43 protein-coding genes, 2 tRNA genes and 2 pseudogenes are annotated in these 47634 nt (G+C 64.7%); 25 read left to right on the plus strand and 22 right to left on the minus strand.

The window, feature by feature from the left end:
* Positions 1-333 precede the first annotated feature (333 nt).
* Together acpA and C5689_RS14620 are read right to left on the minus strand one after the other, a co-directional pair.
* Positions 334-1785 carry an acid phosphatase gene (acpA, locus tag C5689_RS14615; protein ID WP_244594723.1) on the minus strand — a complete coding sequence of 484 codons (1452 nt, stop codon included), beginning with the start codon at positions 1783-1785 and terminating at the stop codon, positions 334-336.
* A gap of 125 nt (positions 1786-1910) precedes the next feature.
* Positions 1911-2975 (minus strand): cytochrome-c peroxidase, encoded by a 1065-nt coding sequence (locus C5689_RS14620; RefSeq protein WP_108918001.1) that lies wholly within the window; start codon positions 2973-2975, stop codon positions 1911-1913.
* Between the two features lie 386 nt (positions 2976-3361).
* Here C5689_RS14620 and C5689_RS14625 point away from each other — a divergent pair, with 386 nt between their 5' ends.
* From C5689_RS14625 to C5689_RS14635, 3 genes are read left to right on the plus strand one after another with little or no spacing between them, the layout of a single operon-like run.
* Positions 3362-4540 (plus strand): cytochrome-c peroxidase, encoded by a 1179-nt coding sequence (locus C5689_RS14625; RefSeq protein WP_108918002.1) that lies wholly within the window; start codon positions 3362-3364, stop codon positions 4538-4540.
* A 37-nt stretch (positions 4541-4577) separates the two neighbouring features.
* Positions 4578-5651 carry a metallophosphoesterase family protein gene (locus C5689_RS14630; protein ID WP_108918035.1) on the plus strand — a complete coding sequence of 358 codons (1074 nt, stop codon included), beginning with the start codon at positions 4578-4580 and terminating at the stop codon, positions 5649-5651.
* 13 nt (positions 5652-5664) lie between these two features.
* The gene (locus C5689_RS14635) at positions 5665-6063 is read left to right on the plus strand and encodes a cytochrome C (RefSeq protein ID WP_108918003.1); all 399 of its coding nucleotides are present in this window, start codon (positions 5665-5667) and stop codon (positions 6061-6063) included.
* A gap of 54 nt (positions 6064-6117) precedes the next feature.
* On the opposite strand, the gene C5689_RS14640 is transcribed toward C5689_RS14635, so the two are convergent.
* The 6 genes and pseudogenes from C5689_RS14640 to C5689_RS14660 form a co-directional block, all read right to left on the minus strand.
* Entirely contained in the window at positions 6118-6393 is a 276-nt protein-coding gene (locus C5689_RS14640) for a hypothetical protein (protein ID WP_108918004.1), read from the minus strand.
* A gap of 84 nt (positions 6394-6477) precedes the next feature.
* A complete protein-coding gene (locus C5689_RS14645) occupies positions 6478-6861 on the minus strand; it encodes a hypothetical protein (RefSeq protein ID WP_108918005.1) in 384 nt (127 codons plus the stop codon).
* A gap of 48 nt (positions 6862-6909) precedes the next feature.
* On the minus strand, positions 6910-7023 hold the full coding sequence (locus tag C5689_RS19010) for a hypothetical protein (RefSeq protein ID WP_342210429.1): 114 nt from the start codon (positions 7021-7023) through the stop codon (positions 6910-6912).
* A 23-nt stretch (positions 7024-7046) separates the two neighbouring features.
* A pseudogene (locus C5689_RS14650) lies at positions 7047-7220 on the minus strand (2-dehydropantoate 2-reductase N-terminal domain-containing protein); the annotation flags it as partial.
* Positions 7220-8713: an IMP dehydrogenase gene (guaB, locus tag C5689_RS14655; RefSeq protein ID WP_108918006.1), complete on the minus strand. Its 1494-nt coding sequence runs from the start codon at positions 8711-8713 to the stop codon at positions 7220-7222. The pseudogene C5689_RS14650 and the gene guaB, both read right to left, overlap by 1 nt.
* Positions 8714-8888: 175 nt before the next feature.
* Positions 8889-10703 carry an ABC transporter transmembrane domain-containing protein gene (locus C5689_RS14660; protein ID WP_108918007.1) on the minus strand — a complete coding sequence of 605 codons (1815 nt, stop codon included), beginning with the start codon at positions 10701-10703 and terminating at the stop codon, positions 8889-8891.
* 294 nt (positions 10704-10997) lie between these two features.
* Here C5689_RS14660 and C5689_RS18645 point away from each other — a divergent pair, with 294 nt between their 5' ends.
* Positions 10998-11168, plus strand: coding sequence for a hypothetical protein (locus tag C5689_RS18645; protein ID WP_166144260.1), 171 nt, complete (start codon positions 10998-11000; stop codon positions 11166-11168).
* Positions 11169-11397: 229 nt separating this feature from the next.
* Here C5689_RS18645 and C5689_RS14665 read toward each other — a convergent pair whose 3' ends face one another.
* Positions 11398-12117 carry a DUF1013 domain-containing protein gene (locus tag C5689_RS14665; protein ID WP_108918008.1) on the minus strand — a complete coding sequence of 240 codons (720 nt, stop codon included), beginning with the start codon at positions 12115-12117 and terminating at the stop codon, positions 11398-11400.
* 151 nt (positions 12118-12268) lie between these two features.
* The gene (locus tag C5689_RS14670; protein WP_108918036.1) at positions 12269-13336 is read right to left on the minus strand and encodes a hypothetical protein; all 1068 of its coding nucleotides are present in this window, start codon (positions 13334-13336) and stop codon (positions 12269-12271) included.
* Positions 13337-13645: 309 nt separating this feature from the next.
* Between C5689_RS14670 and topA the strand changes: the two genes are divergently transcribed.
* On the plus strand, positions 13646-16561 hold the full coding sequence (gene topA, locus C5689_RS14675; protein ID WP_174800262.1) for a type I DNA topoisomerase: 2916 nt from the start codon (positions 13646-13648) through the stop codon (positions 16559-16561).
* Between the two features lie 36 nt (positions 16562-16597).
* On the opposite strand, the gene C5689_RS14680 is transcribed toward topA, so the two are convergent.
* Positions 16598-18349: a TadE/TadG family type IV pilus assembly protein gene (locus C5689_RS14680; protein WP_108918009.1), complete on the minus strand. Its 1752-nt coding sequence runs from the start codon at positions 18347-18349 to the stop codon at positions 16598-16600.
* A 233-nt stretch (positions 18350-18582) separates the two neighbouring features.
* On the opposite strand from C5689_RS14680, the gene rnr reads away from it, so the two are divergent.
* The 8 genes from rnr to C5689_RS14720 all read left to right on the plus strand — a co-directional run bounded on the left by rnr (position 18583) and on the right by C5689_RS14720 (position 26562).
* Positions 18583-20883, plus strand: a complete 2301-nt coding sequence (gene rnr / locus C5689_RS14685) for a ribonuclease R (protein WP_108918010.1) — start codon at positions 18583-18585, stop codon at positions 20881-20883.
* A 63-nt stretch (positions 20884-20946) separates the two neighbouring features.
* Positions 20947-22020: a GSCFA domain-containing protein gene (locus C5689_RS14690; protein WP_162301198.1), complete on the plus strand. Its 1074-nt coding sequence runs from the start codon at positions 20947-20949 to the stop codon at positions 22018-22020.
* Positions 22017-22778, plus strand: a complete 762-nt coding sequence (locus C5689_RS14695) for a hypothetical protein (RefSeq protein ID WP_146188393.1) — start codon at positions 22017-22019, stop codon at positions 22776-22778. Before C5689_RS14690 ends, C5689_RS14695 begins: the two co-directional genes overlap by 4 nt.
* A 269-nt stretch (positions 22779-23047) precedes the next feature.
* Positions 23048-23215, plus strand: coding sequence for a 50S ribosomal protein L33 (rpmG, locus tag C5689_RS14700; protein ID WP_108918013.1), 168 nt, complete (start codon positions 23048-23050; stop codon positions 23213-23215).
* A 641-nt stretch (positions 23216-23856) separates the two neighbouring features.
* Positions 23857-24264, plus strand: a complete 408-nt coding sequence (locus C5689_RS14705; RefSeq protein WP_108918037.1) for a hypothetical protein — start codon at positions 23857-23859, stop codon at positions 24262-24264.
* Entirely contained in the window at positions 24261-25007 is a 747-nt protein-coding gene (locus C5689_RS14710; RefSeq protein ID WP_108918014.1) for a 3-deoxy-manno-octulosonate cytidylyltransferase, read from the plus strand. Before C5689_RS14705 ends, C5689_RS14710 begins: the two co-directional genes overlap by 4 nt.
* Positions 25004-25873 carry a prephenate dehydratase gene (locus C5689_RS14715; RefSeq protein ID WP_108918015.1) on the plus strand — a complete coding sequence of 290 codons (870 nt, stop codon included), beginning with the start codon at positions 25004-25006 and terminating at the stop codon, positions 25871-25873. The genes C5689_RS14710 and C5689_RS14715 overlap by 4 nt, the downstream gene beginning before the upstream one ends.
* A gap of 254 nt (positions 25874-26127) precedes the next feature.
* On the plus strand, positions 26128-26562 hold the full coding sequence (locus tag C5689_RS14720) for an HIT family protein (protein WP_108918016.1): 435 nt from the start codon (positions 26128-26130) through the stop codon (positions 26560-26562).
* A gap of 12 nt (positions 26563-26574) precedes the next feature.
* Here C5689_RS14720 and C5689_RS14725 read toward each other — a convergent pair whose 3' ends face one another.
* From C5689_RS14725 to C5689_RS14760, 8 genes are all read right to left on the minus strand, one after another.
* Positions 26575-26886, minus strand: coding sequence for a DUF3175 domain-containing protein (locus C5689_RS14725; RefSeq protein ID WP_108918017.1), 312 nt, complete (start codon positions 26884-26886; stop codon positions 26575-26577).
* A complete protein-coding gene (locus tag C5689_RS14730; protein WP_108918038.1) occupies positions 26862-27305 on the minus strand; it encodes a CBS domain-containing protein in 444 nt (147 codons plus the stop codon). The genes C5689_RS14725 and C5689_RS14730 overlap by 25 nt, the downstream gene beginning before the upstream one ends.
* A 57-nt stretch (positions 27306-27362) precedes the next feature.
* The gene (locus C5689_RS14735) at positions 27363-28628 is read right to left on the minus strand and encodes an MgtC/SapB family protein (RefSeq protein WP_108918018.1); all 1266 of its coding nucleotides are present in this window, start codon (positions 28626-28628) and stop codon (positions 27363-27365) included.
* A 29-nt stretch (positions 28629-28657) separates the two neighbouring features.
* Positions 28658-29548, minus strand: a complete 891-nt coding sequence (ligD, locus tag C5689_RS14740) for a non-homologous end-joining DNA ligase (RefSeq protein WP_108918019.1) — start codon at positions 29546-29548, stop codon at positions 28658-28660.
* A complete protein-coding gene (gene ligD, locus C5689_RS14745) occupies positions 29545-31296 on the minus strand; it encodes a non-homologous end-joining DNA ligase (protein WP_108918020.1) in 1752 nt (583 codons plus the stop codon). The genes ligD (C5689_RS14740) and ligD (C5689_RS14745) overlap by 4 nt, the downstream gene beginning before the upstream one ends.
* Before the next feature lie 18 nt (positions 31297-31314).
* Positions 31315-32220, minus strand: coding sequence for a non-homologous end joining protein Ku (gene ku / locus C5689_RS14750; protein WP_108918021.1), 906 nt, complete (start codon positions 32218-32220; stop codon positions 31315-31317).
* Positions 32221-32247: 27 nt separating this feature from the next.
* Positions 32248-33147, minus strand: coding sequence for a YihY/virulence factor BrkB family protein (locus C5689_RS14755; protein WP_244594724.1), 900 nt, complete (start codon positions 33145-33147; stop codon positions 32248-32250).
* A gap of 127 nt (positions 33148-33274) precedes the next feature.
* Entirely contained in the window at positions 33275-33451 is a 177-nt protein-coding gene (locus C5689_RS14760) for a DUF1328 domain-containing protein (protein WP_024880202.1), read from the minus strand.
* A 77-nt stretch (positions 33452-33528) separates the two neighbouring features.
* Here C5689_RS14760 and C5689_RS14765 point away from each other — a divergent pair, with 77 nt between their 5' ends.
* From C5689_RS14765 to C5689_RS14790, 6 genes are all read left to right on the plus strand, one after another.
* Positions 33529-34755, plus strand: coding sequence for an NADH-quinone oxidoreductase subunit D (locus C5689_RS14765; RefSeq protein ID WP_108918022.1), 1227 nt, complete (start codon positions 33529-33531; stop codon positions 34753-34755).
* A 16-nt stretch (positions 34756-34771) separates the two neighbouring features.
* Positions 34772-35137 (plus strand): 4a-hydroxytetrahydrobiopterin dehydratase, encoded by a 366-nt coding sequence (locus C5689_RS14770; RefSeq protein WP_108918023.1) that lies wholly within the window; start codon positions 34772-34774, stop codon positions 35135-35137.
* 64 nt (positions 35138-35201) lie between these two features.
* A tRNA-Arg gene (locus C5689_RS14775) sits at positions 35202-35278 on the plus strand.
* Positions 35279-35540: 262 nt separating this feature from the next.
* Positions 35541-36500 (plus strand): GDP-L-fucose synthase, encoded by a 960-nt coding sequence (gene fcl / locus C5689_RS14780; protein ID WP_108918024.1) that lies wholly within the window; start codon positions 35541-35543, stop codon positions 36498-36500.
* Between the two features lie 436 nt (positions 36501-36936).
* Entirely contained in the window at positions 36937-39177 is a 2241-nt protein-coding gene (locus C5689_RS14785; RefSeq protein WP_158271815.1) for a glycosyltransferase family 4 protein, read from the plus strand.
* A gap of 134 nt (positions 39178-39311) precedes the next feature.
* Positions 39312-41849: a glycosyltransferase gene (locus tag C5689_RS14790; RefSeq protein ID WP_158271816.1), complete on the plus strand. Its 2538-nt coding sequence runs from the start codon at positions 39312-39314 to the stop codon at positions 41847-41849.
* Positions 41850-41917: 68 nt separating this feature from the next.
* Here C5689_RS14790 and C5689_RS14795 read toward each other — a convergent pair whose 3' ends face one another.
* Complete coding sequence (locus tag C5689_RS14795) at positions 41918-42922, minus strand: Tim44 domain-containing protein (protein ID WP_108918027.1); 1005 nt, start codon at positions 42920-42922, stop codon at positions 41918-41920.
* 184 nt (positions 42923-43106) lie between these two features.
* Between C5689_RS14795 and C5689_RS14800 the strand changes: the two genes are divergently transcribed.
* On the plus strand, positions 43107-43616 hold the full coding sequence (locus C5689_RS14800) for a dihydrofolate reductase (RefSeq protein WP_167398728.1): 510 nt from the start codon (positions 43107-43109) through the stop codon (positions 43614-43616).
* A gap of 92 nt (positions 43617-43708) precedes the next feature.
* A tRNA-Pro gene (locus C5689_RS14805) sits at positions 43709-43785 on the plus strand.
* Between the two features lie 295 nt (positions 43786-44080).
* On the opposite strand, the gene C5689_RS14810 is transcribed toward C5689_RS14805, so the two are convergent.
* Both C5689_RS14810 and C5689_RS14815 read right to left on the minus strand, forming a co-directional pair.
* Positions 44081-44389 (minus strand): hypothetical protein, encoded by a 309-nt coding sequence (locus C5689_RS14810; protein WP_146188394.1) that lies wholly within the window; start codon positions 44387-44389, stop codon positions 44081-44083.
* A 107-nt stretch (positions 44390-44496) separates the two neighbouring features.
* Positions 44497-45315, minus strand: a complete 819-nt coding sequence (locus tag C5689_RS14815) for a hypothetical protein (protein WP_108918029.1) — start codon at positions 45313-45315, stop codon at positions 44497-44499.
* 177 nt (positions 45316-45492) lie between these two features.
* Here C5689_RS14815 and ybgC point away from each other — a divergent pair, with 177 nt between their 5' ends.
* From ybgC to C5689_RS14840, 4 genes and pseudogenes are all read left to right on the plus strand, one after another.
* Positions 45493-45912, plus strand: a complete 420-nt coding sequence (ybgC, locus tag C5689_RS14820; protein WP_108918030.1) for a tol-pal system-associated acyl-CoA thioesterase — start codon at positions 45493-45495, stop codon at positions 45910-45912.
* A 231-nt stretch (positions 45913-46143) separates the two neighbouring features.
* Positions 46144-46881 carry a protein TolQ gene (tolQ, locus tag C5689_RS14830; protein WP_108918032.1) on the plus strand — a complete coding sequence of 246 codons (738 nt, stop codon included), beginning with the start codon at positions 46144-46146 and terminating at the stop codon, positions 46879-46881.
* A 16-nt stretch (positions 46882-46897) separates the two neighbouring features.
* Complete coding sequence (locus tag C5689_RS14835; protein ID WP_108918033.1) at positions 46898-47347, plus strand: ExbD/TolR family protein; 450 nt, start codon at positions 46898-46900, stop codon at positions 47345-47347.
* Between the two features lie 9 nt (positions 47348-47356).
* A pseudogene (locus C5689_RS14840) lies at positions 47357-47634 on the plus strand (cell envelope biogenesis protein TolA); the annotation flags it as partial.

The raw sequence follows: 47634 nt of genomic DNA on the forward strand, positions 1-47634 counted from the left end.
AGCCCCGCCTCCCAGCGCAAGCAATCCGAAACGCCCTCGTTCGGCGAGCCGCAACCATTTCCGTTCCGCTGCCTAATGACAATATCCAATAGGGTGGGTCAAAATAATCTATAGAGTGGTTATAGGTATTCTCTCGGGCGGTTTATGCGGCGCCGCAATTTCGGGCGGTCCCACCCACGCCGAAGGCCGAAGGCGCCTCGGCATCGGCAATTAAATGCCGATAATTCAAATGTCTTGGAGATAGGCAGCGCCTATGGACGAGGCGCCGTCGCTGCGGACAAGCCTCCCCGGCCGGGCTGTGACAGAATGACTTGAGCCGCGCCGCGGCGCCGATCAGCGGGCGGCGCTTCCCGGCGCCGGAGCGGCGACGTCCAACGCATTGCGCAGATCGGCGGCGCCCTTGTCGCGCGCGGTGAGCGGCGCCAGTCCGAAGCGCGTTTCGATCGTCGCCAGAATCGACGCAGTGTCATAGACCGTGTGGTCGACGAATCCCTTTTTCGCGAAGGGCGACAGAATCAACGTCGGCACGCGCGTCCCGGGACCGAAACGGTCGATCCGCGGCGGCGCGACATGATCCCAGGAGCCGCCGTTCTCATCGGCCGTGATGATGATCAGCATGTCGTTCCAATTCGGACTGCGCCGCAGCCGCGCGACGACATCGGCGAGATGCGCGTCGCCGGTCTTCAGATCGGCGTAATGCGGATGCTCGTTGAACTTGCCGACCGGCTTGTAGAAAGAGACGGCGGGCAGCGTCCCCGCCTCCGCCGCCGCGAAGAAATCGTCGGCGTCCTTCAAATGCCGCTCGCGCGCGGGCGTTCCGGGACCGAAATCGGCGAAATAGAGAAAGGGCTGGTGATGCGTCTGAAAGAACTCGGGCGCCTCGCGCTGGCGAATGCGCCCGGCGCGCATGTCGTTCCAGCCGCCGGCATACCAGGCCCATGAGACGCCCTTCTCGGTCAGCCGGTCGCCGATCGTCGGCTGCGTCTGCGGCGGCAGGCCGAGGCCCGCGGGCGTCGGAGCGTCGCGCGGCGACAAGGGCGTCGTCGGCTGCATCGTGCTGACCACGAAGCCGTCGCTGGTGACGGGTCCGGGCTTTTTGTAGCGCGGCGGGCCGATATGAGCGCTCGCCGGCGTGTCGGCGGCGCGCGCGAGAAAGCCGGTGGCCTCGTCGATCTCGGCAATCAGCGACGGCGGCGCCGAAGGGAAGGTCGGGGCGCAGGCGCAGACGAGAAACATGTGATTGAGGAACGAGCCGCCGAAGGCGCCGTGGAAAAAATGATCGGCGAGCGTGAACTCCCGAGCGAGGCGCCATTGCGCGAGGGAGCGGCCGTCGTAATAGCCCATGACCAGCCCGCCGGCGCCCGAGACGGCGGCGAAGCGATCCATTCTGCCGCCATTGATCTGCTCCTTCTCCTGGAAGAAATCATGCGTCAGATCGGGCGTCTTCTCGGCATTCGGCAGGAAGGCTTCGATGGGAAAAGGCGCATTGGGGAGAATGGAGGGAAAACGGGCGTCGACGCCCTTGTCGCCGCGCACCGGCGGCAACTCGCCGAAAGGCTTGCCGTCGACGTCGACCTGGGCGAAGCGCTCGGCGCCTATGCCGAGGCCATCGGCGCCGGGATAGAGGCCGAAGACATTATCGAAGCTGCGGTTCTCGGTATAGATCACGACGATATGGCCGATCACCGCGAAAGGATTTGCCGCCTCCTGCGCGAGCGAGGAGCCGACGAGGCCGAAGAAAAACGGCAAAAGGGAAGCTCCGGCCAAAATTCGTGAGAGCGTCACGGCGCGGCTCCATTCGCAATTGTCTTTTTCGAAAGCTAAATGCGCAAACGCACAATTTCATGACTTCGCAGAAAAGCCTCCGCGCGCGGGCGCGGAGGCTTTGTCGAGCGCAGCGAGAAATCCGCTCAGTGAGCGTGCTTCGTCGCGAGTTCCTGCTGCGGCTTGGGCGTCGCATTGGCGCGCGCCGGCAGGACCGGATAGTCGACTTTCGGCTGATCGCCGGTCAGCGCGCCGAGGAAGGCGACGATGGCCGTGGTCTCGTCGGGCGCGAGCTGCACGCCGAGCTGGGATTTCGCCATGACCTCGACCGCCTCCTCCAGCGTCCACACCTGGCCGGTATGGAAATAGGGCGCGCGCAGCGCGACATTGCGCAGCGGCGCGACGCGGAAGGAGAAAACGTCCGCCGGGCTCTTAGTGACGGCGAAACGACCCTTGTCGGCTTCCGGCAGAATGGCCGCCGACGGCTTTTCCACCGCGCCGAACTGCGCGTAATTGCCGCCGCCGGCGTTCACGCCGTCGTGGCAGCCGCTACAGCCCTTGTCGATGAAGAGGCGCAGGCCCTTCTTCTGCGTCGCGTCCAGCGCCGCCTCGTCGCCGGCGAGGAATTTGTCGAGGCGCGAGTTCGGCGTCACCAGCGTCGCTTCGAAAGCCTCGATCGCCTTGGCGAAATTGTCGAAGCTCGCCGGCTTGTTGTCGCCCGGGAAGGCCTTCTGGAACGAGGCGACATAGGCCGGAATGCTGTTCAGCGTCGCCTCGACATTCGACGGCGTGTTGTTCATCTCGACGCCGGCTTGCACCGGACCCTTGGCCTGAGCCTTCAGATCCTCGGAGCGGCCGTCCCAGAACTGGGCGGCGTTGAACACGGCGTTGAGAACGGTCGGCGCGCGGCGCGGGCCCTTCTGCCAGCCATGGCCGATGGAGGTCGAGCCGGCGTCGACGCCGCCGAGGCTCAGATTATGACACGAGTTGCAGCTGATGAGCTGGCTCGAGGAGATGCGCGGATCAAAGAACAGCTCTTTGCCGAGTTCGATCTTGGCGGGTGTGAGTTCGTTGTTCTTCACGGCCTTGGCGGCCGCAGCCGCGGTGACCGGCTTGAAAACGGCGTTGGCGTCCGATCGCAGATCGCCGGCGACTGCGGCGAAAGGGATCAGCGCCATCGCGCTCAGCGCGGCGATGAATGCACGTGACATTTCCCAGGGCTCCTCCGATGGGGCTCGCGCGTGCGCTGCGAACGGACGCCGCTCGAACCGCCGCCCGCCTACCACAAGCTGAGCCCGCGGGCAAAGGCAATAATGCGCCAAACTGGGAGATGTCATGTAATTACAACTATAACTCTACTATTTTTCCGGTCATGTCGAATTGATGACGTCGCCCCGGCGCCAGATATTTTTCTCGCGCCGCAGGCTTGAAATATTGGTCGCGCGGCGTAGCTTCGGTTACTGGCGGCAGGCGAGACAAAAGCTCGAAGACCGCCCCGAGAATCCTTGCCGATGAGAAGGATTCCAGGCAGGATTGCGAATGCTCGCGCCGAGCGAACGAAGCGGCTTCAGCCGACAGGCGCAGCGGGGAGGACGACATGGCCGTGCGCAAGCGCGCCGCGACCGCGGTCGCGGCAATGTTCAGTCTCTCGTTTCTCGATCTCGCGGGGCTCGGTCTCGCCGGCCTCGGCGCGGCGGGACTTTCCGCGGGCCTCGCTATCGCCGAGCCGCTGGGCCTGCCGCCTATCCCCATCCCCGCTGATAATCCGCAGACGGCCGAAAAAATCGCGCTCGGCGATCGCCTGTTCCATGATCTGCGTTTTTCATCCGACGGCACGGTCGCCTGCGCCACCTGCCACAAGGACGACCGCGCCTTCACCGACAGCCCACTGCGCACCTCGGAGGGCGTCGGCGCGAAGACCGGCACGCGCAATGCGCCGACAGTGATCGACGCGGCCTATTTCACCTCCTTTTTCTGGGATGGGCGCTCGGCCTCGCTCGAGGATCAGTCGCAGCATCCATTCCTCAATCCCGTCGAGATGGGCCTGCCCACGCATGAGCCGATTCTCGTGATCGCGCGCTCCGATCCCTTCTATGTCGAGCTCTTCAAAAAGGTCTTCGGCAAGAGCGGCGACGGCGTGACGATGGATGAGGTGAAGAAGGCCATCGCCGCCTATGAGCGCACCCTCGTCTCCGGCGATTCGCCCTTCGACCGCTGGCGCTTCGGCCATGAGGAGAATGCGATATCGGAGGCAGCAAAGCGCGGCTTCGAGGTCTTCGTCGGCCAGGGCCGCTGCGTCTCCTGCCATGTGATCGAGCAGGACCAGGCGCTGTTCACCGACAATCGGTTCCACAATATCGGCGTCGGCGTCAATCGGATGCAATCCGCTATTCCGCGCCTCTCCGCCGAATTTCTGAACGCGAAATCGAAGGGCGTCGATGTCGACAAAGCCGTGCTGACCGACCCCATGACCTCGGAGCTCGGCCGCTTCGCCGTCACCGATCAATTCGACGTCATCGGCGCCTTCAAGACGCCCACGCTGCGCAATGTCGCGGTGACCGCGCCCTATATGCACGACGGCTCGCTGAAGACGCTGAAGGATGTCGTCGAGCATTATGACAATGGCGGGCGCAGCAAGGGCGATCCGCCGCAGGTGAATGATTATCTCTCCGGCGGCATTCGCCCACTGAACCTCTCCAAGCAGCAGCAGGACGATCTCGTCGCCTTCCTGGAGACGCTCACCTCGCCGGCCTATGTCGGCGCGGCGACGAAATGAACGCGCCCGGCGCGATCGAGAAAAGGGAGCCGAGCAGATGAGCGAATTCGTCACCAGGCGCAGCGTTCTCGCGGGAGCCGGGGCCGGCGCGGCGCTGACCACTCTGCCGATCAGCATGGTCACGCTCGCCTTCGGCGGGGAGCGCGAGGATTTCACCTTCACCTATATTTCCGACGCACATATCCAGCAGATCAAAGGCGCGAGCTTCGTGCGCAATTGGGATCAGGGGCTGAAACGCGCCGTCGCCGAGGCCAATCTGGTGAAGCCGGAATCGGATTTCGTCATCTTCGGCGGCGATCTCGCCCAGCTCGGCAAGCGCGAGGAGCTGGACCACGGCGCCGAAATGCTCTCCAAGCTGAAAGGCAGACTGCACGCCGTCATGGGCGAGCACGATTATTATTTCGATCTCGGCGATTATTGGAGCAAGCTCTACGGCCCGCATTATTACAGCTTCGACCATAAGGGCGTGCATTTCATCGTGCTGAACTCGATTTTGACCAGCGAGCAATGGACCTTCCATCGCTGGCCGACGGCCGAGCAGCGCATGTTGGAGATGGCCGGGCTCGACAATCCGAACGGCTCGCCCTTCATGGTCGGCGACAAGCAGCGCAAATGGCTCGCCAATGACCTCGCCAAGGTGGACAAGAAGACGCCGCTCGTCGTCTTCTCCCATTCGCCGCTGCAGAAGATCTACAAGGGCTGGAATTTCTGGACCGACGACGCCGAGGAAGTGCAAGCGCTGCTGCAGCCTTTCGACAGCGTCAACGTCATCTACGGCCATGTCCATCAGATCCAATATAATCAGATCGGCAACATCAGCTTCAACTCGGTGATGGCCACGGCCTGGCCCTGGCCCTATCCGCAGAGCTATGCGCAGGCCGAGAGCCATCTGCCCGTGCTCACCATTCCGATGAACCGCGCCGATCCCTTCTTCGAGCGCGACGCCACCGGCTGGCAGCTGATCGACATAGGCTCGGGCCGCGTCACCGCGCGCTATCAGCTCTGGGACAACGATCAACGCACAGTCGCCTTCGACCACAAGGCCGGCCATCCGGTCGACGTCGCCTATCAGGAGCCGACGCGGCGCCGTCTGCCACAGACCCATTATTGATCGGAGTTCGCTCATGCTTCGCGCGACTTTGCTCCTCGCTCTCGGCCTCGCCGCCCTCGGCGCGACCGCGCGCGCCGATGAATTCACCAAGACAGACGTCGAGCGCTATCAGAAGGAATTCGAGCAGGTGGCGGCCAAGGGCCGCGAATTATGGACGAGCGGCGCGCTCGGGACCAATGGCGTCGCTTGCGCGCAATGCCACCCCAACGCCGCCAACACACACCCAGAGACCTATCCGAAATTCCAGAAGCAGCTCGGCAAGGTGACGCAGCTGTTCGAGATGGTGAACTGGTGCATTCGCAATCCGCTGCAGGGCGCAAATCTCGCGCCCGACGATCCGCGCATGACGGCGCTCGTCTCCTACATCACTTTCGAGCGGCGCGGCGTGAAGCTCGCGCCGGGCCAGCATTGACTACGCCGATATAGTCGACGCGGCCGCGCGAACCGATCGGATCGTAAAGTCCGCCTATTCGGACGGAGCCGCCGCCATTGCCGCGGCGCAGATGAGGGGAATGCCGAAAAAGCTCTCCTCATCGGAGCCGGCGGCCTTGTGCAGCTCGAAAGCGTCCGTCCAGACCGCCCTCTCCGTATCATCGGCCGGGCGGTAGGTGCATTTGGCTTCGGCATTGCCGGCCTGAAGCCATTTCCTGCTGTTGCGCACGAAGCGGTCGAGCGCTTTCTGATCGGTCGGGCGAATAACGCATCTGGGGACGCCATCGACCAGGACGACTTGCGGCAGCATGTCCGATCTCCGACAAAGGGCCTGAGCCCGTCTGATTGCTTGTCTCAGAATTAGATAGCAATCGACATGCCATGCCCCGCAGGATCAGCCGATGTAATCCTGCACCACATCGCCCAGAATGCGGTTCACATCGTCTATGGTCGAAACGTCATAGCGCGTGGTCTTCTCGCCGGCGGCCTCGTCGTCGCGCTCGAATTTCGGATGGCCGAAGCGGATCGAGCTTCCCTCGATCTCGAAAGGCAGCGGCAGCGGCTCCTTGAGCGGACGCGAGACGAAGAGCAGGCCCATCACCTTCTGCTCGACGGCGCTCGCCTTCAGCGCCAGCTCGACGCCGAATTTCGGGCCGATATCCTTTTTGATCGAATCGTCGAGGAAGGCGACCCAGCGGAAGAAGCTGTCAAAATTGCGCCGCGCGGCGGCGAGAACCTGTTCTTCCGCCTTGGCGAGGCTCGCGCTCGGATCGCTCATTGTGTCAAATCCCCGGTCTGCGGCGCCTTTCGCCGAAGAAGCCGAGAACTACGCGAAATTCGTGCCGCCAGACGCTCGACTCGCTTCATAGGCGCGCAAATGCGTCGCGGCGATTTCCAGCACCGGCGTCTCCAGCCGCGCCAGCCGCGCCCGCGCCAGCATGTCGCCGAGAATGTGTTCGCCCTCGGTTCGCCTGCGAGATTCATGTCGCCCAAAGGGCTCTCGATCCGCAGCCCGCGCTCGGCGAGGAGGCGCAAGCGCGCTTCCCGCACGAAAAAGGTCACATCCGCGCCCGCTTCGACGAGCCGGCCGCCGAAATAGCCGCCGACGGCCCCCGCGCCGAGGATCAGAACGCGCATCACGCGCCGCCGGTCGGATAATTCGGGCTCTCTCTGGTGATCGTCACGTCATGGACATGGCTCTCGCGCAGGCCGGCGTTGGTGATGCGCACGAATTCCGCCTTGGACTGGAACTCGGGAATGGTCGGCGCGCCGACATAGCCCATGGCGGCGCGCAATCCGCCGGCGAGCTGATAGAGGATCGGCGCCACCGGTCCGCGATAGGGCACCTGACCCTCGATTCCCTCCGGCACCAGCTTCAGGCTCTCCTTCACATCCTGCTGGAAATAGCGGGCGGCGGAGCCGGCCTCCATCGCGCCGACGGAGCCCATGCCGCGGTAGGATTTGAAGGAGCGGCCCTGATAGAGAAACACCTCGCCCGGAGCCTCCTCGGCGCCGGCGAGCAGCGAGCCGATCATCACGGCCGAGGCGCCGGCGGCGATCGCCTTGGCGAGGTCGCCCGAATATTTGACGCCGCCGTCGGCGATGACCGGCACGCCGGCTTTGAACGCCTCCTCGGCCGCGTCCATGATCGCCGTGAGCTGCGGCACGCCGACGCCCGCCACAATGCGGGTCGTGCAGATGGAGCCCGGGCCGATGCCGACCTTCACGGCGTCGGCGCCGGCGTCGATCAGCGCCTTGGCCGCGTCGCGCGTCGCAATATTGCCGGCGACGATGGAGACTTTGTTGGAGAATTTCTTGATGCGGCCGACCTGATCCAGCACCGCCTGCGAATGGCCATGAGCCGTGTCGATGACGATGAGATCGACGCCGGCGTCGATCAATTGCAGCGCACGCTCGAAGCCGCGATCGCCGACCGTGGCGGCGGCGGCGACACGCAGCCGCCCCTCGGCGTCCTTGGCTGCGTGCGGATGCAGCGTCGCCTTTTCGATGTCCTTCACGGTGACGAGGCCGACGCAGCGATAATCCTCGTCGACGACGAGCAATTTCTCGATGCGATGCTGATGCAGGAGGCGACGCGCCTCCTCCTGATCGACGCCCTCGCGCACGGTGATGAGCTGCTTGGTCATCAGCTCGGCGACCGGCTCGCGCATATTGTCGGCGAAGCGCACGTCGCGATTGGTGAGAATGCCGACGAGCTTGCCGGGCTTCTCGCCATGGCCGCGCTCGACCACCGGAATGCCGGAAATATTATAGCGCGCCATCAGCGCCAGCGCGTCGGCGAGCGTCTCGTCGGGATAGATGGTGATCGGATCGACCACCATGCCGCTCTCATAGCGCTTGACCTTGCGCACCTCGGCGGCCTGGGCGGCGGGGGTGAGGTTCTGGTGGATGACGCCCAATCCGCCGGCCTGCGCCATGGCGATGGCGAGGCGCGCCTCCGTCACCGTGTCCATGGCCGAGGAGATGATCGGCAGGTTGAGCGTTATGTCGCGCGTCAGCCGAGTCGAAATATCGACTTGCGACGGCATCACCAACGAATGGCTCGGACGCAGCAACACATCGTCGAAGGTCAGAGCCTCGTGCAACGGCGGTCGTGCGTATGATGTCATGAAGCCAACTCCCTCGGGGGCGCAAAAACCGGCCATGCTCGAGGCCGGACGACGTAGAGACGGCGACGACGGCCGTCTTCCGGGTTGGCGCGTGCTCATAGCACCAATATGACGGAAGGCAAAATCGGCGCGCGCCCACGGTGGAAAACTCGATCGAGGCCGCGCGACGGAAGCCTCACGCCGTCTCCAGCGCCGCCGCCGCCGCTTCCGCGCCCATGTCGAATTGCAGCCGCGCCAGCCGCGCATAGAGTCCGCCCGCGGCGACGAGGCTCGCATGAGTCCCCTGCTCCACGATGCGGCCCTCGCTCATCACCAGAATGCGGGTGGCTTCGAGCACTGTGGCCAGCCGATGGGCGATCACCAGCGTGGTGCGTCCCCGCATCACATCATGCAGCGCCTCTTTCACCAGCGCCTCGTTCTCGGCGTCGAGCGCCGAGGTCGCCTCGTCGAGCAGCAGGATCGGCGCGTCGGCGAGAATGGCGCGCGCAATGGCGAGGCGCTGGCGCTGGCCGCCGGAGAGCGTGACGCCGCGCTCGCCGATCTCCGTGTCATAGCCCTGCGGCAGCGCCTCGATGAATTGCGCCGCCTGCGCGCGCTTCGCCGCCTCGATGATCGCGCTGCGCGAGACGCCCTCGCGGCCATAGGCGATGTTGTCGGCGACGCTCATGCCGAAGACGATCGGGTCCTGCGGCGCGAGCGCGATGGCGCCGCGCAGCTCGATCGGATCGAGCGCGCGCAGATCGACGCCGTCGATCGTGATCGCGCCCCGCGAAACATCGTAGAAGCGCTCGAGCAATTGGAACACGGTCGATTTGCCGGCGCCCGAAGGGCCGACGATGGCGATGCGCTCGCCCGGCGCGACGGCAAAGCTCAGCCCATCCAAGGCCGCCCGTCCCGAGCCCGCAGGATAAGAGAAGCCGACATCATCGAAGGCGACGCCGCCGCGAACGGGCTTCGGCAGATGGAGAGGAGCGGAAGGCGCAGCGACCGTGGGCTGGATGGAGAGAATCTCGCCGATGCGGCCAGCGGCGCCGGCGGCGGCGGACACCTCGCTCCAGACCTGCGACAATTCTCCGAGCGAGCTCGCCGCCAGCACGGCGTAGAGCACGAATTGCGAGAGAACGCCGGTGGTGATGCGGCCGGCGAGCACATCCTGCGCGCCCAGCCACAACATTGCGACGACGCTGCCGAAGGCGAGGAAAATCGTCACCGAAGTGACGATGGCGCGAGTCTGCGTGGCGTCGCGCGCGGCGGCATAGGCGCCTTCCGCCGCGGCGCCGAAACGCTCGGCCGCGACTCGCTGCGCATTGCAGGCCTGCATGGTGCGCATGGCCGCGAGATTTTCCGCGGCATAGGCGCTGGCCGTGGCGAGTTGATCCTGCGCATGGCGCGAGCGCCGCCGCATCACCCGCCCGGAGGCGATGAGCGGCAGTACGATGCAGGGAATGGCCGCGAGCGCGACGCCGGTGAGCTTGGGGCTCGTCAGCGTCATCATCACGATCGCCCCCGCGAACATGAAGAGATTGCGCAGCGCGATCGACACGGAGGAGCCGAACACGGATTTCAGCTGCGTCGTGTCCGCGGTGAGGCGCGAGGTCAGCTCGCCGGTCTTCGTCTTGTCGTAGAAGGCGGCGTCGAGCGAGGTGAGATGGCGGAAGAAATCGCCGCGCAGATCGGCGACGATGCGCTCGCCGAGCGTCATCACCAGATAATAGCGCGTGCCGGAAGCGAATGCGAGAATCGCCACGACGCCCACCATCGCGCCGAAATAGAGGTTCACGGCGGAAGGATCGTCGGCGGAAAATCCGTGATCGATCATGCCGCGCACGGCGAGCGGCAGGGTGAGCGTCGAGACCGCGGCCACGCCGAGCGCGATCAACGCCAGCGCGATTCGGCCCTTATAGCGATAGGCGTAGGGAAGAAGCGGCTTCAGCGCGTCGAAGGCGCGCAGCCGCGAACGAAAATCGCGAGAGGAGGTTTCGGCTGTCATGCGGGGGATATAAGCGCCGAACCGGATCAGTCCAAGCCGCATCGTGTCGGCCGACGCATTTCACGACGCCGGCGATTTCGCGGGGCGCCACGCCAAGCGATTGATTTGCCGAGATTGAGGAAAAAAGGGCCGCGTTTTCTCGAAAAACGGCCGACGGAGCCCGCTAGACAGTCGACAAGGTTATGTTAGGCTCGTCATCGTCGACAAGACAGCCCCGCAGAGAGGGGTAGGAGCGCACCCGCCACCGAATGAACGATAAGGCGGGACGTTCTGGAAACCAAAGGAGTGACACCAATGGCTGAAAAAGAATTCGAACTCAACACCACCGTCTATATTTTCGCGGGCGTCGGCGCCCTTCTGCTCGGCGGCCTCGGCGCTGCTGGCCTCGGCGGCGTCGCGAATACGCTTTCCGCAGCCGTTGTCGGCGCTCTCGCCGGCGGCATCCTCGGCTTCTACTTCAAATAAGCCGCGAACCGCTCGACCTCTCCCCCATGGACGCCTGAGTCGGAGCTCCTGTCCACGGATCCCGGCCAACGTCCGAATGTAACGCCGGCGACCGCCTGTCGCTGGCGTTACTTTATGCCCTGCCTCGAGCCGCTCGCCACTGATGCGGGTCTGATGCGGCGGAACCTGAGCGCAAATAACCACAGAGCGCGGCCTGCGGTAAATGCGCCAGATTGTCGCGCCCCTCGGCTCAATCGTCGTCGAAGTCGAGAGTCTTGAGCCGGCCGAACACACGGTCGGCGTCGAACTGATCTTCCTCCTCGACCGGAGGCGCGGCCGGGCGCTTCCCGAACACATCCTCGGTCGTCGTCGGCTCGTGATGAGGCGCAGTGGTGATCTCGGCCGGCTGCAGCGTCTGGCCCTGCTCCTCGAGCGCGGCGGGACGATCCTTGGCGGCGCGATTGACCTCGAAATCGAGATCGATCTGCGAGCAGAGGCCCAAGGTCACCGGGTCCATCGGCGCGAGCGCCGCGGAATTCCAGTGCGTGCGCTCCCGCACCGCCTTCAGCGTGCTCTTGGTGGTGCCGACGAGGCGCATGACCTGCGCGTCCTTCAGCTCGGGATGGTTGCGCACCAGCCACAGAATCGCGTTGGGACGATCCTGGCGGCGCGACAGCGGCGTGTAGCGCGGACCGCGCTGGCGCTTGACCTCGGGCACTTTGACCTTGGAGACGGACAGCGACAGCCGGTGGGCCGGGTCGCGCTCGCCGCGGCCGATCTCCTCGCGGGTGAGCTGGCCAGAGGTGATCGGATCGAGCCCGCGAATGCCGGCGGCGACCTCGCCATCGGCAATTCCCTTCACCTCGAGCGGGTGCAGCTTGCAGAAATCGGCGATCTGGTCGAAGGCGAGCGACGTATTCTCGACGAGCCAGACGGCCGTCGCCTTGGGCATGAGCGGAGCGGTGCTCATCGATCGTTTCTCCTTCAGATGCGCCAGATAAGCCGATCCCGCGCCGCGGGGCCGAAGCCGCGATTTTTACGGATTACCATGCGGGGGATGCTCTCCATATAGACTGGCCGCCGGCGAAGCGCAATCGCCGATCCGAACCACTCGGAGCCCGTCAAACCCCTTCCCGCGCATGGGCGGGCCGCAATCCCCGCACATAATCGGGCAGAGACGCGCCGATCGCCGCGCCGAGCCGCGGCCCATGGCGATGAAACATCAGGCCGACGGCGATGACGGCGACGCCTATCCCCGAGAGGGCGAAGGGGAAGAGAATCGAGTCCTTGAACACCTCGGCCGCCAGATGACCGAGATAGAGCGTCACGCCAAAGGCGCCGAACACGGCGTAGGCGCGGCGCATCAGCACCAGCGACAGCAGGAGAAGCCCGAGATTGATCGCGCAATAGAGCGCCTTGCCGATCTCGTCGCCGCTGTGCTGCGCGGTCAACCCGCCCCAAAAGGCGAGAAGGCCGGAAAGATGCAACCAAAAGGCGAAGTCTCCACCGCGCCAGCGCTTCAGATCGACGAGCCAGGCGGCGGCGATGACGAGCGCGCCGAAAGCGAGGCTCACATTGGCGCGCTGCTCGAAAGTGAACGCCTCCTTGCCGACCAGCCAGGGCGTCAGATCCATCGACATGAACCACAGCGTGAAGGCGATGATCATGGTGAGGAAAGGAAAAGGAAAAAACGCCAGCGCCAGCAGCGCCGCGGCGATCGTCCCCAGCTCCATCGGCAGCCAGCTCGCGCGCACCCAGACATAAAAGTCGTGATAGGGGACGAATTCGGTCGGATCATGACCGCCGAGAAGCTGGAGCGCGAAGACGAAGAGCGGCGCCATGGAGACGGCGCATGTCACCAGCAGGCCGGCGGGCGTGCGCAGCCCGCGCCGCCGCCACAGCCAGCCGCCCGCGGCGGCGAAGCCGACGCCATAGGCCAGCGAGGTGATCATCAGCGCGCGCGGCCCCCAGAGGCCGAAGGCGGTGGTGCTGAACAGGCTCATCGCGCCCATGACGATGAGCGCGCCCATATACCAGAGCACATTGACGACATCGAAGCGCGGCGCCCCCTCCCCCGCGCTTCCGCGCTCGGCGAGGAAATGCGCGAGCCGCCGATGGGCGTCGGCGTCTATGACGCCGGCCTCCAGCGCCGCGCCGAGATCGTCGGTGGTGAATTTCGATCGGGCCATGGCGAATTCTTTCCCGTCCAAGAAAATCATTCGGGGGCCGGACGCGACCTCGGTCGCGCCTTCTCGCGCCCGACTATAGCCGCTCCGCCCCGCATTCGCCCCTGCATAGCGCCTGGAAAGGGACGAAAATGTGCGTTTCCGCATGCTGGAGCCCGCGTCTCCGCCGGGAGGGTGAGCCGGATGGCCGTCTCAGCCCCAATTTGACAGGACGCCCCCCTTTTGCCCATGTTCGCGCCCCGACGCGGGCCGGGCTCCCCGGCGAAGCTTGGCGGCGAGCTGCCCGCGACCGGATTTCTGAAGGACTGCTCGATGAATGTCGTCATCGTCGAATCGGCCGCCAAGGCCCAGACGATCAACAAATATCTCGGCCGCGATTTCAATGTGATCGCCTGCTACGGCCATGTGCGCGACCTGCCGCCCAAGGACGGCTCGGTCGATCCGGCCGAAGATTTCGCGATGAAATGGGAGAGCGACGCGAAGTCGGCCAAGCGCATCTCGGCGATCGCCGACGCCGTGAAGAGCGCCGACACGGTCATTCTGGCGACCGACCCGGATCGCGAGGGCGAGGCCATCTCCTGGCATTTGCTCGACATATTGAAGAAGAAGAAGGCGCTCGGCGGCAAGCGCGTCGAGCGCGTCGTCTTCAACGCCGTCACCAAGGACGCGATCCGCCAAGCGATGGCGCATCCGCGCGAGATCGACCAAGCGCTGGTCGACGCCTATCTCGCCCGCCGGGCGCTGGATTATCTCGTCGGCTTCACGCTCTCGCCAGTGCTGTGGCGGAAATTGCCGGGCGCGCGCTCGGCCGGCCGCGTGCAATCGGTGGCGCTACGCCTCGTCTGCGACCGCGAGCTGGAGATCGAGAAATTCGTCACGCGCGAATATTGGTCGCTGGTCGCCCATCTGAAAACCAAGGCCGGCGAGCCTTTCACCGCCCGCCTCTCGGGCGCCGACGGCAAGAAGATCACCCGCCTCGACATCGGCTCTGGCCAGGAGGCCGAGGACTTCAAAAAGGCGCTGGAGAGCGCCGCCTTCACCATTCGATCGGTGGAGGCGAAGCCGGTCAAGCGGCACCCTTACGCGCCTTTCACCACCTCGACGCTGCAGCAGGAGGCCTCGCGCAAGCTCGGACTCGCCCCGGCGCAGACCATGCGCATCGCGCAGCGCCTCTATGAGGGCGTCGACATAGGCGGCGAGACCGCCGGCCTCATCACCTATATGCGAACCGACGGCGTCGATATGGCGCCGGAGGCCATCGCCTCGGCGCGCAATGTGATCGCCAAGGAATATGGCGATCGCTTCGTGCCGAAGATTCCGCGCAAATATACGGTGAAGGCCAAGAACGCCCAGGAGGCGCATGAGGCGATCCGGCCGACCGACCTCTCGCGCCTGCCCAAGCATGTCGCCAAGCATTTGGAGCCGGAGCAGGCCAAGCTCTATGAGCTGATCTGGACCCGCACCATCGCCAGCCAAATGGAATCCGCCGAGCTGGAGCGCACCACGGTCGATATCGACGCCCTCGTCGGCAAGCGGAGCCTCGAGCTGCGCGCCTCTGGCCAGGTGGTGCGCTTCTCGGGCTTTCTCGAGCTCTATCAGGAAGGCCGCGACGACGATCAGGACGAGGATGGCGGCCGCCTGCCGGCGATGCAGCCCGGCGAGCCGGCGACGCGCGAGAAGATCGAGGCCAGCCAGCATTTCACCGAGCCGCCGCCACGCTATACGGAGGCCACTCTGGTCAAGCGCATGGAGGAGCTCGGCATCGGCCGTCCCTCCACCTACGCCTCGACTCTGGCTGTGCTGCGCGAGCGCGATTATGTGCGTCTCGACAAGAAGCGCCTCGTCCCCGAGGACAAGGGCCGCATCGTGACAGCCTTTCTGGAGAGCTTCTTCACCCGCTATGTGGAGTTCGACTTCACCGCCGGCCTCGAGGAGAAGCTCGACAAGGTCTCCAACAATGAGATCGACTGGAAAGAGGTGCTGCGCGACTTCTGGGCCGATTTCTCCGGCGCCGTCGACGGCACCAAGGAGCTGCGCACCACTCAGGTGCTCGACAGCCTCAATGATCTGCTGGGGCCGCATATTTTCCCGGCCAAGCCCGACGGCTCCGATCCGCGCGCCTGCCCGGCCTGCAGCGCCGGCCAATTGTCGCTGAAGCTCGGCAAATACGGCGCCTTCATCGGCTGCTCCAACTATCCCGAATGCCGCTTCACCCGCACGCTCTCGCCGCCCACCGGCGAGGCCGCCGAGGGCGCGCGGCCGGGCGTGAAGGTGCTGGGCCAGGACCCGGAGAGCGGCGCCGAGATCACTCTGCGCGGCGGCCGCTTCGGCGATTATGTGCAGGAGGGCGAAGCGACCGAGGAGGGCGAGAAGCCCAAGCGCTCCTCCATCCCCAAGAGCATAAAGCCCGACGAACTGACCCTCGAGCAGGCAATCCGGCTGCTGTCGCTGCCGCGCGAGGTGGCCAAGCATCCCGAGAGCGGCGAGCCGATCGTCGCCGGCATCGGCCGCTTCGGGCCTTACGTCCAGCACGGGAAGACCTACGCCAATATCGGCCGCGACGACGATATTCTGACGATCGGCGGCAATCGCGCCATCGATCTCATCGTCACCAAGGAGAGCGGCGGCGGCGGCTCGCGCTTCGGCCGCGCCTCCGACCCCGGCCGCACGCTCGGCGACCATCCGCAGGGCGGCGCGATCTCGGTGAAGAGCGGGCGCTTCGGACCTTATGTGAATTGGGGCAAGGTCAACGCCACTCTTCCCAAGGGAACCGATACCGAGAGCCTGACGGTGCAGCAGGCGGTCGATCTTTTGGCCGCCAAGGCGAGTGGCGCGCCCTCGGGCGGCGGCCGCGTGCTCGGCGACCATCCGCAAGGCGGCGCGATCACGCTGCGCGACGGCCGCTATGGGCCTTATGTAAATCTCGGCAAGGTCAACGCCACTCTGCCGAAGAATATGAGCCCGGAAGATGTGACGCTCGAAGAGGCGATCCGTCTGATCGAGGAGAAGGGCGGCCCGGTGAAGGCCAAGAAGGCGCCGGCCAAAAAGGCCCCCGCCGCCAAGGCCAAAGCGCCCGCCTCCAAGGCTCCGGCGAAAAAAGCCGCCGCCAAGAAGGACATAGAAGAGAGCGACGAGGTTCCGTTCGAGGATTCGAAGCCGGCGAAAAAAGCGGCCGCCGCCAAGGAGCCCGCCAAGAAGCCCACGAAGAAAGCAGCCTCGGGGAAGTGAGAGGGGGCGGCCGCTCAAAAGGCGGCCGCGCCGACCTCACTGCGTCAGCCGCAGCGAGCCGAGCCCCGTGCCGATCGTCGAGAAGGCGAGGTTGAGGCTCTCCGCGTCGGTCGCCGCGAAATAGTGATCCTTGTTGGTCGCGCAATTCTTCAAGAGCGTCAGGCCCTGATCGTCGATCGGATCGCTCGAGATCGAGAAGCCGATGGTGAATATCTCGACGCCTGCCGCTTTGGCTGCAGTGCAGGCCTCCAGCGTCAGATCGTCCTCGGCGCTGCGCGATGTCGACAGATAGCTCGTCTTGCTTCCGGCCGAGGCCGTGAGCGCCGATCGGTAATTGACGCCGTCGCCCGCCGAGCCGTCTGGAAGCCGCGCATTGGCGGAGCCGTTGTAGGTGTAATAGCCGAGCGACTCGTAGTCGGACCCGACCACGGTGCGGGTTTGCGTTCCCCAATTGTTGAAGCCGTCGGTCATGAACACGATGACCTTGTGATTGCCGGTGGCGCTATAGGCCTTGCCTCGAGCGAAGGGACCGACCGGCGAGATCGTCCGCCAACCCCACATGAAGCCGACATGGAGATTGGTGTTGCCATTGGCGGCGAGCTTGTCGATCTTGTTCTCGACGGTGGTCTGCGTCGAAGTGAGCTGCAGAACCGTCTGCGTCGCATTGTCCGGGCAGAACTGATTCGGCCCGAAAAAGCTCTCGGGGCCGAAGGAGCCGCCGATCGACGAGCTGGTGTTGTATTTGCAAATATGGGTGAGCCGGCCCCATTCGCTGCTCGCCGTATCGCCGCAGGTCGAGGACGCGCTCCCGCCGCCCCAGTCCCAACTCCACCCCCCGTACTCGGCGTCGTTGTCGTCGAGATAGCTGTTGCCGTAGCCGTTGCTATCCGGCTCGTCGGGCGCGAGATAGGGGACGAACAAGGTCTCGGCGTTCGTCGAAGAGATCGTCATATCCTGCACATTATAGGGATAGATCGGCTCTTCGAAGCAGCCGCGCCAATCCAGCGAGGACCTGCGGCTCGCGAGCTTGCTGAAAATGTCGAAACGGTTCGTGAAGCCGGCGGCGGTCGCCGCCGTCTTGCCGCCGAAGGCGGCCCAATGCTGAGAATTGGCGCCCTCGAGATCGATCCAGGAGGCCGAACGATTGGTCGAGACGGTGGGATCGACAGCGACGACGCCGCCCGCGAAAGGCGTCACCGCGAACTTCACCCGTCCCGGCGCCTTGGTGAACATGGTGCCCACGAAGCTCTTCGCGGCGGTTCGCAGGGCCTTGAGCTTCGTCACGCCGCCCGTGCTGCGAGTCATCGAGCCGGAATTGTCGAGCACCAGCGCGATCTCATAAGTGTCATTCGGGCTGATGCCGCCCTGCAGCGCCGCGCAGGCCGTCACCTGGGTGGACATGGACGTCGTCCCGGCGATCTTCATGATGGCGGTCGCGACCTGCGCCTGCGCCGTGACACAGAGCGAGAGCCGATCGGCGGCGATGGCCGCCGACGTCACCGTCGCCGTGGCGTTGCGATAATTGGTCGAGAGATAGACCTGGGCCTGGCTGCGCGCCTGCTGATCGGTCGTCGTGCCGACGATGCCCTTGGCGACCGCGAGCACGGCTGTGTCCGCCGCCTGCTGCAACGAGCCGCGCGCGGCGGCTATGCGGCCATAATCGACGCCGGCGCCGATCATCATGACGACCGGCACGAAGCTCAAGCCGAATATGATTCCGACGTTTCCTGCTTTGTCTCGTGCGAAGGAACGAACAGATCGTTCCTTATTCGCCACAGGCCGCATCATGTAGGGGCTCTCGATGTTCGTGAAAATCGGACCGCCTACGCTTACGGCAAATTTCTCTTTCGGTTCTAAACCGATCCGGACAATTACGGTTGACCTCCGGTAACCTCGAGAAAGCGTAAACGGAGCCTATTCGCCCCCTCGGCGCCGGGCCGCGCGCTTCGGCGTCGCACGGTGTATATATCGGCGTCCCAGCGCCGACCGCCGGGACGATTCCGCGGCCTTCGAGACCGACTTTGACCAGAAAAACACGCGAGTTCGCCTCGCCCGCCCCCGTCCTTCCCGCACGCGAGGAAATTCTCGCCTTCATCGCGCGCGAACGCGAGGCGATGAGCCGCGCCGGCAATATGGGAAAGATCGGCAAGCGTGAGATCGCACGCGCGTTCGGCGTCAAAGGCGCCGATCGAATCGGATTGAAGCGCATTTTGGCCGAGCTCGAAGCCGAGGGCGCGATCGAGAGGCGCGGCAAAAGGCTCGCGCGTCCGGGCGTCCTGCCCGCTGTCGTGCTGGCCGACATCACGGGTCGCGACCAGGATGGCGAGCTGATCGCCGCGCCGGCCGAATGGGATTCCGACGAGCTCGGCGCGCCGCCGCGTATCCGCATCTCCGCGCCGCGCAGACCCAAGCCCGGCGAGCCGCTGCCCGGCGTCGGCGACCGCGCTCTGGTGCGCGCCGAGCCGGATCGTGACGCCGGCCCGAATGATCCGCCCTACGCCGGGCGTGTGGTGAAGCTCCTCTCCAAGGCGCGGGCGCGCATCGTCGGCGTGCTGCGCGTCGCCGCCAATGGCGTGGCGCACATAGAGCCCGTCGAGAAGAAGCAGGCCGGCCGCGAGATGGTCATCGCGGCGGAGGATCGCGGCGAGGCCAAGGACGGCGATCTCGTCTCCGTCGATCTCATCGGCAAGACGCGGCTCGGCGCGCCACGCGCCCGCGTGCGCGAGACGCTCGGCTCGCTCGCCACCGAGAAGGCGATCAGCATGATCGCTCTGCGCGTGCATGGCGTTCCCGACGAGTTCCGCGCCGAGGCGGTCGCCGAGGCCGCCGCCGCTCTGCCCGCGCGGCTCGAGGCGCATCGCGAGGATTGGCGCGAGCTGCCGCTCGTCACCATCGATCCGCCCGACGCCAAGGACCATGACGACGCCGTCTTCGCCGAGCCGGACACGGCGCCCGACAATCCCGGCGGGCACATCGTCACCGTAGCCATCGCCGATGTCGCTTATTACGTCCGCCCGCATTCGGCGCTCGACAAGGATGCGCTGGAGCGCGGCAATTCGGTCTATTTTCCCGATCGCGTCGTGCCCATGCTGCCCGAGCGCATCTCCAACGACCTCTGCTCGCTGAAGCCGCACGAGGATCGGCCGGCGCTCGCGGTGCGAATGCGCATCAGCGAGAAAGGCCATAAGCTCGGCCACACCTTTCATCGCGTGATGATGCGCTCCAAGGCCAAGCTCAATTATGCGCAGGCGCAGGAAGCGCTCGACGGACGCCCGGACGAGATTTGCGCGCCGCTGATGGAGCGCGTGCTGGAGCCGCTGTTTCGCGCCTATAAATCGGCGGATCAGGCGCGCGAATTGCGCGCGCCGCTGGAGCTGGAGCTACCCGAGCGCAAAATTCTGCTGAAGGCGGACGGCACGGTCGATCGAATCGTCGTGCCGCCGCGCCTCTCGACGCATCGGCTGATCGAGGAATTCATGATCCTCGCCAATGTGGCTGCGGCGGAAGTGCTCGAGGAGAACCGGCAGCAGCTCATCTATCGCGCCCATGACGAGCCTTCGCGCGAGAAGGTGGCGGCGCTCTCGGAGTTCCTTTCGACGATCGGCGTGAAGCTCGCCAAGGGCCAGGTGCTGCGGCCTTCGCATTTCAACGTCATTCTGGCACGCGTGCGTGGCAAGGAGCATGAGAATATCGTCAATGAGATCATACTTCGCACGCAGGCGCAGGCCGAATATACGCATGAGAATTACGGCCATTTCGGCCTCAATCTCCGCCGCTACGCGCATTTCACCTCGCCCATCCGCCGCTACGCCGATCTCGTCGTGCATCGCGCGCTCATTCGCGCGCTGAAATTCGGCCCCGGCGCCATGCCCGAAATCTCGGCCGGCGAGCTGGCGGAGATCGCCGCGCGCATCTCCGGCGCCGAGCGGCGCGCCATGGCGGCCGAGCGCGAGACAATCGATCGGCTGATCGCCGCCCATCTCGCCGAGCAGATCGGCGCGCGCTTTCCGGCGCGCATTTCCGGCGTGACGCGCGCCGGCCTCTTCGTGCGGCTGCTCGATACGGGCGCGGACGGATTCATTCCGGCGGCGACGCTGGGGCGCGAATATTTCCGCTATGACGAGGCCGGCCATGCGCTGACCAGCGGCTCGGGCGAGAGCTTTCGCCTCGGCGACATCATAGAGGCGCGGCTCGTCGAGGCGACGCCGATCGCCGGCGCCCTGCGCTTCGAGGTCGCCGGCGGCTCGCGGCGCGGAGCGCCGCGACGCGGCGCCTACAAACGCGTCGGACGAAGCTCAAAATACAATAAAATCAATCCATAGCCAGCTTGATTCTTCTTTGATGGTGGGTTACTTTGCAAGCTCTGATTGAAGTGGGAGAGTAAATTGGTTTCCCCATATAATGGCCTTGAACGACGCTCTTTTTGGAAAACGGGCGTCAGCGAAACGCATCCTCTCGAATTGACGGATATTTACGTCAAAAAATTCGAAATCGGGCGGAATGACCGAATCGCGACGGCCGGCAGCTGCTTTGCTCAGCACATTGCTCACAGATTGCGGCAGCGAGGATTTCAAGTTCTCGATAGCGAATTGCCGCCTCCCGACCTCGATACAGAGACCGCGAAGCGGTTTGGTTTTCGACTCTATTCCGCTCGATACGGCAATGTGTATACAGTTCGCCAGCTGCTACAATTGATCCAGGAATGCAGTGGCCTGCGTAGGCCATCAGTTACAGTGTGGGAAAAAAACGGTCGCTTCTTCGACGCTTTGCGTCCATCGATAGAGCCTGATGGCCTCTGTTCGGTCATGGCTGTCGTAGAGCATCGCGCTCAGCATCTATCTCGTGTCCGATCGATGCTTGAGCAAACCGATCTTCTTGTCTTCACTATGGGACTGACAGAAGCCTGGATTCATCGCGAGGACGGTACCGTCTATCCAACTGCGCCGGGGGCGATCGTGGGATCTTACGACCCGTTGATTTATACATTCAAAAATTTTAACTACGATGAAGTGCTGCAAGATTTTCTTGAGCTGCGGAACCTATTGAAAGCTCTGAAAAGTGACATTCGCTTCATGCTCACTGTTTCGCCGGTTCCTCTGACTGCAACGGCCGGTCATGAGCATGTTCTGGCGGCGACGACATACTCAAAATCCGTACTTCGCGCCGTCGCTGGCTATCTCGCAATGTCTTTCCAAGACATAGACTATTTTCCCTCGTTCGAAATCATCGCAGGCGCGCAGGCGCGCGGCTTTTTCTACGAGAGCAACCTACGTTCGATTTCAGCAGCCGGCGTCGATGTTGTTATGCGGACTTTCTTTCGCGAACATTTCGGCTCTGTCGAGAGTGTTGCGGAGACGCCGCACAATGAGGTTCAAAGCGCTCGCTGCAGTGTCGCCGCGATAGACGCACTGCAGGAGGTTTTTTGTGACGAAATGCTGTTGGAGGCCTTTGCGCCATGACGAATATCTGTCTGATCGGCGATTCACATTCGAGCGCTCTGAGGTTTGGAATTGAAGCCAATGGAGTCTCTACGCGGCATGCTTTGACTTATTTCGGCTTGCACTGTCGTCATGTGCCGGCGCTGCGCATACGAGAACGCAAGGTTGAAGCTGAAACCGAGGAGGCGCGATACGAACTCGCCATGGCCAGCGGCGGACAGGAGATGATCACAATCGACTCCTACGACGAGTTCTTGATTGTCGGCTTCGGCCTCTATATTGGGTATGTAGTTAGTCTGTACCGAAACTATCGCAGCGATTGTATGCCCGGCCCGACCCGCGGCCGGTATCTCTTATCCGATAGTTGCTTTTTAGCCACAAGCCAGCGCCTCGTCGAAGGCGTCGAGGCGTTCACTGTCATCCGACTGATTCGATCGATCACTGATAAGCCCATTACTCTCGTTGCTACGCCTAATCCAGGCGCGGGACTCGAAAAAAATGACATGCCGGCGGATTTTCCCCCTTTCTATGCGGCTTTGGAGCACGGAGACGCCGAGGCAATCGCGATGATCTTCCGTGAGGTGTGCAATCGTCTTGCCGCAACCCATGGCGTGAGAATCGTTCCTCCGATTACAGAAGCGAGCGAAAACGGCCTGTTCAATCGTCGCGAATTCTCTCTACTGACAGATCAAAATATCGCAACATCCGACCCGATTGGAGCCATGCTCCATGGCAGCGATACATACGGCGTCATTCTCGCTCGATCCGTCTTCCCGTGAGCGCTCGAACGACCTCTCGTGGCTATGATCCGTCCTTGAGAGCCCCGATCCCGCTGGGGCCTAGTGATAAGATAGGAGCCTGCCTGGGACGTTGGCGGCGCGAAGCGTGCCGAAATTACGCCAAAGAGATCCAAAATCGGCGATCGCGCGCCACCGCCCGCCTTGACAAAGGCGCCCGCGTCCTTATGGTGCCGGCCAATGCGCCGCCGGGTTCGTGAGGATCGGGACCGGAGCGAGAGTGTCCCCTCACAAGTTCAGGACTGACGGCAATGGCCAAATCCGCCATGATCAAGATCAAGCTTCTGTCGACGGCCGACACGGGCTCCTTCTATGTGACGAAGAAGAACGCCCGCACCAAGACCGAGAAGCTCGTGTTCAAGAAATACGATCCCGTCGTGCGCAAGCATGTCGAGTTCAAGGAAACCAAGATCAAGTGAGGCGAGGCGGGCCAGCCCGCCTCTTCCGGCGCCGCTATCGCGGCTTCGAAGCTCGAAGACGCCCGAAGCTCTAAGTGATACTGAAACGAAACGAGCCCGGAACGGATTTCTCCGTTCCGGGCTCGTTTCGTTTCAGGCGGAGAGAAGATTGTTCCTCGATCGTCACGCCCACCGGCTGCGGCCGCCTTCGTTTCTCCCGAAACGAAGGCGGCCGACTGGCGCTGGCTTTAAGGAGGCCACTCCAACCAACGCCAGCCGGCCAACCCCACGGACCCAGGAGATGCGGCGGACCTGAGCACTCCGCAGGGTATTCGAAGTTGTCTGCCGATACGCATCCAACGCAAAAGCACGCCTTGGGTTCTTATTCTTCTTTGCCCCCGACGCTGCCCGACGCGCATCACGTTTTGGCATGGCTGAGGTTAGCTCAGCTGCATAAAAATGCAACCATCTGGCAAAATTTTCTACAACTTTCCAGATACTAAGTCAAAAACAGTGGCTTGTGATGACGCCTCCGCGGCAGTGAGCGCGCTCTGCGGGCGCTTGTCCACGACGCCTTTGCTCGGGACCGAGCTTTGTGGCAAACCCAGCCGGCCGGGGGCCGCCGATCGGGTTTGGCCGTCAGCGGCGTGGGAGGAAAATCGATGAAGTTTCGTGGTCTCGGATTGGCGCTCATCGGCGCGGCGGCGCTGGCGCTCGCCGCCTGCAGCGGCGGCCGCGAGCCCAATGACGCCGTCGGCGCCAAAGTGCTGCGCAATCTGCTTTCCAAGCAAGGCGTCAATGGCAAGCTGATCTCCTTCAAGAAAATCGACGGCCGCGCACTGAAAACGCCGAACGCCGAGGCCTATGAGTTCTTGTACGAGGCCGAGGTGCAGTTCCCGGAGGCCTATGAGGCCGATTGCGCGAATGAGCGCGCGCGGGGACGCTGCGCCTATCTCGGTCTCGCGCGGAGCCAGAGCTTCCAGAAGGGCGAAGTGCTGAAAGCCGAGGGCACGCTGCATTTCGTGCGGTCTGACAAGGGCTGGGTCGGCGAAGACCAGAACGCCTATTGAGCCGCCCGCTCGTCGTGATCCCCGCCCGAATGGGCTCCTCGCGCCTTCCCGGCAAGGCGCTGGCGCCCATAGCGGGGCGGCCGATGATCCTGCATGTGCTGGAAAAGGCCCTCGCCGCCGCGATCGGCCCGGTCGCGGTGGCGACCGATTCTCCCGAGATCGCGGCGATCGTCGCAGAGGCCGGCGGGCGCGTGGCGATGACGAGCGGCGATCACGCCTGCGGCAGCGACCGCGTCGGCGAGGCGGTCGCCAGCCTCGATCCGGCCGGCGAGCATGACATCATCGTCAATCTTCAGGGCGACCAGCCGGACATCGCCCCCGATACGCTGGCGACCGCGCTGGAGCCGCTCGCGGACCCTGATGTGGATATCGCGACGCTCGCCGCGCCGGCCGGGCCGGGCGAGCGCGACGACCCCAATTCCGTTAAGCTGATCGGCGCCGAGATCGCGCCGCGTCGGATGCGGGCGCTCTATTTCACCCGCGCTCCGGCGCCATACGACGATGGGCCGGATTACCATCATATCGGCGTCTACGCCTTTCGCCGCACGGCTTTGGCGCGCTTCGCCGCCCTGCCGCCCTCCGCGCTCGAGCTTCGCGAGCGGCTGGAGCAGCTGCGCGCGCTCGAGGCCGGAATGCGCATCGACGCCATGATTCTGGACAAAGCCGCCCGCGGGGTGGATACCAGCGCCGACCTTCAACGCCTGCGCGAGGCGCGGGACAAAGACGAACGGAGCCGTCGATGAGCGAGCGGCCGAAAATCGCCTATCAGGGCGAGCCCGGCGCCAATTCCGACATTGCCTGCCGGGAAGCCTATCCTGATCACGAACCCCTGCCCTGCGCCAGCTTCGAGGACGCTTTCGCGGCGGTGACCGAGGGCGTCGCGACGCTGGGCATGATCCCGATCGAGAACTCGATTGCCGGCCGCGTGGCGGATATTCATCATTTCCTGCCCAACGCCGGGCTCTACATCATCGGCGAATATTTTCTGCCGATCCATTTTCAGCTAATGGCGACGCGCGGCGCGACGCGCGAGACGTTGCGCGGCGTCTACAGCCATGTGCACGCGCTCGGCCAGTGCCGCAAGATCATCCGCGCGCTCGGCCTCACCGCTCATACGGCCGGCGACACCGCCGGCGCCGCGCGGGAAGTCGCCGAATGGAACGACACGAGCAAAGCCGCCCTCGCGCCGCGCCTCGCAGCGGACATATATGGTCTCGACATTCTCGCCGAGAATGTCGAGGACGCCGCGCATAACACGACGCGCTTCGTCGTGCTGTCGAAGACGTCGAGATGGGCGGCGGCGGGCAATGGCCCGACGATGACGAGCTTCGTCTTCCGCGTGCGCAACGTGCCGGCGGCGCTCTACAAGGCGCTCGGCGGCTTCGCCACCAATGGCGTGAACATGACCAAGCTCGAGAGCTATATGGTCGACGGCGAATTCGCGGCGACGCGCTTCCTCGCCGATGTCGACGGCCATCCAGACGAGCCGCCGCTCGCCCGCGCGCTCGACGAATTGCGCTTCTTCTCCAAGGAGCTGGAGATCATCGGCGTCTATCCGGCGCATCGCTTCCGCCAGGAGAACAAGCGTAGCTTCGAATATGGCGATTAGTTTCGGACGCACGATCGACGGCGCGCATCACCCTCCCCTTCAGGGAGAGGGTCGGCCGGCGAATAGCCCGGCGCTTGCGACGGGCGTTCTTTATAGAACGCCCTATGGCCGGACGGGGTCCGAGATTCGGGAAGTCCCCCTCCCGAGCGCCTTCGGCGCTCGACCTCACCCTGGAGGGGGGAGGTGGAAACGCGATCTTTCATACGTCTCTGTCGTTCCGCCCGATTTCGCTGGTTTCAGACGGGAGAAGCCCCATGGCCGCAGCCTATGACAATGACAATGTGTTCGCCAAAATCCTGCGCGGGGAGATTCCGGCGCATAAGGTCTATGAGGACGATGTGGCGCTGGCGATCATGGACATCATGCCGCGCGCCGAGGGCCATGTGCTGGTGATCCCCAAGGTTCCGGCACGCAATCTCCTGGACATCGACCCGGCCGCGCTCGCGGCGCTCATTTCCCGCGTGCAGCATGTCGCCAAGGCGGCCAAGGACGCCTTCGGCGCCGACGGCCTCACCTTGCAGCAGTTCAATGAGAGCGCCGGCGGACAGGTGATTTTTCACCTGCATTTCCACATTCTGCCGCGCTTCGAGGGCGTCGCGCTGCGGCCGCCGGGAACCATGGCCGATGGCGAGAAGCTGAAGGCGCAGGCGGAGAAGATCAGAGCCGCGCTCGGCCCGTTTGCGGGCTGAGCGTCGCCCGCTTCAAGCGCGCCCGAATATTTTCCGCAGCTCTGTCTTGGCCCTCTCCAAAATGCGGCGGCGCTCCGCCGGCAGGCCTCGTCCGGCGCGATTGATGTAGAAGGTCAGCATGGACATTGCGGAGCGGAAGGGCGCGCTCTTGCGGCGCTCGCTGTTTTCCGCCGAGCGCTTCAGCGAGCGCGCTATGGCGCGGGGATCGTCCTGCGTGAAGACGTCGGGCTCGAGGTCCAGCGCATTGCTCTTGCGCCCGACCTCGGCCGACCAATAGGCGGATTTGCTTTTCTCGCCGCTCAGGCGGCGCGCGCGCTCTGGCAATGGTGACCGCCGGGCTGGGAAACGCCGCGTAATGTCGCGCCGCTGAGGCCGGCGTCGCGATCCATCGCGAGATCAGCGAGCGAGACGATGCCGACGAGGCGCTTGCCGCGATCGAGCACGGGCAGCCGACGCAGCTGCTGCTCGGCCATGTTCTGCGCGACATCCTCGACGTCGTGATCCTCATAGCAATAGCGAACGTCTCTGGTCATGACGTCGCGTATCTTCGTCTCCGCGCCCTTGCCGGCCGCGATGGCGCGCAAGGCGATGTCGCGATCGCTGATCATGCCGACGAGACGATCGTTCTCACCGACCGGCAACAGGCCGATGTCGAGATCGGCCATGCGTTTAGCCGCGTCGCAGATCGTCTGATCGGGCTCGACGAGACAGACCTCGCGCGTCATGATGTCCTTGATCTTCATCATTCGACTCCGTGTTTGCCTTGGAAAACTTGCGGGGCCGGCGAAGGTTCCGCGCTATCAGCGCGCCAGCAGCGCGACTGCGAGGGCGCAGGCGAGCGCCAGCGCGGAAACGGCGGCGACGCGCAAACCGAGGCCGGCGACGCCGAGCCACCATGTCAGCGTCGCCTTGGAGAGCGTGTTGACGGCGACGGCGAGGCCGATCGACGCCGCGGCCACATCGAGCGAGACCGTCGCGCGATCGAGCCGCGCCATCGACAGAGTAATGGCGTCGACATCGACGACGCCCGAGATCGCCGCGACCGCGAGCGCGCCGGCGCCGCCGGCCACTCGCGTCGCGAGACGCGCGAGGATTGCGACCACTGTGAGCAACGCGCCGAATTGGAGCACGACGCCGAGATCGAGAGGGTTCTTCGACACAGGGCCTACATCGGTCGAAGACGCGACGGCGCGGCGCATGAAGAAAAGCGCGAAGGCGAGCATGACGGCGCCGCCGGCGGCGAAAGGCGGCGCGAGAACGCCGAGGAGCTCGATGTCGATCAGCGCGACGACGGCCAGCACGCGCAGCGCCATTGTGACGTTGGCGAAGAGAGCGCCGGCGGCGAAGAGCGGCGCGCCGTCGGCCTGCTCGCGTGAGAGGCGCGCCATCGTCATCGTCGCGGCGGTGGAGGAGACGAGGCCGCCGGCGATCCCCGTGAGCGCCACGCCGCCGGCGCCGCCCGCCGCCTTCATCGCCACATAGCCGAGGAAATTGATGGCCGCGATCAGCACGGTCAGCAGCCAGATCTCATGCGGATTGACCGTCTTCCACGGATCGACGGCGCGGTCCGGCAGCAGCGGCAGCAGAATGACCGTCATGGCGGCGAGCGTCAGGCCGGAACGCAGCTCCACCCAGCTGAGGCGCCGCAGCCAGCCATGGCTCGCGGATTTCAGCGCCAGCAATCCCGCAGTGGCGACGCCCGCCGCGGCCGCGGCCTCGACATCGCCGACGACGGCGAAAGCGCCGAGCGCGAAAGCCAGCATAGCGGCGACCACTGTGGTCGCGCCGAAGGTCTCGTCATGGACGATCTCGCGATAGCGAAACAGGACGATCGCGCCGGCGAAAGCCATGAAGGCGAAGCCGAGCGAGACGGCGCCGCCTATGCCGGTCTGATTGCAGATCGCGCCCCAGACGGCGCCGAGCAGCGCCGCCAGCGCATGGGTGCGAAAGCCCGCGGCGCGCTCGCCCTCCTCGTCCTCGCGCGCCTGCCAGCCGCGCTCGAGGCCGATCAAAAGGCCTATCGCCAGTGCCACCGTCAGGCGGCGGAACAATTCGGTCGTCTCCATGGCCGGCCTTTTTAAAAAAACGCGAAGAACTATAGCCTCGTTCCGGCGAACATGCGCAGCGCCGCCGGCGAGACGCCTTGTCGCAGATCGAAATAGCCGGCCCAAGGATCGGCGCGCAGCGCGGCGAGGCGGCGCTCCACCTTGTCGAGGCAATAGGCGTCGGCGCGCTCTATGCGGCCGAGCTCGTCCCAGGAGACGGGCGTCGCCACGGAAGGCGTCTCCCGCGCGCGCGGCGAGAAAGGCGCCACCGCGCTCGCGCCGCGATCATTGCGCCGATAGTCGATATAGATGCGGCCATGGCGCCGCGCCTTGGTCGCCATTGCGGTGAAGCGGGCCGGATCATCCGCGGCGAGACGGCTGGCGACGCCTCTTGCGAAACCGGTGAAGGTCGGCCAGTCGAGCGCGTCATCCAGCGGCGCGACGACATGCAGCCCCTTGCCGCCGGTGAGCAGCGCGAAGCTCGCGAGCCCCGCCGCCTCCAGCAAGGCGCGGAAATCGCGGGCGGCGCGCTTCACCTCCTCGAAGGTCACCGATGGATCGGGATCGAGATCGAAGACGAGACGATCGGGACGTTCCAGCGCATCGAAGCGCACGCCCCAAATATGCAGCTCCAGCGCATCCATCTGCGCCGCGCCTTCGAGGCCGGAGAGATCGTCGAGGAAGAGAAATTCTTCCCGTTCGCCGTCGCTCCCGGCGATGGGCGCGGCTTTGAGTCCCGCGGGCAGGCCGCGCCGATGATGGCGCTGGAAGAAGCAGCCATGCGCCGCGCCATTGGGACAGCGCAGCAGCGACAGCGGCCGCCCGGCGATATGCGGCAGAGCGAAAGGCGCGACGCGGCGCCAATAATCGACCAGCCTCTGCTTGGTGACATGAAGGGCGGCCGGATAGAGCGGCTTGTCCGGGTTGGTGAGGCGGATCATCGCGGGCCTCGCTTGGGCTCGCGAGGCGCTGGGGTGAGGGCTCCCTCATCCTGAGGAGCGGCCGCAGGGCGCGTCTCGAAGGACGAGGGAGCCTTCATGCGCTGGCTGATGGATCTCGCCCTCGTGCTTCGAGACGGTCGCTTCGCGGCCTCCTCGGCATGAGGGCGAGGATTGCAGGTCGTCGTAGAGCTCACCTCACTCGCCGGCTTGTCCTCGCGCAGGCCGATGAAGGTCGGATGGCGCAGCAGCCCCTCCTCGGTGCGCTCCGTGTAATCGATCTCGACGACGAGCCGCGGCGCCACATAGCGCGCATGACGCGCGATCTCCGCCGGCACGGCGGCGAAGGGCGAGGTCTTGCGCGCATAGGCGCGCAGAGCGGCGCCGATCTGCGCGAGATCGCGATCGGAAAAGCCGGCGCCGACACGGCCGCGATAGAGCAATTCGCCATCGACGAATTCGCCGAGCAGCAGAGAGGCGAAGTCGCGGCCCTTCTTCGTCGAAGGACGATAGCCGCCGACGACGAACTCATCGCGGCCGAGGCATTTGACCTTTATCCAGGCGCGCGTGCGCCGCGAGAGATAGGGACGATCGACGCGCTTGGAGACGACGCCCTCGAGCCCCATGCGTCGGCATTCGGCGAGAAAACGCGCGCCGGCGCCGATCACATGGCCGCTGTAGCGTATCGCCGCCGGCGGCTCGGCGAGCAGCGCGGCGAGACGATTCTTGCGTTCGAGCAATGGCTCTTTGGAAATATCGTCGCCATCGAGCTCCAACAGATCGAAGGCGTAGAAGACGAGCGCGCGCGGGCGCTTCTCCAGCATCTTCTGCAGCAGGCCGAAATCGCTGCGGCCGCTCTCCTCCAGCGCGACGATCTCGCCATCGATGAGCGCGCTTTTCATCGGCAATTGCGCGGCGGCCTCGGCGATCCCCGAAAATTTCGCCGTCCAATCGAGGCCGGAGCGCGTGTAGACGCGGCACTTGCCGCCCCCCGTCGCGACGAGCGCGCGATAGCCGTCGAATTTGATCTCATGCAGCCAGTCCTCGCCGGCGGGCGGCTCGGCGGCCGGCGTCGCGAGCTGCGGCGCGCGAAATTTCGGCAAGCGCGGCGCATGGGTTTCGCCATCGGCGATCTCCGCGAAGCTACGGCCCGTCGTGACGCTGCGCGTCCATTCGCGCGCCGGATCGAGATCGGCGTCGGCCTGCCCATCCTTCATTTTGACGAGCAGCCAATTTTCTTTCGGCTCCCTGCCCCGGCGCGGCATGCGCACCAGCGCGAAGCCGCCCCTGAGCCGCTCGCCTTCCAGCGTGAACTCGAGACGCCCATCCGCTAGGCCGCGATGCGGATCGCCCTTCGGAGCCCAGCGGCCGCGGTCCCACAGCATCACCTCGCCGCCGCCATATTCGCCTTTCGGGATGGTTCCCTCGAAGCTCCCATAATCGAGCGGATGATCCTCCGTGCGCACGGCGAGCCGTTTCTCGCTCGGGTCGAGGCTGGGGCCGCGCGTGACGGCCCAGCTCTTCAGCACGCCGTCCAGCTCGAGGCGCAGATCGAAATGCAGCCGGCGCGCGCGATGTTTCTGCACGACATAGGCGCCCTGCCCTTGCGCGCGCGCGGCGCCTTCCGGCTCTGCGGTGCGGTGAAAATCGCGCTTGTCGCGATAAGCGGCGAGCCGCTCGTCCTTCGCCGCGAGCGGCCGCGCGCGGGGAGAAGCACGATGAGCCGGTGATGAGCGCTCGGATGGACCCAATTTGCGCTCCTCTCGCGGTCACGCGCGCTTCTTGACCGGCCCCGTCTTCGCCGCAGCCTTGGCTGACGCCGTCTTCGCCGGACTCGCCTTTTTCGCCGGCTCGGCGGCGCGCGCCTTGCCGTGTGCGGGTTGCGGCGCGCTCTCGCCGACGCTGCGCTTCAGCGCCTCGATGAGATCGATCACCTTGCCGGGGCCGCGACGCTCCTCCTCGCCTGTGGTGACGATCGCCTGTCCTTCGCGCTTGCGCTCGACGAGATCGCGCAACGCTTCGGCGTAGGAATCCTTGAACGCCTTGGGATCGAAAGGCGCGCTCTTGCGCTCGATCAGCTCGGACGCCAGCGCCACCATCTCGGCGTCGCTGTCGCCTTCGCCGATCTCGACGAAATAAGGCTCATAGGAGCGCAGCTCATTGGCGTAGCGCAAGGTCTCGACGAGCAGCCCCTTGCCGAGCGGCGTCACCGCAACAATGCTCTCGCGCCCGCGCATGGTGAGCCGGCCGATGCCGATCTTGCCGGCGCGGCGCAGCGCCTCGCGGATCACCGCATAGCCTTCGGTCGAGACGTCGCCCTCCGGGGCCAGATAATAGGGCCGGTCGAAATAGCGCGGATCGATCTCCTCGCGCCCGACGAATTGCACCAGCTCGATCGCTTTGCCGCTGTCGAGCTTGATCTCGTCGAGCTCGTCCGGCTCCAGCACGACATAGGAATCGTCGCCGATCTCGAAGCCTTTGACGATATCGGCGGAGTCGATCGGGCCGACGCCGGGCACGACCTTCTCATAGCGCACGCGCTTGCCCGAGGGCTTGTGGATCTGATGCAGCGTCGTCGCCTGGGCGCTCGACGTCGCCGCATAGAGTTCGACGCCGATGGAGACGAGCGAAAGCCGCAGATAGCCTTGCCAATAAGCGCGCGCGCGTGGAGCCATGAGGTGACACCCTTTGCTGTTCGCGCTCTATCTAGCGCCGCGGCGCGCGCGGACGATGGCGGCGTTGAGCTCGCCGCCATAGATGAAGATGACGCCCGAGAAATAGAGGAAGACGAGCGCGATCATCGCCGAGGCGAGGCCCGCATAGGTCAGCGCATAGCGGTCCGAGAAGGCGGCGAGATAGCGGCCGAAGGCGGCGCCGGCGACGAGCCACAGCAGCAGCGTCGCCAGCACGCCGGGGAGTATGTCGAGAAAGCGCCGCCTAGCCGCCGGCAGCCAGGCGTGAACGGACAGCAGCGTCAGCGCCAAAATCAAAGTGGCCACGCCATAGCGCGCGAGCGTCACCAACGTCTCGAAAGGCGCGAACCAGTCGAAATAGCGCGCAGCGGCGTCGGTGATGAGCGGGCCGAGCACGACCAGCACCGAGAGCGCCAGCAGGGCCGCCGCGCTGCCGACCACATAGACGATCGACTCGAGCCGCAGCAGCCACCAGCTGCGCGTCTCCTGCGCCTCATAGGCGCGATTGAGGCCGATGCGCAGGCTCTCGAGGCCGCTGGAGGCGAAATAGACGGCAAAGAGCGCGCCGAAGGTGAGATTGCCGGCCTGCGGCTCCGTCGCGACGCGCCGGATCTCTCGCGCGATCGGCTCGGCCACCTCCGGCGGCCAGGCGTCGAGCAGCAGGCGGCCCGCCTCGTCCGCGAGGCTCTTCGAGCCGAGCAGGCCGGCGAAGGCCGTGACCACGATGAGAAAGGGAAACAGCGACATCAATGTCGAGAGCGCGATATGGCTCGCTATGGCGAAGCCGTCGCGATCGACGAAATGCAGGAAAGCGTCCAGCGGAATGCGTAGCGGCGCGGGCAATCGTTCCGCCCATGGCGCGAGCGACCCGAGAGCGCGCCGGAAGACTGCTTTGTCGACCTCGTCCAATCTCGGCTCCCACGCTCGCCGGCAAGCGATAGTCGAGCATATAGAGCCATAGGACGTCGGCAACTTTCGTCATCCGGCGACGTTGAAGAGAAGCGGCGGCGACGCTCCGGCGCCGTCGCCGGCTGCCTCAGACGCCGCGCCGCAGCACGCCGCCGACGAGGGCGATGATGAAGAGCACCACCGCCACCCAGAACAATATGCGCGCGGCGTCGATCGCCGTGCCGGCGACGCCGCCGAAGCCGAAGAAGGCCGCAATCAGCGCGACCACGAGAAAGACGACGGCCCAGCGCAGAAGATCGCTCATCTCTGTCTCCTCCCATAGAGGATGGATGAGGGATAACGTCGGCGCGCCCAACGGGTTTCGCGCGAGAGGAGGCGGAAATGAGCTTGGGGACCAGAGCCGGAACAGGCGCGCTCCCGCGCGCCGACGGAGAGCGTAGCTTCACCATCAATTTCGGCCCTGTGCATCCGGCCGCGCATGGCGTGCTGCGGCTGGTGCTGGAGCTCGACGGGGAGGTCGTCTCCCATGTCGACCCGCATGTCGGCTTCCTGCATCGCGGCACGGAGAAGCTCATCGAGGACAAGAGCTATCTGCAGGCCCTGCCCTATTTCGACAGGCTCGATTATGTCGCGCCGATCAATCAGGAGCACGCCTTCTGCCTCGCCGCGGAACGGCTGCTCGGCCTCGCGGTTCCCAGACGCGCGCAGCTCATTCGCGTGCTCTATTGCGAGATCGGGCGGCTGCTCTCGCATCTGCTCAACATCACCACGCAGGCCTCCGATTGCGGCGCGCTGACGCCCAATCTCTGGGGCTTCGAGGAGCGCGAGAAGCTGATGGTCTTCTATGAGCGCGCCTCCGGCGCGCGGATGCACGCCTGCTATTTTCGCATCGGCGGCGTGCATCAGGACCTGCCCGCAGCTCTGCTCGACGATATAGAGGCCTTTTGCGATCCATTCCTGAAAGTCTGCGACGATCTCGAAGGATTGCTCACCGATAATCGCGTCTTCAAGCAGCGCAACGCCGACATCGCCGCCGTGTCGCTGGAGGAGGCCTGGGGCCTCGGCTTCTCCGGCGTGTTTGTGCGAGCCTGCGGCGCGCAATGGGATTTGCGCAAGGCGCAGCCCTACGAATGTTACGAGGAGCTGGATTTCGACATTCCCGTCGGGCGTCACGGCGATTGCTACGACCGCTATTGCGTGCGCATGGCCGAGATGCGCCAATCGACGCATCTGATGCGCCAATGCGTCGCTTTGCTGCGCAGGCCGGAAGGCCGCACGCCGATCGCCGTCGACGACCATAAGGTGACGCCCCCCAAACGCAGCGTGATGAAACGCTCGATGGAGGCGACGATCGAGCATTTCAAGCTGTTCAGCGAAGGGATTCACGTTCCGCCCGGCGAGGTCTACGCCGCCGTGGAGGCGCCCAAGGGCGAGTTCGGCGTCTATCTCGTCGCCGACGGATCGAATCGTCCCTATCGCTGCAAGATTCGCGCGCCCTCCTTCGCCCATCTGGCGGCGGCCGACCGGCTCTCGAGCGGCCATATGCTGGCCGATGTCGCAGCCATCGTCGGCTCGATGGATATCGTCTTCGGAGAGATCGACCGCTGAAAAAGGAGAAACCGACATGCCGACGACGCTCGCGGAAAAGACCTGCACGCCCTGCCGCGGCGGCGTTCCGCCGCTCGACCACGCAAAAGCCGAGGCTCTGCTCGCCGAAGCGCCCGATTGGTCGCTGATGGACGAAGCGCGGCGCATAGAACGCGGCTTTCGTTTCGGCAATTTCCGCGAGGCGGCGGAATTCGTGCGCCAGATCGGCGAATTGGCCGAGGCGGAAGGCCATCATCCGGACATCGCCTTCGGCTGGGGCTATGCGACCGTCTCGCTGCAAACGAAGAAAATCCGCGGCCTGCACGAGAACGACGTCATAATGGCGACGAAGATCGACCGCATCTTCTCTCGCTCGCGAGGCCTGCCGGCAGGCCGCATGTGAGGCCGACCCGTCCCTTGCGCCGGCTTTTCAAACGCCGCTCGCTCTAGTACATGTCCGTGTCGCGGTCCCGGTAGCTCAGCAGGATAGAGCAACGGTTTCCTAAACCGTAGGTCAGGGGTTCGAATCCCTTCCGGGACGCCACTTCGCAACTGTCCGGACAGCGTCGCCTCGAAACCTCCGCTCGGCGGGGCCGCCGCCGGTTCGCGGCGAGTGTTGCGCCGCCGCACGCGTTCCTCACCGAACAAATCGCGCCTATTCGTCTCTCGTTAGCCCGATTTTCGTGCGAGCGCCGGCTTCCCTCGGAATTTTTCGTTTGCGCTGCGGGATGCATCTGCCATAAAAATTGCGGGCTTCCATAGCGAGCTCGTGGGTGGACCTCGGCTCCGAGCGAGGATTTTTGCAAATGGCCGACGCACGCAGAGTTTGGGTCGCCGGGCACAAAGGCATGGTCGGCTCCGCCGTGACGAGATGTCTCGAGGCGCAGGGCGAATCTGTATTGAAGGTCGATCGCTCCGTGGTCGACCTCCGCAATCAGATTGCAGTCGAGGTCTGGCTGAAGCAAAACCGGCCCGACGCTATCGTATTCGCCGCGGCGAAAGTCGGCGGCATCTACGCCAATGATACTTATCCGGCCGATTTCATCTACGACAATCTCGCCATCGAGACCAATATCATTCACTCCGCTCATGCAGCCGGCGTAAATCGTCTCGTTTTCCTCGGTTCCTCCTGCATCTATCCGAAATTCGCGCCGCAGCCGATCACGGAGGACGCCCTTCTGACCGGGCCGCTGGAGCCGACCAATGAATGGTATGCGATCGCCAAAATCGCCGGCATCAAGCTCTGTCAGGCCTATCGCAAGCAATATGGCCGCAGCTACATCTCGGTGATGCCCTGCAATCTCTACGGACCGAACGACAATTTCGATTTGCAGACGAGCCATGTGCTGCCGGCCCTCATCCGCAAATTTCACGAAGCCAGGGAGGCCGGTCGCGACGAGGTGGTCGTTTGGGGCACGGGAACGCCGCTGCGCGAATTTCTGCATGTCGACGATCTCGCGCGCGGCGTCGTGTTCTGCCTCGATAATTATGACGGCTATGAGCACATCAATTGTGGCGCGGGCTCCGAGGTCACGATCCGCGAGCTCGCCGAGACGGTGCAGCGCGTCGTCGGATTTTCCGGCCGGCTCGTATTCGACACGACCAAGCCGGATGGCACGCCGCGCAAATTGATGGATTCGAGCCGGCTTCGCGATCTCGGATGGACGCCGCAGATTTCCCTCGACGAGGGAATCGCCGATGCTTATCGATGCTTCCTCGCCAAGGAGAATGCCGAGCGGGCTCCGGTCCTCGAGCCCGTCGGCTGACGCTCCGAGATTTCGAGAGCAACGGTCGCACTCGAACGAGACGGCGCGCACGCGATTTGGCGCGCAGCCGATGTTGCGAACTGATCCGCGATCGCGATGCGACGGCTCCGATCTGACGATTTCGTCCGAGGCGATCGGATGAACGAGACGACCGCCAGAGAGACGCTTCCGCCGCGCCTTCGGGAGAGGACGAACGCCGAAGGCGCACGAAAATGAGGCCACGTCCCGAGTTTTCGCAGTGATCGGACGCTGGGCGGCGTCCGATCCGGCCCTCGAGAGAAAGGAAGCATCAGGCTCTCCTCACCTTCGCCGGACGGCCCGAGCTTTTTGTCGAGAACGAGTTGACTAGATGAAATATCGCTATATTGGTTGGAAAAGTCAACGATTTGAGGCCTGCGTGTCGATCGCCGAATCAGCCAAGAATCTCGTCCGATCGATGAACCTCGGCAAGCTCATCGGACGTTTTCCCCGCCGTTTCGACATCGTTCCCCTCATCGACCTAGAGGCGACAGCGAATGCGGTCGGCGAGTGGGAGGTCACCGGCGGCGATCCTCAATTCGATCTTGCGGGCTTCGGCGTCATTCCGCTCCCCGCCGGCCCTTATGCAATTCGGGCGGTCGGCGGCGCAGCGCTCGACCAGCTCCGAGAGGCCAGCATCTACATCGACACCGGGTCGGGATTTTCCGAGGACACGCGTCAACGCATTCGCTTTTTCGAAGAGTCCGACGGCGGATTCACCGCCTATTGCCGCTTCGCCGCGCCGGTCACGCGCATTCGCTTCGATCCAGCCGACGGCTCGCGGCCCGTTTTCTCGCTTCTGCAGCTCGAATTCGAGCCGACCTCCGCTCAGGAGCAGGCCGCGCGGCTTCGGCGCGAAGGCGAAGGGCGCATTCGCCTGCTCATGAATTTGGTGCGACTGCTCCCGGAAACCGAAGGGGCCGGCGGCGCCGGCCGCGTATGCAAGGCCTATCTCGCGCATCTGCCGGACTTCGTCACGCTGCGCGTCGCCATCCCGCCCTATCACGCCGATCTCGCGCAGCGCTATCCGAAGGCCGAATTCGTCGTCGTCACCGCCGACGACACTGCGCAAATGACGCAGCATCTCGACTGGTGCGACTGCTATTTCGACCCGCTGAACGCGCTGCGTCCGACCTATATTCCCAAGCATGTGCCAGTGCTCGGTTGCGTTCTCGATCTGCAGCACATGCATCATCCGACATTTTTCTCCGATACGGAGAATGCGATGCGTCTGCGCGAATACGGCTATGTGTTCGATCGCGCCGATCTTCTCGTCGCCATCTCCGAATTCGAGAAACGCAACTTCGAGAGATTTTACGGCGTCGACGGCATTCACGTGGCTCACCTCAGCGGCTTCATGGCCGAGGACGCCGGCCTGTCGCGAGACGACATCGCCGCCGCACGCGCCCAGAGCTGCGACGCCGGTCGCTATCTCATTTATCCGGCCGTGCCTTGGGTTCACAAGAACCACGAGATATTATTGCAGGCCATCGCCCTGCTCCGCCGACGAGGCCTCGACGTTCCGATCATGCTGACCAACACGGGCGCGAAGAAAGATCGCGTCGCGGAGCTGAAGGCCGTGGCCGCGCAGCTCGACGTCTCGGACCTCGTGCGGACCGAGTCCTTCCTCCCGGAATCGACGCTGCTCCATTATTTCGTCCATAGCGTCGGCCTCGTATTTCCATCTCTGTATGAAGGTTTCGGCATTCCCCTCGTCGATGCCATGAAGCTCGGCGTTCCGATTTTGACGGGGACATCCTCTGCGATCCGGGAAATCTGCGGCGACGCTTGCGCCTATTTCGAGAATGAACGCAACGCAATCGCCGTCGCCGACGACATAGAGCGCTTCTGGCTCGACGAGGACCGCCGCCGCGCGCTCGCCGAAAAAGGCTTTGTGCAAGGCGAAAATTTCTCGTCGCGAAAAATGGGCGAGCAATTGACGAAGGCCATAGAGAGTCTCGTCGAACGCAAGAAGCGCGACGCCGCGGCCGATGCGCCCACGTTTCGACGCGAGAAGCGTCCAGCGATCATCGAGCGTCTCGCCGTATTCGCGCTCTATCTCGCGCCGCTCGACGCGGACGAGATCGCGACTTTGCGCGAGATCGAGGATATAAATCGCTATCATGCGCATCTCTTCGGCGCGCAGGCCCAGGTGACCGTCGGCGTCGACATCTCCCTGCTACGCGACGAAACACTGCGATCCCTATTCGCGAAAGCGCGTCGACTGATCGTTTTCGACTCGTCCAAGCCCCGAGCGCGCGAGCTCGCGACGCGCGAGTTCAGTCATCGCTACAATGACGCGCTCTATCAGCTCGTAACCACTCTGCCTCAAAGCGATTCCCTTTATCGGGCCAATATCATGGACGCGCTTTTGATGGGTCTCGATCTCAATCCGACGGCGACGCACGGCGAGTTGGATGTCGGCGCCGCCAACATCATGCTCGACCCGCCGCCGACGGAAATCGAGGGCGTCCTGCGATATGAGACGCGGCGCAGAAGCGGCTATGCGGTGGTCGATGCGGTGATCCGCCGCGGCGGGCCGCTCAGCGATCTATACAATGGCGACATCGCCTATCTCAGCGCCTTTTGCACGCGGGGGACGCGTCTGCGCTTTCCCGGCCGCGTCTCTCTCCCTGACGATTCTCGAGCCGGTCACTGACAATGAGAATGGCAGATATCTTCCTTGGGCGCGATCGTGCGAATGTCGAAGGCAAATCGCCTCCGACATCGGAGAGGCTACGCGGGAAGCCGGCCGCCCCGCAGAAAAAGGAGCATATCTACCCGATCGTGGGCGTGGTGACGCCGGTCCGCAATCGGCGCGACTGGACGCTCGGCTTCGCGCAGAGCATGAGAAAACAGAATTATCCTATTTTTCGGCTCTACATCGTCGATTCGGGCTCGACCGACGGCACGCCGCAGGCGCTCCGCGCGCTCGGCGCGAGCGAGATCACCGTCATCGACGACCCCGATTGGCATTATTGGACCGCGGCGACGAATTCCGGCGTCGTGGCCGCGCTGAAGGACGGCTGCGACTATATTCTCACGCTCAATGACGACGCCATTCTTCCCGATGATTTCATCGCCAATATCGTCGAGGGCGCGCTCGAGAGCGACGCCCCCATCGTCGGCAGCGTGATCTCCTTCGCCAATGATCCCGGCCGGCTCTGGGGAGTCGGCGCCTATAATGATTGGGAGAACGGCGCCTTCGTGCAGACCGGGCTCGCCAATCTCTATGAGGATGCGCTCGACGCGAAGACACGAATCGGCGCCGACATGATCGCGGTCGACTATCTGTGCGGCAATGGCACGCTCGTCCATAAATCCGTCTTCGAGAAGATCGGCCTCTACGAGCAGCGCAACGCGCCGCATTATCATGCGGACAGCGAATTCACCATGCGCGCCGAAAAGGCCGGCCTCCCGCGCCTCGTCGCGCTTCGCGCGCGGCTCTATAATCGCTTCACGCTCGACGCCGACGGCCCCTTCTCGAAGAAGAATATGAAATTCTTCTCCCTGCGCTCGGCCAATTTCGTGCGCCCGATCCTGCATATTCTGAACGAATATTGCCCGGCGGAACATCGCACGCGCGCCTTCGTTTTCTATTATGGCCGCTATTTGTCGCTCTTCGACGCGCGCACGCGATCCAAGCTCCTGCGCGCCGTCAAATTCATGACATTGTCGGGCGCCGAGCGGCGCGCTTTCGCGCCGCGCCTCGTGCCGCCCGCCGATCCCGCCTTTCTCGCCTGCGACGATCTCGAAATTCTTCTGTCTCTGCCGGCGCTCGAATTCGTCCTGCTCGCTTATGCCTATCTGCTTCAGCGCAGCTGCTCCGACAATGAGTTGCACAGCTATGCCCATGCGATCGGCGCCGGAAAGTCGCGCGAGGCCGCCATCGTCGAATTCGTCGGGTCGGGAGAATATCGCGGCCGCCCGCGGCCGCTGGTCGCGGAACTCGATGTCGCGCTTTCCGCGCCACGTTTCGGCGGAAAGAAAATCGACGCCGCGCTGGACATGTCGGATTCGCAATTCACGCTTGCCTGCCTGTTGGCGGCGCGAGGTCGTGCGCCCTCGCGCGACGAATTTCTCAAAGCGCGACGCCTCGTTGCGACGCGGGGACGCGCCGCCCTCGTCGACGAGCCGAGCGATTCCCGCGCCCTGGCGTCGCCGACCTTGCAGGCTTTGTCGGAGACGGTCGCGAGACTTGTGGCGGCGCCGGCGCGAGACGACGCGGTCCACGTCTATGTCAATATCGACGTGCTCTGCATGGCGATCGTCGATCCGAAAGCGCGAACCGGCGTTCATCGCTATGCGAAGAACGTCGTGCACGAGATGCTCGACGATTCCCGCGTGACGCTGCGCGTCTTCCATTCGCCGTCGCTGCGGCGCGAATGGAGCCGACTGGTCGAGGCGGAGCCCATCTGGCTCGAGCGCGAGGCTCACGCCGAAGACCCGATCCCGGCGCGCGCCGTCGTGCTGTTCCCCTATTTCCCGATCGAAGCCGCGCCGGCGCGCTTCGCCGCGCTGCCGCAATGCATAATGATGCATGATCTGTTTCCGCTGGAGCGGCCGGAATGGTTCAGCGCGGAGGCCGTTTCGACATTCCAGCGCCAGCTGCGTCAGCTCCTGACGGCGAGCCATATCTTCTGCAATTCACGCGCGACGCAACAGCAGCTGCAGAGCGCTCTGCCGACGCTGCGGGCCTCCTCGTCCGTCGCCTATCTCGCCGCCGACGGGAGCGGCCGGACGGGGCGGCGCGAGCTCCGCAAAATCGTCGATCTGCCGCGGAGCGCGCGTTATTTTCTGTGCATCGGCACCATCGAGCCGCGCAAGAATCTGCTCAATGCGATCTCCGCCTTCGCGCTTCTGGCGAGCCGGCCGGAGGCGCGCGGCCTGCATATGCTGATCGTCGGCCAGGAAGGATGGAATGTCGACCTCGCCGACCTCCGCAAGGCCGCCTTCGATGCGACGAAGCGGATACATTTTCTCGGGCGTGTGCCGGACGCAGACCTCTGGACTCTCTACGAAGGCGCGATCTGCACCGTCTTTCCCTCGCTCGCCGAAGGGTTCGGCCTGCCGATTCTCGAATCCTTCGCCTGCGGCGCGCCGGTCGTCACTTCTCGCGGCTCCAGCACGGAAGAGATCGGCGGCGACGCCGCTATACTCGTCGATCCGCTCGACCCATCCGAAATCGCCGCGGCGATTTTGCGTATCGCCACCGATACGACAGAGCGGCGGAGGCTGAAGATGGAAGCCCTCCGCCGCGCGCAGGATTTTTCCTGGGCGCTCTGCGCCGAAGCTCATATCGCGGAATTCGAGCGCCTGACGAAGAGATGAGACGAAAAAGCGCCCCTAGAGAGAGGGGCGCTTCGCATTTCGTCACAGAGCCGCAAAAGGCGCGCGGATCACGCCGTCTGCTGGATCGCGGAGAGCTTCCAGGCCTCGGGCCCTTCTCCGGCCGGGCGGCGGAAGGTCCACACCTCGGTCGATTGCGTCGGCTGCGAGGCGTCGCCGGATACGATCTTGCCGGTCGCGCGATCGATGAAGAGATCGATCAGCGCGAAGCGCATCGCCACAGTCGCATATTCGTCCTGGCCCTCGCGCCAGGCCTCGGAGAGATCGCCCTGCAGCAGCTTCACCTCCGAGATGCGGTTGATGACTCCTTCGCGCGCATTGGCGCGAATGTCGTCGGAGAAATAAGAGACCATCTCCGGAGTCGCGAGATCATGCAGCCGGCCGATATCCTCCTGACTATAGGCGGATTGGGCGTCGGAGAGCACGCGCTCGAAAGAGTTGAAATCCTCTGGACGCAGGCTCAAGGGCTCGCTGGCGGCGTGACGCGCCGCGGCCGCGCCGCCGCCGAGACCCGTCCCGCCGCCGGTGAAGGCGAAGGCGCTCGGACGTGAGCCGCCTCCCGCGCCGCCCATGGCTCCGGCGAAGCGACGGCCGGCGAACCATTGAAAGGCCAGCCGCGCCAGAACGACGATGATGGCGATCTGGACCAGAAGCCCGATGATCGAGGCGAGGCCGCCGAGCCCGCCCATCAGCCCATTGCCGGAGAGGAGGCCGAACAGGCCCGCGCCGAGCAGGCCGCCGGCGAGGCCGCCGAGCAAGCCGCGTCCGAAGGCGCCGCCGGCCGGATTGGCGGCAGGAGCGGCGGCAGGGCGCTGCGGCGCGGCCGGCTGAGCCTGCGGCTGAGGCGCCGGTTGCGGAGCCACGCTGCGCTCCATGGGCGCAGCCGGTCGCGGCGCCGTAGTCGTCGCGGGCGGCGCCGTGAAGCTTCGCGAGCCGCGGCTTCCCGAACTCGCGCCGCCGCCCATTTTGGCCTCGGCGAGCGCCGGGGCGAAAGCAATGAGCGCGGCGAGCGCCAGGGCCGGCAGTGATTTGGCGTTCGATGTCCAAGTCGACATGACTATCCTCGAGCGGTTCGCCCAGAGATGAGGAATCACTCGGGCGCAATCTATATAGGAAAGCTCCCACCTCGCGGCAAAGGGCCGCGCGGCGGAAGCAGAACCGTTTTCGACGCTCATAAGGTCGCAAACTGTTCTAATTTTCCATTTAGACGACTCGATGCGAAGAGGAGGTCTCTAGCGCGTGACGCCGAAATTGGTCTTCGTCGCAGCCATGGCGCGCAATCGCGTCATCGGCGCAAATGAGCGGACGCCTTGGCGGCTCGCGAGCGATCTCGCGCGTTTTCGCGAGCTGACCTGGGGCAAGCCGCTGGTCATGGGGCGGCGGACGTTCGAATCGATCGGGCGCGCCCTGCCCGGCCGCGAAACCGTCGCTCTATCGCGCGATCCGGATTTTCGTCCCGAAGGCGCGCATGTGGCGCGCAACCGCTCGGAAGCGCTGGCCCTCGCGACGCGACTCGCCGAATCGATGCGAGCGCCGGAGATCATCGTCGCCGGCGGCGCGCAGGTCTACTCGGCCTTTCTGCCGCAGGCCGATGTGATTCACCTGACCGAAGTGGCGCTGACGGTGGCCGGCGACGCACTGTTCCCAGCCCTCGATTCCGCCCAATGGCGCGAGACGCGGCGCGAGACGCCGCCCCGTCTGCCGGAGGACGAGGCGGATTTCCAATATCTGCGGCTCGAACGCAGGTGAGAGTGGAAGAGGCGCAAACAGCTGTTGCAGGTCGGAGAACGTGAAGCTATAAACCGCCTCGACCAGCGGCGACCGCTTCGCGGACGCCAGATCGGAGTGTAGCGCAGCCTGGTAGCGCACCTCGTTCGGGACGAGGGGGTCGGAGGTTCGAATCCTCTCACTCCGACCAAATTCATGAAAATTCGGCGTTTGGGCTTCGGTTCCGTCGCTCGCGCATATCGGCGAGATCGCGTCGGTAGATCGATCCGAAAGGACGCCGCGAAGGCGGCGGCGAAGCTCTCGCCCCCACCTCCAGCCGGCTCGACAGCGCGGTGAAGCCGGCGGCGTCGCCTCCTCCTCGCTCACTCCTCCGCGCCGGCGCCGCCCGAGACAATGACGCCGAGCCATTCGACGAACCAGCTCGGCGGCCGTTCCGCCCAAAATCCCCGCCAGCCGAACAAATCGCGTGTGGGAGAGCTCATATGTCAGCACGGGCGCGTACCATCGGCCTTGGCGTAATTATCGTAGGAGGCGTAGACGCCGATGATCGTCGTGCGCGCTAAGCTGCGCCCATGCGCTTCCGCGACGCCGCGCATCGCCTCCGGCAGCATTCGCCCGACGACGTCGGCGCAGCCCTCGGCTCCCGGCTCGTGACGAACGGGCGAATCGGCGGTCGGTGCCGGCAGCCGTTTCGGATCGTTGAAAGCGGCCGACGCGAAACGCGACAGGCGCATGGCGAGGCCGACCAGAGCGACGAAGGAGACGAGCAAAGCAAAACGAGAAACATGTTGCACGATGAAAACCCGGCTGCGTCGCGACGCGTCCATACAGCGCCCGCGCGAGCCATGCCGAATGCCGGCGCCAAATAATATGCGCCGACACACATTCTGAAAAAAACGTCTCAGCGCGAGCCGATCGAGACCGGCGTCCAGCCCCCCGCCTCCATTTCCACCGCAAAAGAGACGCCCCGGGCGATGAGCTTGTTGCGGTTGGCGACGCCGGCCACCGGCGCGCGATCGGAGGTTGCGATCTCGGCGATGGGCGCGCCGGGGAGCGCCGTCTGCTCGGGCCGGGCCAGCCCGCTGAGCCGTCCGGCGACCGGCGCGCGCACCGGCTCCTCGCCGAGAAAGCCCAAAATCTCCTCGGCGTCGATGCGATCCCCGATCGTCTTGCGCGCAGCGAACGTGCCCTCGCGAGCGGCGATCACATCCCAATAATCGAGCGCGAGGCGATCGGCGCCGCGGGGATTGGGCGGCGCATCTCCCGCCCGCAGCACAGCGCCCGGATCGAGCCCATCGGTCGCGACGACGAGATCGCAATCGCTCCCGGCCACGAAGCCGGAGCCGACGCCGATCGTCAGCTCGGCCAGATCGGCGAGCGCGCGCGGGGGCCGCTCGTCATGATCCGGCGCGGAGACGATGACGTCCCAGGGCCAGCGCTCCACCACCTCGTCGAAAGGCCGCAGCAGAAGCGGCAGAAATTGCCGAGTCTGCATTCCGCAGAGAAATTCGGTCGGCCGATCGGCGCGGCGCGCCTCGACTCCGCCGAGCGCGGCGACGCCGTCGAACCAGGCGTCGGCATAGCACATGCGCCGCCGTAGACTCCGCGGCGGCCGCTCCTGATGAAGCACAGTCGCATAGCCTTCGCCGATCAGCCGTCTGGCGACCGCCGACGCCCTTTCCCCGACGCCACAGACGAGCACGCAGAGCTCTTTGTTCATCGACCCTTCTCAGCCTCGATACGCGCGCGACATATCGATAGGTATCAGAATTACATATTGCAGCGCAACCCGTCGTGCTGCGGCGCAATGCGGGCGCTCTCCCTCGCGGATCACGAGAGATGCGAGACGCCGCGGCCTGCTGTATAGCAGAGCCTCCAGCGATCTTGCGCGCGCGAAATGACCCACACGCACAGCCTCACCGTCCGCATCTATTACGAGGACACGGATTTTTCCGGCCTCGTCTATCACGCCTCCTATCTGCGTTTCATGGAGCGCGGCCGCACGGAGCTTTTGCGCGATCTCGGCCTCGGCCAGCGCGAGCTTCTCCAGGCGCAGGGCGGATTGTTCTTCGTCGTGCGCGCCATGACCATCGACTTTCGAAAGCCCGCGCAAATGGACGATCTCCTCATTGTGGAGACGGTCGTTCGCGAAGTGTCCGGCGCTTCTTTCGATCTCGATCAGCGCGTCATGCGCGGCGGGGAGTTGCTCGTCGGCGCGCAAGTGAAGATCGCGGCCGTGGAAGGCGGCCGGCCACGCCGTCTGCCGGCGCAGGTCCGCGAAAAATTCGCCTCTGTGGCCAGCCCGCGCGGCGCCTGACCTTTACGGTCCCTTAAGCCTTCCGCTCATATTTGTCTTTGTGCGGCGCATCCTGAACAAAATCTCGGCGGATTCGCGCTTCATACCGCTCTGGCTCCGCAGCCTTCGGCTCGGCGCCGCCACGGCGAGCGCGACCTGTTTTTCTTCGAGGCCGCTGTCCGGCGCGAGCAGGAGCCGATTCCGCCGCAACTGATCAGATTTCGCCCCCCGCGACTTCCGAGGACGACTTTCATGAATCCAGCCGAAATCGCCGCCCCGCTCTCCGGCGCCGCCGCCGAAGTCTCCATCTGGGGCATGTTCTGGGGCGCGCATATCGTCGTCAAGCTGGTGATGGTCGGCCTGCTGCTGGCCTCGGTCTGGTGCTGGGCGATCATCGTCAACAAGGCGCTGCTGTTCTCGCGCACGCGCCGCGCCATGGACCGCTTCGAGGAAGTGTTCTGGTCCGGCTCCTCGCTCGAGGATCTCTACGCCAAGCTGCAGGAGCGCCCGGCCGCCGGAATGGGCAGCCTGTTCATCGCCGCCATGCGCGAGTGGAAGCGCTCCTTCCAGAACGCCGGCGCCTCCTTCATGGGCCTGCAGGCGCGCATCGACAAAGTGCTGGACGTCTCCATCGCCCGCGAGGTCGAGAAGCTCGAATCCAATCTCCTGGTGCTGGCGACGGTCGCCTCGGCCGGCCCCTTCGTCGGCCTGTTCGGCACGGTCTGGGGCATTATGACCTCCTTCCGCTCCATCGCCGCCTCCAAGAACACCTCGCTCGCCGTCGTCGCGCCGGGCATAGCCGAGGCGCTGCTCGCCACCGCCATCGGCCTCTTCGCCGCCATTCCGGCTCTGGTCGCCTATAACAAGCTGCAGGGCGACGTCGCCCGCACCCAGGCGCGGCTCGAGAGCTTCGCCGACGAATTCTCCGCCATTCTGTCACGCCAGATCGATCAGCACGCCGGCCAGTCCGGCCGCGATCGCGCGGCCTGAGCGGGAGAGCCTTAAAATGGGAGCGTCGGTCGCCGCAGGACGCAAGGGCTCGGGACGCCGCCGGCGCGGAACGCCGCGCTATGGCGCCATGGCCGAGATCAATATGACGCCCTTCATCGACGTGATGCTGGTGCTGCTCATCATCTTCATGGTGGCGGCGCCCTTGCTCGCCACTGGCGTCGCTGTCGATCTGCCGCAGACCAAGGCCGGCCCGCTCAATATCGATCAGAAGCCGCTGGCCATCGCCGTGGACGACAAGGGCCAGATCTTTCTGATGGATCAGCCGATCGAGATCGGCCAGCTGCTCGACCGTCTGAAGGAGACCGCCAAAGCGGGCTTCGACGAGCGCATCTATATGCGCGCCTCGAAGACGGTGAATTACGGCCGCGTCGCCGAGATCATGTCGATGGTGACGAGCGCCGGCTACAAAAAGGTCGCTCTCGTGACCGAAGTGGAAAAGAAGTGAGGGAAAGCGTTGAAGCCCTCGCGTTCCGAACCAGGTCTCGTCGTATCGGCGGCCGTCCATGCCGGGCTGCTGCTGGCGACGCTCATCGCCTTTTCGGACACGAAGAAATTCGATGACGCGCAAGAGACCGTGCCTGTCGATATCGTCACAGATGCGCAGCTCAATCAGGTGATGAAGGGCGAGAAGACCGCCAAGGAGATCAAGCCCGTCCAGCGCACCGACAAGGTCGCCGAGCAGCACGAGACGAAGCCGCTGCCGCCGCTCGCCGAGGCCAAGAAGGATGTCGC

Origin of the sequence: Methylosinus sporium, from assembly GCF_003113265.1 — a bacterium.
Taxonomy (GTDB): domain Bacteria; phylum Pseudomonadota; class Alphaproteobacteria; order Rhizobiales; family Beijerinckiaceae; genus Methylosinus; species Methylosinus sporium.

Bases quoted from the DNA above. Each gene is read 5' to 3' on its own strand.
- C5689_RS14620 (WP_108918001.1), bottom strand. From the start codon at position 2,975: ATGTCACGTGCATTCATCGCCGCGCTGAGCGCGATGGCGCTGATCCCT.
- C5689_RS14625 (WP_108918002.1), top strand. From the start codon at position 3,362: ATGGCCGTGCGCAAGCGCGCCGCGACCGCGGTCGCGGCAATGTTCAGT.
- C5689_RS14630 (WP_108918035.1), top strand. From the start codon at position 4,578: ATGAGCGAATTCGTCACCAGGCGCAGCGTTCTCGCGGGAGCCGGGGCC.
- C5689_RS14635 (WP_108918003.1), top strand. From the start codon at position 5,665: ATGCTTCGCGCGACTTTGCTCCTCGCTCTCGGCCTCGCCGCCCTCGGC.
- C5689_RS14640 (WP_108918004.1), bottom strand. From the start codon at position 6,393: ATGCTGCCGCAAGTCGTCCTGGTCGATGGCGTCCCCAGATGCGTTATT.
- C5689_RS14645 (WP_108918005.1), bottom strand. From the start codon at position 6,861: ATGAGCGATCCGAGCGCGAGCCTCGCCAAGGCGGAAGAACAGGTTCTC.
- C5689_RS19010 (WP_342210429.1), bottom strand. From the start codon at position 7,023: ATGCTGGCGCGGGCGCGGCTGGCGCGGCTGGAGACGCCGGTGCTGGAA.
- guaB (WP_108918006.1), bottom strand. From the start codon at position 8,713: ATGACATCATACGCACGACCGCCGTTGCACGAGGCTCTGACCTTCGAC.
- C5689_RS14660 (WP_108918007.1), bottom strand. From the start codon at position 10,703: ATGACAGCCGAAACCTCCTCTCGCGATTTTCGTTCGCGGCTGCGCGCC.
- C5689_RS18645 (WP_166144260.1), top strand. From the start codon at position 10,998: ATGGCTGAAAAAGAATTCGAACTCAACACCACCGTCTATATTTTCGCG.
- C5689_RS14665 (WP_108918008.1), bottom strand. From the start codon at position 12,117: ATGAGCACCGCTCCGCTCATGCCCAAGGCGACGGCCGTCTGGCTCGTC.
- C5689_RS14670 (WP_108918036.1), bottom strand. From the start codon at position 13,336: ATGGCCCGATCGAAATTCACCACCGACGATCTCGGCGCGGCGCTGGAG.
- topA (WP_174800262.1), top strand. From the start codon at position 13,646: ATGAATGTCGTCATCGTCGAATCGGCCGCCAAGGCCCAGACGATCAAC.
- C5689_RS14680 (WP_108918009.1), bottom strand. From the start codon at position 18,349: ATGATGCGGCCTGTGGCGAATAAGGAACGATCTGTTCGTTCCTTCGCA.
- C5689_RS14695 (WP_146188393.1), top strand. From the start codon at position 22,017: ATGACGAATATCTGTCTGATCGGCGATTCACATTCGAGCGCTCTGAGG.
- rpmG (WP_108918013.1), top strand. From the start codon at position 23,048: ATGGCCAAATCCGCCATGATCAAGATCAAGCTTCTGTCGACGGCCGAC.
- C5689_RS14705 (WP_108918037.1), top strand. From the start codon at position 23,857: ATGAAGTTTCGTGGTCTCGGATTGGCGCTCATCGGCGCGGCGGCGCTG.
- C5689_RS14715 (WP_108918015.1), top strand. From the start codon at position 25,004: ATGAGCGAGCGGCCGAAAATCGCCTATCAGGGCGAGCCCGGCGCCAAT.
- C5689_RS14720 (WP_108918016.1), top strand. From the start codon at position 26,128: ATGGCCGCAGCCTATGACAATGACAATGTGTTCGCCAAAATCCTGCGC.
- C5689_RS14730 (WP_108918038.1), bottom strand. From the start codon at position 27,305: ATGAAGATCAAGGACATCATGACGCGCGAGGTCTGTCTCGTCGAGCCC.
- C5689_RS14735 (WP_108918018.1), bottom strand. From the start codon at position 28,628: ATGGAGACGACCGAATTGTTCCGCCGCCTGACGGTGGCACTGGCGATA.
- ligD (WP_108918019.1), bottom strand. From the start codon at position 29,548: ATGATCCGCCTCACCAACCCGGACAAGCCGCTCTATCCGGCCGCCCTT.
- ku (WP_108918021.1), bottom strand. From the start codon at position 32,220: ATGGCTCCACGCGCGCGCGCTTATTGGCAAGGCTATCTGCGGCTTTCG.
- C5689_RS14760 (WP_024880202.1), bottom strand. From the start codon at position 33,451: ATGAGCGATCTTCTGCGCTGGGCCGTCGTCTTTCTCGTGGTCGCGCTG.
- C5689_RS14765 (WP_108918022.1), top strand. From the start codon at position 33,529: ATGAGCTTGGGGACCAGAGCCGGAACAGGCGCGCTCCCGCGCGCCGAC.
- C5689_RS14770 (WP_108918023.1), top strand. From the start codon at position 34,772: ATGCCGACGACGCTCGCGGAAAAGACCTGCACGCCCTGCCGCGGCGGC.
- fcl (WP_108918024.1), top strand. From the start codon at position 35,541: ATGGCCGACGCACGCAGAGTTTGGGTCGCCGGGCACAAAGGCATGGTC.
- C5689_RS14785 (WP_158271815.1), top strand. From the start codon at position 36,937: ATGAACCTCGGCAAGCTCATCGGACGTTTTCCCCGCCGTTTCGACATC.
- C5689_RS14795 (WP_108918027.1), bottom strand. From the start codon at position 42,922: ATGTCGACTTGGACATCGAACGCCAAATCACTGCCGGCCCTGGCGCTC.
- C5689_RS14815 (WP_108918029.1), bottom strand. From the start codon at position 45,315: ATGAACAAAGAGCTCTGCGTGCTCGTCTGTGGCGTCGGGGAAAGGGCG.
- ybgC (WP_108918030.1), top strand. From the start codon at position 45,493: ATGACCCACACGCACAGCCTCACCGTCCGCATCTATTACGAGGACACG.
- tolQ (WP_108918032.1), top strand. From the start codon at position 46,144: ATGAATCCAGCCGAAATCGCCGCCCCGCTCTCCGGCGCCGCCGCCGAA.
- C5689_RS14835 (WP_108918033.1), top strand. From the start codon at position 46,898: ATGGGAGCGTCGGTCGCCGCAGGACGCAAGGGCTCGGGACGCCGCCGG.